At 70.4% G+C, this 56095-nt stretch carries 57 protein-coding genes and 2 riboswitches (2 of these 59 only partly in view); of the genes, 21 read left to right on the top strand and 36 right to left on the bottom strand.

Going from position 1 to position 56095, the window contains the following annotated elements; translation table 11 throughout:
- Positions 1-631 carry the 5' portion of a helix-turn-helix domain-containing protein gene (locus tag SM418_RS30970; RefSeq protein WP_371944837.1) on the bottom strand. It extends 230 nt beyond the left edge of the window, so 631 of the gene's 861 nt are visible here — the first part of the coding sequence; its start codon is at positions 629-631; its stop codon lies off the left edge, out of view.
- A 207-nt stretch (positions 632-838) separates the two neighbouring features.
- On the opposite strand from SM418_RS30970, the gene SM418_RS30965 reads away from it, so the two are divergent.
- A complete protein-coding gene (locus SM418_RS30965) occupies positions 839-1120 on the top strand; it encodes a hypothetical protein (RefSeq protein ID WP_371944836.1) in 282 nt (93 codons plus the stop codon).
- Positions 1030-1623, top strand: a complete 594-nt coding sequence (locus SM418_RS30960) for an ATP-binding protein (RefSeq protein ID WP_371944835.1) — start codon at positions 1030-1032, stop codon at positions 1621-1623. The genes SM418_RS30965 and SM418_RS30960 overlap by 91 nt, the downstream gene beginning before the upstream one ends.
- Here the strand turns inward: SM418_RS30960 and SM418_RS30955 are convergent.
- The 7 genes from SM418_RS30955 to SM418_RS30925 form a co-directional block, all read right to left on the bottom strand.
- A complete protein-coding gene (locus tag SM418_RS30955; protein WP_371944833.1) occupies positions 1605-2981 on the bottom strand; it encodes a hypothetical protein in 1377 nt (458 codons plus the stop codon). The two genes, SM418_RS30960 and SM418_RS30955, sit on opposite strands and share 19 nt — an antisense overlap.
- 123 nt (positions 2982-3104) lie before the next feature.
- On the bottom strand, positions 3105-3842 hold the full coding sequence (locus tag SM418_RS30950) for a hypothetical protein (RefSeq protein WP_371944832.1): 738 nt from the start codon (positions 3840-3842) through the stop codon (positions 3105-3107).
- Positions 3843-3992: 150 nt separating this feature from the next.
- Positions 3993-4793, bottom strand: a complete 801-nt coding sequence (locus SM418_RS30945; protein WP_371944831.1) for a hypothetical protein — start codon at positions 4791-4793, stop codon at positions 3993-3995.
- Positions 4794-5285: 492 nt separating this feature from the next.
- Positions 5286-7400: a hypothetical protein gene (locus SM418_RS30940; protein WP_371944830.1), complete on the bottom strand. Its 2115-nt coding sequence runs from the start codon at positions 7398-7400 to the stop codon at positions 5286-5288.
- A gap of 75 nt (positions 7401-7475) precedes the next feature.
- Positions 7476-8192: a hypothetical protein gene (locus tag SM418_RS30935; protein ID WP_371944828.1), complete on the bottom strand. Its 717-nt coding sequence runs from the start codon at positions 8190-8192 to the stop codon at positions 7476-7478.
- A 423-nt stretch (positions 8193-8615) separates the two neighbouring features.
- Positions 8616-9326: a hypothetical protein gene (locus SM418_RS30930; RefSeq protein WP_371944826.1), complete on the bottom strand. Its 711-nt coding sequence runs from the start codon at positions 9324-9326 to the stop codon at positions 8616-8618.
- A 428-nt stretch (positions 9327-9754) separates the two neighbouring features.
- The gene (locus SM418_RS30925) at positions 9755-10462 is read right to left on the bottom strand and encodes a hypothetical protein (protein ID WP_371944825.1); all 708 of its coding nucleotides are present in this window, start codon (positions 10460-10462) and stop codon (positions 9755-9757) included.
- Between the two features lie 539 nt (positions 10463-11001).
- On the opposite strand from SM418_RS30925, the gene SM418_RS30920 reads away from it, so the two are divergent.
- Positions 11002-11508 carry a hypothetical protein gene (locus tag SM418_RS30920; RefSeq protein WP_371944823.1) on the top strand — a complete coding sequence of 169 codons (507 nt, stop codon included), beginning with the start codon at positions 11002-11004 and terminating at the stop codon, positions 11506-11508.
- A 127-nt stretch (positions 11509-11635) separates the two neighbouring features.
- Here SM418_RS30920 and SM418_RS30915 read toward each other — a convergent pair whose 3' ends face one another.
- Genes SM418_RS30915 through SM418_RS30855 form a run of 13 tightly spaced genes read right to left on the bottom strand, consistent with a single transcriptional unit; the run spans position 11636 to position 24031 of the window.
- Positions 11636-12187 (bottom strand): hypothetical protein, encoded by a 552-nt coding sequence (locus SM418_RS30915; protein WP_371944821.1) that lies wholly within the window; start codon positions 12185-12187, stop codon positions 11636-11638.
- 19 nt (positions 12188-12206) lie between these two features.
- Positions 12207-12890: a hypothetical protein gene (locus SM418_RS30910; protein WP_371944820.1), complete on the bottom strand. Its 684-nt coding sequence runs from the start codon at positions 12888-12890 to the stop codon at positions 12207-12209.
- Between the two features lie 20 nt (positions 12891-12910).
- Positions 12911-13501, bottom strand: coding sequence for a hypothetical protein (locus SM418_RS30905; RefSeq protein ID WP_371944818.1), 591 nt, complete (start codon positions 13499-13501; stop codon positions 12911-12913).
- Complete coding sequence (locus SM418_RS30900; RefSeq protein ID WP_371944816.1) at positions 13498-14055, bottom strand: hypothetical protein; 558 nt, start codon at positions 14053-14055, stop codon at positions 13498-13500. The genes SM418_RS30905 and SM418_RS30900 overlap by 4 nt, the downstream gene beginning before the upstream one ends.
- A complete protein-coding gene (locus SM418_RS30895) occupies positions 14052-15302 on the bottom strand; it encodes an MCE family protein (RefSeq protein ID WP_371944815.1) in 1251 nt (416 codons plus the stop codon). The genes SM418_RS30900 and SM418_RS30895 overlap by 4 nt, the downstream gene beginning before the upstream one ends.
- Before the next feature lies 1 nt (position 15303).
- Positions 15304-16593, bottom strand: a complete 1290-nt coding sequence (locus tag SM418_RS30890; RefSeq protein ID WP_371944813.1) for an MCE family protein — start codon at positions 16591-16593, stop codon at positions 15304-15306.
- Positions 16593-17831, bottom strand: coding sequence for an MCE family protein (locus SM418_RS30885; RefSeq protein ID WP_371944812.1), 1239 nt, complete (start codon positions 17829-17831; stop codon positions 16593-16595). Before SM418_RS30885 ends, SM418_RS30890 begins: the two co-directional genes overlap by 1 nt.
- 1 nt (position 17832) lies before the next feature.
- A complete protein-coding gene (locus SM418_RS30880; RefSeq protein WP_371944810.1) occupies positions 17833-18999 on the bottom strand; it encodes an MCE family protein in 1167 nt (388 codons plus the stop codon).
- On the bottom strand, positions 18996-20054 hold the full coding sequence (locus SM418_RS30875) for an MCE family protein (protein ID WP_371944809.1): 1059 nt from the start codon (positions 20052-20054) through the stop codon (positions 18996-18998). Before SM418_RS30875 ends, SM418_RS30880 begins: the two co-directional genes overlap by 4 nt.
- Positions 20051-21328 carry an MCE family protein gene (locus tag SM418_RS30870; RefSeq protein ID WP_371944807.1) on the bottom strand — a complete coding sequence of 426 codons (1278 nt, stop codon included), beginning with the start codon at positions 21326-21328 and terminating at the stop codon, positions 20051-20053. Before SM418_RS30870 ends, SM418_RS30875 begins: the two co-directional genes overlap by 4 nt.
- A 33-nt stretch (positions 21329-21361) precedes the next feature.
- Positions 21362-22198 (bottom strand): MlaE family ABC transporter permease, encoded by an 837-nt coding sequence (locus SM418_RS30865; RefSeq protein WP_371944805.1) that lies wholly within the window; start codon positions 22196-22198, stop codon positions 21362-21364.
- Position 22199: 1 nt separating this feature from the next.
- Complete coding sequence (locus tag SM418_RS30860; RefSeq protein ID WP_371944804.1) at positions 22200-22988, bottom strand: MlaE family ABC transporter permease; 789 nt, start codon at positions 22986-22988, stop codon at positions 22200-22202.
- A gap of 53 nt (positions 22989-23041) precedes the next feature.
- Positions 23042-24031 carry an ABC transporter ATP-binding protein gene (locus tag SM418_RS30855; protein ID WP_371944802.1) on the bottom strand — a complete coding sequence of 330 codons (990 nt, stop codon included), beginning with the start codon at positions 24029-24031 and terminating at the stop codon, positions 23042-23044.
- 474 nt (positions 24032-24505) lie between these two features.
- Between SM418_RS30855 and SM418_RS30850 the strand changes: the two genes are divergently transcribed.
- Positions 24506-25708: a PucR-like N-terminal domain-containing protein gene (locus SM418_RS30850; protein ID WP_371944800.1), complete on the top strand. Its 1203-nt coding sequence runs from the start codon at positions 24506-24508 to the stop codon at positions 25706-25708.
- Positions 25709-25824: 116 nt separating this feature from the next.
- Entirely contained in the window at positions 25825-26472 is a 648-nt protein-coding gene (locus SM418_RS30845; RefSeq protein ID WP_371944799.1) for a TetR/AcrR family transcriptional regulator, read from the top strand.
- Positions 26473-26627: 155 nt separating this feature from the next.
- Here SM418_RS30845 and SM418_RS30840 read toward each other — a convergent pair whose 3' ends face one another.
- Together SM418_RS30840 and SM418_RS30835 are read right to left on the bottom strand one after the other, a co-directional pair.
- Positions 26628-27008 (bottom strand): nitroreductase family deazaflavin-dependent oxidoreductase, encoded by a 381-nt coding sequence (locus tag SM418_RS30840; RefSeq protein WP_371944797.1) that lies wholly within the window; start codon positions 27006-27008, stop codon positions 26628-26630.
- Between the two features lie 84 nt (positions 27009-27092).
- Positions 27093-28556, bottom strand: coding sequence for a flavin-containing monooxygenase (locus tag SM418_RS30835; RefSeq protein WP_371944795.1), 1464 nt, complete (start codon positions 28554-28556; stop codon positions 27093-27095).
- An 84-nt stretch (positions 28557-28640) separates the two neighbouring features.
- Between SM418_RS30835 and SM418_RS30830 the strand changes: the two genes are divergently transcribed.
- Positions 28641-29303: a TetR/AcrR family transcriptional regulator gene (locus tag SM418_RS30830; RefSeq protein WP_371944794.1), complete on the top strand. Its 663-nt coding sequence runs from the start codon at positions 28641-28643 to the stop codon at positions 29301-29303.
- On the opposite strand, the gene SM418_RS30825 is transcribed toward SM418_RS30830, so the two are convergent.
- The gene (locus SM418_RS30825; protein ID WP_371944792.1) at positions 29239-29916 is read right to left on the bottom strand and encodes a TetR/AcrR family transcriptional regulator; all 678 of its coding nucleotides are present in this window, start codon (positions 29914-29916) and stop codon (positions 29239-29241) included. The genes SM418_RS30830 and SM418_RS30825 overlap by 65 nt on opposite strands.
- 137 nt (positions 29917-30053) lie before the next feature.
- Here SM418_RS30825 and SM418_RS30820 point away from each other — a divergent pair, with 137 nt between their 5' ends.
- Genes SM418_RS30820 through SM418_RS30810 form a run of 3 tightly spaced genes read left to right on the top strand, consistent with a single transcriptional unit; the run spans position 30054 to position 33118 of the window.
- Positions 30054-31160, top strand: coding sequence for a ferritin-like domain-containing protein (locus tag SM418_RS30820; protein ID WP_371944790.1), 1107 nt, complete (start codon positions 30054-30056; stop codon positions 31158-31160).
- Positions 31161-31201: 41 nt separating this feature from the next.
- Positions 31202-32065 (top strand): SDR family NAD(P)-dependent oxidoreductase, encoded by an 864-nt coding sequence (locus SM418_RS30815; protein ID WP_371944789.1) that lies wholly within the window; start codon positions 31202-31204, stop codon positions 32063-32065.
- 51 nt (positions 32066-32116) lie between these two features.
- Positions 32117-33118 (top strand): AurF N-oxygenase family protein, encoded by a 1002-nt coding sequence (locus SM418_RS30810; RefSeq protein ID WP_371944787.1) that lies wholly within the window; start codon positions 32117-32119, stop codon positions 33116-33118.
- Positions 33119-33452: 334 nt separating this feature from the next.
- Here SM418_RS30810 and SM418_RS30805 read toward each other — a convergent pair whose 3' ends face one another.
- Positions 33453-34202: a hypothetical protein gene (locus tag SM418_RS30805; RefSeq protein WP_371944785.1), complete on the bottom strand. Its 750-nt coding sequence runs from the start codon at positions 34200-34202 to the stop codon at positions 33453-33455.
- Positions 34203-34325: 123 nt separating this feature from the next.
- On the opposite strand from SM418_RS30805, the gene SM418_RS30800 reads away from it, so the two are divergent.
- Positions 34326-35852 carry an ATP-dependent DNA ligase gene (locus SM418_RS30800; RefSeq protein ID WP_371944784.1) on the top strand — a complete coding sequence of 509 codons (1527 nt, stop codon included), beginning with the start codon at positions 34326-34328 and terminating at the stop codon, positions 35850-35852.
- 89 nt (positions 35853-35941) lie between these two features.
- Here the strand turns inward: SM418_RS30800 and SM418_RS30795 are convergent, their stop codons facing one another.
- The gene (locus SM418_RS30795; RefSeq protein ID WP_371944782.1) at positions 35942-37117 is read right to left on the bottom strand and encodes a hypothetical protein; all 1176 of its coding nucleotides are present in this window, start codon (positions 37115-37117) and stop codon (positions 35942-35944) included.
- An 88-nt stretch (positions 37118-37205) separates the two neighbouring features.
- On the opposite strand from SM418_RS30795, the gene cds1 reads away from it, so the two are divergent.
- Positions 37206-38303, top strand: coding sequence for an L-cysteine desulfhydrase Cds1 (cds1, locus tag SM418_RS30790; RefSeq protein WP_371944780.1), 1098 nt, complete (start codon positions 37206-37208; stop codon positions 38301-38303).
- Here the strand turns inward: cds1 and SM418_RS30785 are convergent.
- Complete coding sequence (locus tag SM418_RS30785) at positions 38293-39591, bottom strand: M50 family metallopeptidase (RefSeq protein WP_371944778.1); 1299 nt, start codon at positions 39589-39591, stop codon at positions 38293-38295. The genes cds1 and SM418_RS30785 overlap by 11 nt on opposite strands.
- Before the next feature lie 209 nt (positions 39592-39800).
- Here SM418_RS30785 and SM418_RS30780 point away from each other — a divergent pair, with 209 nt between their 5' ends.
- The 6 genes from SM418_RS30780 (at position 39801) to SM418_RS30755 (ending at position 44932) form a co-directional block, all read left to right on the top strand.
- Positions 39801-40175 carry a hypothetical protein gene (locus SM418_RS30780; RefSeq protein ID WP_371944776.1) on the top strand — a complete coding sequence of 125 codons (375 nt, stop codon included), beginning with the start codon at positions 39801-39803 and terminating at the stop codon, positions 40173-40175.
- A 61-nt stretch (positions 40176-40236) separates the two neighbouring features.
- Positions 40237-40332: riboswitch (glycine riboswitch) on the top strand.
- A 4-nt stretch (positions 40333-40336) separates the two neighbouring features.
- Positions 40337-40423: riboswitch (glycine riboswitch) on the top strand.
- A gap of 73 nt (positions 40424-40496) precedes the next feature.
- On the top strand, positions 40497-41621 hold the full coding sequence (gene gcvT, locus SM418_RS30775; RefSeq protein WP_371944774.1) for a glycine cleavage system aminomethyltransferase GcvT: 1125 nt from the start codon (positions 40497-40499) through the stop codon (positions 41619-41621).
- 61 nt (positions 41622-41682) lie between these two features.
- Positions 41683-42072 (top strand): glycine cleavage system protein GcvH, encoded by a 390-nt coding sequence (gcvH, locus tag SM418_RS30770; protein WP_371944772.1) that lies wholly within the window; start codon positions 41683-41685, stop codon positions 42070-42072.
- Positions 42069-43325, top strand: a complete 1257-nt coding sequence (gene glyA, locus SM418_RS30765) for a serine hydroxymethyltransferase (RefSeq protein ID WP_371944770.1) — start codon at positions 42069-42071, stop codon at positions 43323-43325. Before gcvH ends, glyA begins: the two co-directional genes overlap by 4 nt.
- Before the next feature lie 54 nt (positions 43326-43379).
- Positions 43380-44750 carry an L-serine ammonia-lyase gene (locus SM418_RS30760; RefSeq protein ID WP_371944769.1) on the top strand — a complete coding sequence of 457 codons (1371 nt, stop codon included), beginning with the start codon at positions 43380-43382 and terminating at the stop codon, positions 44748-44750.
- Entirely contained in the window at positions 44744-44932 is a 189-nt protein-coding gene (locus tag SM418_RS30755) for a low molecular weight phosphatase family protein (RefSeq protein WP_371944768.1), read from the top strand. The genes SM418_RS30760 and SM418_RS30755 overlap by 7 nt, the downstream gene beginning before the upstream one ends.
- Here the strand turns inward: SM418_RS30755 and SM418_RS30750 are convergent.
- Positions 44907-45866 (bottom strand): helix-turn-helix transcriptional regulator, encoded by a 960-nt coding sequence (locus SM418_RS30750; protein ID WP_371944767.1) that lies wholly within the window; start codon positions 45864-45866, stop codon positions 44907-44909. The genes SM418_RS30755 and SM418_RS30750 overlap by 26 nt on opposite strands.
- 63 nt (positions 45867-45929) lie before the next feature.
- Here SM418_RS30750 and SM418_RS30745 point away from each other — a divergent pair, with 63 nt between their 5' ends.
- Positions 45930-46493, top strand: a complete 564-nt coding sequence (locus tag SM418_RS30745; protein ID WP_371944765.1) for a DinB family protein — start codon at positions 45930-45932, stop codon at positions 46491-46493.
- 1 nt (position 46494) lies between these two features.
- On the top strand, positions 46495-46932 hold the full coding sequence (locus SM418_RS30740; RefSeq protein WP_371944764.1) for a VOC family protein: 438 nt from the start codon (positions 46495-46497) through the stop codon (positions 46930-46932).
- 7 nt (positions 46933-46939) lie between these two features.
- On the opposite strand, the gene SM418_RS30735 is transcribed toward SM418_RS30740, so the two are convergent.
- The 8 genes from SM418_RS30735 to purU form a co-directional block, all read right to left on the bottom strand.
- Positions 46940-47386: a winged helix-turn-helix transcriptional regulator gene (locus SM418_RS30735; protein ID WP_371944762.1), complete on the bottom strand. Its 447-nt coding sequence runs from the start codon at positions 47384-47386 to the stop codon at positions 46940-46942.
- A 20-nt stretch (positions 47387-47406) separates the two neighbouring features.
- Positions 47407-48570 carry a thiolase family protein gene (locus SM418_RS30730; RefSeq protein WP_371944761.1) on the bottom strand — a complete coding sequence of 388 codons (1164 nt, stop codon included), beginning with the start codon at positions 48568-48570 and terminating at the stop codon, positions 47407-47409.
- A 420-nt stretch (positions 48571-48990) separates the two neighbouring features.
- Positions 48991-49152 (bottom strand): CsbD family protein, encoded by a 162-nt coding sequence (locus SM418_RS30725; protein WP_371944759.1) that lies wholly within the window; start codon positions 49150-49152, stop codon positions 48991-48993.
- A 46-nt stretch (positions 49153-49198) separates the two neighbouring features.
- Positions 49199-49870 (bottom strand): response regulator, encoded by a 672-nt coding sequence (locus SM418_RS30720; RefSeq protein WP_371944757.1) that lies wholly within the window; start codon positions 49868-49870, stop codon positions 49199-49201.
- The gene (locus SM418_RS30715; protein WP_371944755.1) at positions 49867-51474 is read right to left on the bottom strand and encodes a sensor histidine kinase; all 1608 of its coding nucleotides are present in this window, start codon (positions 51472-51474) and stop codon (positions 49867-49869) included. Before SM418_RS30715 ends, SM418_RS30720 begins: the two co-directional genes overlap by 4 nt.
- Before the next feature lie 352 nt (positions 51475-51826).
- The gene (locus SM418_RS30710) at positions 51827-52399 is read right to left on the bottom strand and encodes a hypothetical protein (RefSeq protein WP_371944753.1); all 573 of its coding nucleotides are present in this window, start codon (positions 52397-52399) and stop codon (positions 51827-51829) included.
- Positions 52399-53013, bottom strand: coding sequence for a DUF6286 domain-containing protein (locus tag SM418_RS30705; protein ID WP_371944751.1), 615 nt, complete (start codon positions 53011-53013; stop codon positions 52399-52401). Before SM418_RS30705 ends, SM418_RS30710 begins: the two co-directional genes overlap by 1 nt.
- 96 nt (positions 53014-53109) lie before the next feature.
- Positions 53110-53958 carry a formyltetrahydrofolate deformylase gene (gene purU / locus SM418_RS30700; RefSeq protein WP_371944749.1) on the bottom strand — a complete coding sequence of 283 codons (849 nt, stop codon included), beginning with the start codon at positions 53956-53958 and terminating at the stop codon, positions 53110-53112.
- A gap of 159 nt (positions 53959-54117) precedes the next feature.
- Between purU and SM418_RS30695 the strand changes: the two genes are divergently transcribed.
- Together SM418_RS30695 and SM418_RS30690 are read left to right on the top strand one after the other, a co-directional pair.
- Positions 54118-55059, top strand: coding sequence for a CE1 family esterase (locus tag SM418_RS30695; RefSeq protein WP_371944747.1), 942 nt, complete (start codon positions 54118-54120; stop codon positions 55057-55059).
- 41 nt (positions 55060-55100) lie between these two features.
- Positions 55101-56095: the 5' portion of an amino acid deaminase/aldolase gene (locus SM418_RS30690; RefSeq protein WP_371944745.1), read on the top strand. It continues 190 nt past the right edge of the window; the window shows 995 of its 1185 coding nt (coding positions 1-995); it begins with the start codon at positions 55101-55103; its stop codon lies beyond the right edge, outside the window.

Genomic DNA, 56095 nt, shown 5'->3' with positions numbered 1-56095 from the left:
AGGGCAGGACTTGAAGCGTGATATTGGGGCGACGGGAAAGCTGAAGCAGCCTGTCAAGCTGATCACGCATGGCAGGTGCGCCGCCTACCTCCCGACGTATCGCGGCCTCGTTGAGCACGAACCACATGTCTGGTGAGTTCTCAGTTTCGAGAAGGCGCTTCTGCCGCTCCAGACGTAGTTGGATCTGCCGAGTGACCTCCTCGTCGGCTGGTACCGCGGCCTCGGCCAGGTACGTTGCTCGGGCGTACGCCTCGGTCTGGAGAATCCCCGGAACAACCTCAGACTGGTAGTCCTGCATAGATGCCGTCTCCTCCTCCAGCCCGACGTAGACCTGGAACCATGCCGGGATTGTGCCGCTGTACTGGTGCCACCAGCCGCGCTTGCGGGCGTCCTTGGCCACTTGGAGGAGGGCTTCGCGCTCGTCGCCGGTGACGCCGTAGACCTCCAGCATGAGGGAGACCTCGCCGACGCGGGCGCCGCTCTGCCCGGTTTCGATGCGCGTGATCGTCACGGGCGCGCATCCGATACGTTCGGCGACCTGTTCGCGGGTCAGCCCGCACTCCTTGCGCAGGCGCCGAAGTTCGGCGGCGAGGCGGCGCTTGCGGACCGTGGGGCTGCGGCGAGCGGTCACTTCGTCCTCCTTGTATCCGTTTTATGGTGCCTTGAGATCGAGATCAAAGAAACAAACTGCGTTAGTTCAGTTCGTTTCTATTGCAGAACGTACGTCATCCACGCACACTCTGACCGTAGCGAGAATCACGCACGGTAGACGAGCGATCACACAAGAAAGCCGGGTGAATCGTGGTCGTTCGCGTGCCTGGAGAAGGGGCGTCCGACGATGTCAGCGGATCAGCGGCCGCACGCGGTGCGGTTCAGCCTCCTGGCTGATCTGTGTTACCAGCTGGGAGAACGGCAGCAGTGCGCGTCCATGCTCGTCCACCCGAGGGCGGGTGAGGCCGTGCTGTGGGTGCCGGAGCGGGCGTGGCCACGCAAGTGGCTCGGGGTCGCGGCGGTCGACCATCGAGGACGGTGGCTCTACGCATTCGGCGGGCAGTGGTGCATGGCCGGGGACGTCGCAGAGACGGCCGCGCGGGTGGCGTGGGCGGTGCGGGCTCGGTGAAGCACCTGGGAACGTGCGTCATCCCCTCCGCGCCGAGGAACGTGGTGAACGGACGGCGGTGGCTGCTGGGACGGCTCGAACCGCTGCTCGGGGCGGAGCACAGCGCCTGCGATGACAGCGTCCTGCTGCTCTCGGAGACGCTCACCAACGCGATCGTCCACGGCAAGGGCAACCTCGTGGAGGTGGACGCTTACGTGGACACGGCCAACATCCGGATCGAGGTCACCGACGAGGGCGGCAGCACCGTCCCGCATCATCGGGACGACCCGCGCGGTGAGCACGGGCGCGGTCTTCCGATCCTGTCGATGCTCGCCAAGTCGTGGGGGTTCGAGCAGTTGGACGACGGTCGGCTGCGCGTCTGGTTCGAGGTCCCGCACACCGTGCCTCCCGACACCCGCGCCACGCCGCCCGAGACCGCTCCGGCCCCGCCGCGTCCCCGGGACGGAGCCCATGAGGGGGCCACTCTCGCGGCGAACACCTCCGCTCACTCAGTCGATCGTTGACCGCTGGCCTGCACGGGACCCGCCCGCCAGCGGTCCAGGGCAATGAGGGCGATGCCCGCCAGGAGGAGCAGGACGGCGTAAAGCCAGAGGTGGCCGGGTTCGCGGAACAGTTCCGCGCTCGGTCCGCGCCTTCCGGTGCCCTGCCAGTTCGCGAGCAGGCCGCAGGCGCCGATGACGGTCGCGAACATCAGCGGGCCCAGGACAGCTGGCGAAAGGTCGTCCTGGGTCAGCCAGACACCGAGGGACGCGATCGCGACGGTGACCGTGGCGCCGAGGAGGGCGAACATGAGGACCGTCATGCCGTCCGGACGGATCAGCATGGTCACGGCGAGCGCCAGGGCGCAGGCGGCGCATCCGGCGAAGGCGGCCCAATGACGCCAGGACGGGAACGCGGCGACGGCCCCCACCACCACGCCGAGCGCCACCAGGAACCACATGCGCACGAGGCTCGAACGCTCCGCCTGGATCAGCGCGCTCGCCGGGCCGGAGATGCCGACGACGATCGCCGACGCGACCACGGTGCCGGCCACCGTGCGAAGTCCCGCCAGGGCCGCCGCGGCCAGGCCCACGCAGAGCAGCAGCCAGCACGCGGCGACGCCGAAGCCGCCGTTGACCGTCTCCATGGCGGCAGCCGGGACGAACGCGAGGACCGCGACCATGGCCGCGACCGCCGTCCGGACGCCCATCGCGGGCTCGGCATCGGATGGTGCTGCCAGTTCAGGACGTCCGTCATAGCGGTAGTACAGACCCAGCGCCAGGAGCGCCCCACCGATCGCGGTGGCCAGGAACGCGAGATGGAGCAGGACCTGGACGGCCTCAGCGAAGTCGATCGGGTAACCGCCGGGCCGCACGATCGCGATGTGCGCGATCCACACGTCGGTGGACGCGCCGAAGACCTGCGCGCCCACCCCTGCCCCGATCAGCACCGCACCCGCACCGGGCGCACCGATGTGGACGAGCCGGAGCCCGGCGGCCAGCGTCCCCAGCAGTACCAACTGCGCCCCGGCCGTGACCGAGCCGAAGTAGAACCAGGCTGCACCGCTGAACAACTCGTTCCGGGCCACGACGTACACGAACTCGGTGGGGATCGTCAGCGCCACACCCGCGACCAGCAGCCACGGCCAACTCCACCGCAGCGACCACAACATCGCCGCGAACCCGGCGGCCGTCACCACCGCGATCACGGCGGCCTGCCCGGCCGACACCACGCCCGGGTTGATGCGCAGGACGTCCGCGAACCCGGCCGCGCGCCCGACGCCACCCCTGGGCCGCGCCGAGTTGGCGACCGCGCCGAGCGTCCCGACCGCACACAGCAGAACAGCGCCGATCACCCACGGACCGCCCGTGTTGAGCAGCATCCGTTTCCTCAAGGGGTTGGCCGCCATCGCACTCCTACGGTCCGTAATCGTCCGCCCAGGAGACGGAACAGGCGGCTTTGCGCGGTGATCCGGTAACGCCACCGCGCTGAACCGGCGGCCTGGTCACTGGTCGTCGTTCCGGTGGTCGTCCCGTTCAGCGAGTCGTTGGAGGTTCTTGCGGACCTGCCAGGCGGCGGCCGCGACGCGTGCCATGCTCGGAGCAGGCCGGGTGGGACGCCGCGCGATGGGCGTGTCGGGCGCGTAGCGCATGACCGCCTGGGCCAGGCTTTTCGCGTCGAGTCGCCAGCCCTGGATCTCTCGCTCCACCAGCGACGGCTCGGCGATCAGGCGGGAGATCCAGGGCGTCAGGACCGCCTCGGTGAACTCCTGCTCGTCCGCGGTCGGCGGTGGCAGGCCCGGTGGCCTGGGCGAACGGCCCATCCGGTTGGTGACGCCCGCGGCGTTGAGCTCGACCCCCACACAGGGGCGGCGCCCCTTTCGGTTGTTGGCGCCGCGCACGATCCGGTCGAAGGTCACGATGCAGTCGATCCAGGACCAGGGGATCAATTCTGGTCGAGCCCCTGCGCTGGTGGGGCCGAAGTAGACGCCGCCTGCGTCCACGGCGAACGACACCTCCCGCCGACGTACCGACCTCGCGATGAGGACGGCGAAGGACGCGCTCACCGCACTGAACACCGCCAGCCCGAGGACGATGCCGGGCCCGGGATCCCGAACGGCCTGGTAGAGGAGGAACACGTCCCCAGCGCCGAGGGCCACCAGGGTCGGCAGATTGCCGCGCCAGCTCTGCCGTGCGATATAGGCACCGTCGGTGAACCCGTGGGGAGTGTCGTCGGGTCTCATGAGCAGCATTCCCGCGCCGACCTCACGGACGGCGGCAACAACGAGGACCAGCGGCCTGACGCGCGGTCCTCCTTCCCCGCCGCACGCTCATCGCGGCGGTCCGTACCCGCGGGGTCGCCGCGGGCACGGACCGGTTGAACGGGCTCAGCGTCAGAGCTCGCTGTAATTCTTCGACACGATGTACTCGTTCTGAATCATCGTGTTCTTGCCGGCCGCCGAGGGGAATCCACCGACCTGGTTGACCAGCCAGTCGGCGACGCCGCCGCCGAACAGGCACCCCTTGGCGCCGGGCACCGCGAAGGAGTTACCGACGTGCTTGGCCTGCAGCACCGGCGGCGACGAGTCCGGCCGCGCGATCGAGACGCCCTCGCCGGTGATGGGCGTGTTGGGGGCCGGCGGGCTGGTGGTCCCGGTGGTGAGGGCCACCCTGATCGGGTTGCTGTTGGAGCCGACGTAGCAGTTGCTTCCGAGGAGCGGGTTGACGAGCTTGATCTTCAGCCCGATGTTGATCTCGAAGTTGTCGCTGACCGGCATTTCGAAGGCGCCGGCGTACTCGACCTTGGCGTACACGGCCGACAGGAGCGGATCACCGAACAGGCCGGGTTGGACGAGCATCTTCGGGGCGTTGATCCCGCCGAAGACGTTCTGGGTCTCGAAGGTGTCAAGATTGAACGTGGTCGCCCACGTGATCCTGATCGGTTCCTCGATCTTCTGGTCGAAGTTGCCGACCTTGAAGGTGCCGCTGGTGACCACAGCCACCCAGCACTGCGAGTAGTCCGGCGACGCACCGGCCGGGAGGGTCGGGCAGTCGGAGAAGCTGAAGCTGGCCGGGATCGGGTCCGGGTTGGCCGCCGAAGCGGACGAGGCCAGACCGAAGGTGAGCAGCGCAGCACCGAGCACGGCGGGAAGCGCCAGCCGGGAACTGCTTCTCCGGAAACGAATCGACTTCACCAGTCCGTCCTTTCTTCTTGCCGGGAGAAACGGACACAGAGCGCCGGACGGCCACAGCGTGATCCCAGCCGACGCGGAACCGTAAGGCGGATCTCGACGAGATAGATCCATGATTCCCAACCGGAGAGTAATACCGAAACAATGTTGATTTCAATACACCGCAAGGCCCGATTATGAAGATTTTTTCGCCTTGTTAGCGAATATCAATAATGAACACCCGGGAGTAATCGTTATTGTCACCGACTGCATATCGCCAGCGCTTGGTGCTCAGCCCGGACTCCTTCGCGACATGTTCGTCACATGGCGGATGGCGGGGTGGAGCTACCGTACTCGCTGCAGGCCGTCGTCGGCCTGCAGCGAGCCGGCCTGGCCCTGCCGTCACCCGGGGTGGTGCGGGCAACGATGCGGCCAGTCCTGGGGGGCCTGGGGACTTCCGGCACGAAATGATCAGATCGCGCCGGAACGAAAGGCCCATGGCGATGGCAGGTTCGGTCAGGGCGACGTAATCCGCTGGGCCGGACGGAAGACGAAATCGCCCTTGAATGAATTGAAGCCGTTAAGCGGGTCCGTGAACCCCGGAATACTGCACGTTGAGTTCACCGAAGGTTTCAAATTATACACATTCCCGGAGAGGGTTCCGTTGCCATAGGAGCCTCCGATATACCCGGGGACTTCACGCGGCCCCGGGAAAATAATTCCCGACAAGTTGTCGGATATCCGCAGCGTGCACGGCTCCCCTCCGCCGACATCCACGGCCGCGTTGAGCAGGACGCCGTTGATCTGCATCGCGGACTGGCCAGTCGTCGGATCAATGGTCATGTTCAACCACAACGAGCCGTCTTGGGTGACCTTGTTCTTTACTTGATAGACGGTGCCATCCGACCCCTCTACCTCGCAGCCGTCGAGGGACATATCGCCCTTACCCAGCCTGAAGCGCGACTGCCAATGCCCCCGTTCGAGATCGAGCCGCATGGTCGCCGACTCGCATCTGAACTCCGCATTGTCCCCGACGTAGCCCAGGGTGAACGGTTTTGCTACTGCGGTGACAACCCCACCCGGGTCTACAGTAAAGGTCTGAGGAAGGGCACCCGCGCCATCCACGCAACGGTTACCAGTGGTGACTTGGCACCAAATTCCCGATTCAAGATTCGCATAGTTTCCCGACCCGGAGACGCTCGCGGTAAGGATGGGGCTGAGATCTTCGGTCACTCCACAACCAGAGAAGGAAGGAATCGTGACGTTTTCAGCGATGAGCGACTGCCCACTGTCGTACTGAGTCGTCCCGGTTTCCAGAGTTCCCATGAATCCAGTCGCAGAAAGCGAGGTGGGGCTTGTCATACATTTATCGCCGAGATCGAGCGGAACTCCATTGACCTCGGCCTTGCCCGCCTTGACGCGCACGTATGCACTGGCTTTGAGCTGTTGTCTATCGACAGCCGGATCCGGTATATCGATCTCAGTAGAAAGTTTCTGAAGAATCCGCAGGTTGCCTGTGATCGGACCATTCGCGCCAGTCTTCGGAGAACCAACCTGAACAGCTTCTGCCACTGCGCGTGTCGGCATGAAACCGAAACCCAGCATCGTGGCGGGAGTTGGATAGGTACGGTTGATGAAATACCCGCGAAAATCCGTCCAGTTCGGCCCGAAAAGTAGATCCCCCAAATAGCTTTCAGTCAGCACCCGCACATTATTTTCGAAAGCGACAGGAGCGGCGTTTCCGACCTTCTTGATGTTGAAGTACCCCGTGGCCTTGATGCAGTACATCAGCCCAGCGTCAGTGCCGGGATTCAGCCCGTCCGGATTTTTCGGGGAATCAAAGATCTCCCTCAGTTTGGGATCTTCGTAGTTGATGGCGTACCGCGGATCTTCCCCACGACCAGGGATCAGCTTGCACAATCCCTCCTGGGAGGCGGTGGCCTGACGGGGTGCCGCGCTCGACGCGCCAGGGACGGTCCCCTCGTCCCCACGCTGGACCCGTACGCTCCCGAGCACCGGCGCCTTCTCCGCCGCGCAATGCAGCGCCAGTCCCGCCGCGTCCTTCCCCGTCGTCGTGTCACCCGGCACCAGCGACAAGTCCACTGCCCCGGCGGACCACGACAGCCCGCCCGGCGCCTCGGGAACCACCGGCGGTGCCACCCCGCTGCCGGTCAGGTGCACGGCCCCGTCACCACGTGGCGGTGCGGCCGTCAGAGCGAAGGCCGGCCACCCGGCGCGCCGATCGCCACTCGGCCCGTGGACCGCGACCTGGATTTCCGCGACCCCCCCGAGCGCAGGGGAAGGCGCGGACGATGGGGTGACGCTCGTCGCCGGTGGCGTCGATGCTCCACCGGGGGAAATCGCCGAAACTTCCTTCACCAACTCGGGAGGGAGATCCACGTCGATCTTGATGGTGCCCAGTTGGATCGGCTGGCCGACGGTCCCAGTCGACGGCACAGTCGTTTCGATCCGCAGCGCCACATCATGTGTTCCGGACTTACCGGAGCAAACAAGCCCCATGTCGAAGCCGATGTCCGCGATCGCCGGCGGGACCGCCACCAATGCGCTACCACTCACGGCAAGGCCCACGACCGCCGCGATCCGCGCGGCGCCTCGGAACACCTGGTGCATTTCACATCCTTGATCGACGGGGAACCGCACCCGGGCGGCGAGCGCCCGGGTGCGGCTTCGGTCAGAGGCGTGCTCTCACGTGCGAATGACGGTCGGGCCCTCCTTGTTGGTGGAGTTGACGCCCCTCAGTTTGATCGTGCCGGCGAGCGTGGCCGTGTCACCGTTCTTGACGATGTTGGTGGGGCAGGTCGCGGAGACGCCGGTCGCGATCAGGTTGTTGGTGGCCGTGATCGGCAGCGAGAGGGTGCTGGGAAGTCCAGTGTTGATCGGGTTGGGGTTGGTGTGCGTACCGTTGATGAACCCGTTGGTGGCGGTCGAGCCCTGGAACGTCGCAGAGCACGGGATGCTGGGGATGTTCACCACGACCCTGACGCCGCTCAGCTGACCGGGTGTGACCCCCGAAGCGGTGTTGTTCGCGGTGGAGAGGCTCCACGGCAGATTCTGCGGCGTCACCGTGGCAGGCAGGTTGAGAACCTTGCAGTTGCTGAACGTCAGACCGGTAACCGAGCCGATGGGGTCTGCGGGGGCGGCGACGGGGTTGCCGACCTTCACCGTTCCGGTGGCCGTCAAGGCCTTCACACCACTCAGGTCGACGCAGGTCAGGACCCCGCCGCTTTTGGCTGTAGCCGCGACCGTACCGCTGTTCTCTCCGGTGATGGGCTGGACGGAGGGCGAGGGCACGCCGGGCATGGTGACGACGATGGTGGAAGCCCAGGCGGGGGCCACGGTGAGGGCGGTGGCGGTGGCCGCGACTGCGGTAGCGGTCAGGGCTGTTCTGGTGATCTTTCGCATGTCAGTCCGTTTTCCCTTCGGGGGGTGGTTTCTTCTACTCGCAGGGACATTGACCGCGTTCTACAGGTCGAACTCCTCCGGGTTGACGGGAGCAGAACCCAAAAGCCGAACTCCTTCGGCTTCACCGCAAGACCACCCAGTCCTGCCGTACTAATATCGGAATATACCCGCCAGTAGCGCACTTCTCAAGAAGCCGTTCGACTTCATCTTCAAGAGGCCGCCGATCCCGCTCAAGGTTTGTCATAAGATTAGTATTCGATCAAGCCAGATTTATCATCGAATTCGAATCCCTTGAACGATTCAAGAGCGCACGGCCGATCGTGCCCTCCCCCTCGCCCGCACCAAGCATCCCCAGGCGCTGCCGCTCGGCAGGGTCGTCGAGATGCCGAGCGCCCGGGTGCGGCTTCGGTCAGAGGCGTGCTCTCACGTGCGAATGACGGTCGGGCCCTCGTGGAGCGTGGAGTTGACGCCCTTCAGTTTGATCGTGCCGGCGAGCTTGGCCGTGTCACCGTTCTTGACGATGTTGGTGGGGCAGGTCGCGGAGACGCTGGTCGCGATCAGGTTGTTGGTGGCCGTGATCGGCAGCGAGAGGGTGCTGGCGCCCCCAGTCGGGTTGGTGTGCGTACCGTTGATGAACCCGTTCGTGGCGGTCGAGCCCTGGAACGTCGCAGAGCACGGGATGCTGGGGATGTTTACCACGACCCTGACGCCGCTCAGCTGACCGGGTGTGACCCCCGAAACGGTGCTGCCCGTGGTGGAGAGGCTCCACGGCAGATTCTGCGGCGTCACCGTGGCAGGCAGGTTGAGAACCTTGCAGTTGCTGAACGTCAGACCGGTAACCGAGCCGATGGGGTCCGAGGTGGGAGGAAAGGTGGTGGGGCTGCCGACCTTCACCGTTCCGGTGGCCGTCAAGGCCTTCACACCACCCAGGTCGACGCAGGTCAGGACCCCGCCGCTTGAGGCGGTAGCCGCGACCGAACCGCTGTTCTCTCCAGTGAGAGGCTGGATGGAGGGCGAGGGCACGCCGGGCATGGTGACGATGCTGCCGGCGGCCCAGGCGGGGGCCACGGTGAGGGCGGTGGCGGTGGCCGCGACTGCGGTAGCGGTCAGGGCTGTTCTGGTGATCTTTCGCATGTCAGTCCGTTTTCCCTTCGGGGGGTGGTTTCTTCTACTCGCAGGGACATTGACCGCGTTCTACAGGTCGAACTCCTCCGGGTTGACGGGAGCAGAACCCAAAAGCCGAACTCCTTCGGCTTCACCGCAAGACCACCCAGTCCTGCCGTACTAATATCGGAATATACCCGCCAGTAGCGCACTTCTCAAGAAGCCGTTCGACTTCATCTTCAAGAGGCCGCCGATCCCGCTCAAGGTTTGTCATAAGATTAGTATTCGATCAAGCCAGATTTATCATCGAATTCGAATCCCTTGAACGATTCAAGAGCGCACGGCCGATCGTGCCCTCCCCCTCGCCCATACCAAGCATCCCCAAGGTCGGCGCTGCCGCTGGGCGGGGCCGTCGAGATGGCGAGCGCCCGGGTGCGGCTTCGGTCAGAGGCGTGCTCTCACGGCGTGCGAGTGACGGTCGGGCCCTCATTAGCGGTGGAGTTGACGCCCCTCAGTTTGATCGTGCCGGCGAGCGTGGCCGTGTCACCGTTCTTGACGATGTTGGTGGGGCAGGTCGCGGAGACGCTGGCCGCGATCAGGTTGTTGGTGGCCGTGATCGGCAGCGAGAGAGTGCCGGCGCCCCCAGTCGGGTTGGTGTGCGTACCGTTGATGAACCCGTTCGTGGCAGTCGAGCCCTGGAACGTCGCAGAGCACGGAATGCTGGGGATGTTCACCACGACCCTGACGCCGCTCAGCTGACCGGGTGTGACCCCCGAAGTGGTGTCGCCCGTGGTGGAGAGGGTCCACGGCAGATTCTGCGGCGTCACCGCGGCCACCTGGCCAAGGACCGTGCAGTTGCTGAACGTCAAACCGGTAACCGAGCCGATGGGGTCTGCGGGGGCGGCGACGGGGTTGCCGACCTTCACCGTTCCGGTGGCCTTCAAGGCCTTTATAGAACCCACGTCGACGCAGGTCAGGACCCCGCTGCTTGAGGTGATAGCCGCGACCGTACCGCTGTTCTCTCCAGTGATGGGCTGGGTGGAGGGCGAGGGCACGCCGGGCATGGTGACGACGATGGTGGAAGCCCAGGCGGGGGTCACGGTGAGGGCGGTGGCGGTGGCCGCGACTGCGGTAGCGGTCAAGGCTGTTCTGGTGATCTTTCGCATGTCAGTCCGATCTCCCTTCACGGGGAGTGTTCTCTTCTACTCATAGGGACACTGACCGCGTTCCGCAGAAGCAACTCCTCCAGGGTTGACAGGTGCAGAACCCCTGAAGCCAAACAACGCCGTTGACTCCATTCCAAGACCACCCAGTCCTGCCATTCTCCCATCGGGAGATAACCGCCAATAGCATACTTCTCAAGAGGCCGTTCGACTTCTCTCCAAGACGCCACTGATCCTTTCAAGGGTTTGTCATGAGATTAGTATTCGATCAAACCAGATTTATCATCGAATTCGAATCCCGTGACGAGTCAGGGGCTCGCGGCCGATCGTGCCACCCCCTCGCTCGTACTCAGCATCCCCAGAGGCTGGCACTGCCGCCGGGCGGGGCCGTCCAGGTAGCGAACGCCCGAGTGCGGTTTCGGTCAGAGGCGTGCTCTCACGTGACGGTCGGGCCCTCATTAGCGGTCGAGTTGACGCCCCTGAGTTTGAGCACGCCGGCGAACGCGAGGCGGTCCCCGTACCGGAAGATGGTGAGGGGGCAGGTGGAGGAGACGTTGGCCACCATCAGGTTGTTGGTGGACTCGGGAGGTAGCGTGAGCGTGCTGGCGGCTCCAGGGCTCGTCGGGTTGGTGTGCGTAACGTTGATAAACCCGTCGTTACTAGGCGGGCCCTGGAAGGTCGCAGAGCACGGGATACTGGGGATATTCACCGTGACCCCGACGTGGACCAGCTTGCCGGGTGTGACCCCCGAAGCGGTGGGATACGGCAGGGAGAGGCCCCACCCAGAGCTATCCTCAACCGTGGCAGGCCAGCCGGCCATCGTGCAGTTTCGGAACAACAGACTGCTCATCCAGCCGGTGTCCGGGGGATCCGGGAGGCCGATGCCGACCCTCATCGTTCCGGCGGCCGTCAAGGCCTTCACAGGACCCGCATCGACACAGCTCAGGATCTTCCCGCTAGAAGTGACAGCTATGAAGGAACCGCTGTTCTCTCCAGTGATGGGCTGGGGGAAGGAGGGCAAGGGTATCCCGGGCATGGTGACGTCGTGACCGGCCGCCCAGGCGGGGGTCGTGGTGAGAGCGGTGGCGGAGGCCGCGATTGCGGTGGCGGTCAGGGCCATTCTGGTGATCTTTCGCATGTCGGTGTTCCTCCGTTCCATGTCCGGCTCGTGTTCGGTCAGGCGCCGAGGGTGTCGATGGCGGTGATCTTCCATTTGCCGGCGGCGTACAGGGCGTCGACGGCGAAGACGGCCGCGGAGTAGCTCGTCTTGTTCGTGTCGGTGCGGGTGTTGCGCTGGTCGGCGAAGACGAGGAGGCGGGCGCGGTCGCCGGTCAGGGACTTCACCGCCGAGTCGGTGACCGCCGTGGTGAGTACCTGCTTCTGCTGGGGCGCCTGCTTGCGCACCAGGGCGAAGAGCTGGTTGTACTGCTGGACGGCCTTTCCGGTGAGCAGTTCCTGCGCCGCCTTCTCCGTTTTGGCCACGTCGGCGTAGTTGTAGGAGAACACCGTGTTGACGGCCGTGGTCACCTGGCCTTTGACCTCGGCGGTACGGCCATTGTCACTGAGGGCGTCATTCTGCGCGGAGGCCGCTCCCGTCAGGTCGCGTTCCTGGGCGTTCGACCAGGCCGCCACTCCGCCGAGCGCTATGGTCAGCGCGCCGAGGAGGACGACCAGGCGGGTGCGCGCCGTGCCGGGGACGAACCGGCCGGCCGAGGTGATCGCTGCCATTTCGGTTTCTCCTCGCCGGTCAGGGCGTTCCGGTCGGGGCCTGGCCGAGCGCCGACAGTTTCCAGCCGTCCGAAGTCCGGGTGAGCTGGCCGGCGAACCGGCGGGTGTTGTCGACCGGCCTGCCGTCGGCGCCGGTGATGGTGATGCGGACGGCGGCGATGACGGCCGCCTTGCCCGCGCGGGAGTCGAGTTCGGTCAGCCCGGATTCGAGGATCTTCGCGGTGCTGGTCGTCTTCGCCTTCTGCACCTCGGTCTTCAGCCGGGCCTGGCCCTGGACGATCTGGTCGTAGAGCTGCGCGGTCGCCGAGTCCTGCCACACCTTCAGCCCCGCGTCGACCTGGCGGTAGTCGAGGGTGTTGAGGTTGACGATCTCCTGGCCCGCCACGGCGAGCACGCGGTCGCGTTCGGCGGCGTAGGCGGTCGAGTCGTCGCCGGACGCCGTGTGGTACGACCAGCCGAACCACGCCGCCGCACCGGCCGCGACCAGCGTCACGAGCGACGCGACCCGGATCAGCGGGTCCTTGGAGAGGCGGCGCCGGGGCCGGTCGTCCACGTCCTTCGCCGGTGACTCCGCGTCGTCGCCGGTCGCCTTCTCGGGCGGTTCCTTCTCGGACGCCTCGTCGGCCGGGGCCTCCGGCTCGTCCGCCCGCGCCTCGGGCTCGTCGGCCGCCGGGTCGGCGGTCTTCGTCCTGGTCTTGGTCACCTGAAATCCACCCTTTCTTTTCAGGCGGCCCGGAGGTCGCTGATGCGCCAGCCGTGGTCGTCGCGGGCCGTGACGATGAGCTGGGCCGCGACCGGCGAACCGGTCGGCTTCCCGGCCCGGGTGGCCTGCTGGTCGAGGAAAACCAGCAGGACCGCCGTCCCGTCACGGGAGAGTTTGATCAGCCCTGTCTTCGTCACCTTCGTGGTGAGGGCGAGCTTCATGACCGGTGCGTTCTGCTTCACCAGGCCGAACAGCTTGCGGTAGTCGCCGACCGCGCGGCCGGTGAGGACGTCGTTCGCGACCCGTTCGGTGGCGGCCGGGTCGGTGTAGGTGAAGGTGAAGATCCGCGCGACCTTCGCGGAGACATCGGCGACGACCTTGCCGGTCGCGGTCTTGTCGACGAGTGCGCGGTTGGCGGCCGGTGACCGCTCGTTTCGCCTGCCGGCCCAGCCGTCGACGGCGAGGGCGGACAGGCACAGCGCCAGCGCGAGGGCCACCGGCCACCCGAGCCCGGCCGCCCGCCTGAGTCCGGAGACGAGCGGGCGCCGGGCGGTCTTCTTCCGCCGCGGGACGGGGCCGCGGCGCGCGGGGCGCTCCTCGGTGATGCTCACGGGCCGCTCCCCCCGGGTGCCAGCGATCTCAGCGAACTGATCTTCCACACGTCGCCGACCCGCTGCATCCCGACCTCGTAGCGTTTGCGCTGCTCGGTGCCCTGGGCGGCGTCGCCGGCGGGCTCGGTGAAGATCCGGACCGAGGCCAGGACGGTCGCCTCGCCCGCCGACCGGTCGAGTGCGGTGACGGCGAGCGCGGTGACCCGTCCGTGCGAGGGGGCCTTCTGCCCGGCGAACTTCGCGCGCGCGCCCGGCATGTCGCGTTTCAGCGCGTCGGCGAACGGGCCGGTGGCGAAGTCCAGCCAGTGCTGCATGTCCAGCTCCGCCACTTTGGGGTCGATGCTGTTGATCAGCGCCAGATCGCGGACGGCGGTCCGGCTCACGTCGTCCCGCGCGGCGGCGAGGTCGTGGTCGGCGCCCCGCCCGGACTGGATCAGCGACCAGAACGACAGCAGCAGGAGGACGGTGGCGGCGGCCGTCAGGGCGTAGCCGACCGGACGGATCCACCGGATCGTCCAGGCCGGCTTGCGCAGCACGGCCGCCACGATGGTCACCGCGTACCTCCGAGCCCGAGCAGGGCGGCGAGGTCGCCGGACGGCGCCTGCTGCTGCGTCAGCCCGGCCAGGCCCAGCGAGGCGAGCAGGCCGGTCGCCTCCGGGCCGCTCAGTGTGCCCGGCTTGGCCGGCGCCGGAACGCCCTTGCGCGGCGCGTTGGCGGTGCCGCGCACGTTGATGCCGCTCCTCGGGCTCTCCGTGCAGCGCGCGTCGGTGTTGAACGGGGCTGGCGACAGGGTGAGGCCGTCGCGGTACTTGGTCTTGCCGTAGCCGCGCGTGCAGGGCTGCGGGTTGAAGAACGTGGTGACCAGGCCCATCCGGAGCTTGCTCCCGTCCACGATGCTGGGGCCGATCGCCGCGACCTGCGGGAGATTGGCCAGCATCTCCTCGATGGCGGCCTGGCGCGGCTCGGCCACGCGGGCGGTCGTGAGGAGGTTCGCCAGCAGCACGCTGAGGCTCGGGTCCAGGTCGTGGAGCAGGCCGGACAGCTCGGCCGCCGCGCCGGGCCCGGCCATGATCAGCTCGCGCAGATCGGCGTCGGAGTCGCGGAGCTGCCGCGCGAGAAGGCTGGAGTTGGTCGCGAACGCCTTGAACGCCCCCGACATCTCGTTCTGCGTCCGCAGCACCGCCTCCCCGTTGTGGATCAGAGCGCGCGATTCGGGGAACGCCGCGTCGGACGCCGAGATGAACCGGGAGCTCGTGTCGAGGAGCTGCTGGAGGTGCGGGCCCTGCCCGGCGAACGCCAGCCCCAGCTCGTCGATGAGGATCTTGGTGTCGTTCAGCGGGAGCGAGGCGGTGAAGTCGTTGACGCTCTTGAGCGTCTCGTCGACCGGCGCCGGGGTGGTGGTGACGCTGCGCGGGATCGTGGTGCCCTGCGCCAGGTAGGGCCCGGCGTCGGCGCGGGGCCGCAGGTCGACGTACTGCTCGCCGACCGCGGAGCGGTTCGCGACGATCGCCTGGAGGTCTCGCGGGATGTCCGGCGCCGAGTCGTCGATCCGGAGTTCGGCGACGACGCCGTCCCGCGTCAGGTCGAGCTTGCCGACCTTGCCGACGGTGACGCCCCGGTAGGACACCGCGGACCCTTCGAAGAGGCCGCCGGTGCTGGGCAGGTCGAGCCGGACGGTGTAGTACCCGCGCAGCCCGACGTAGCGGCCGACGTCGGCGTAGGTGACGCCGATGTAGGCGACCACGACGATCGCGATGACGGCGAACACGGCGATCTTGATGCGGGTGACCAGGGTCAGCATGTCAGTTCCCCTCCCCGAGCGTCGGCAGCGGAAGGGCGGGCTCGCTGCTCGGACTCTCGTTCCCGGGTGCCTGGCTCGGCGTCACCGGTTGCGGCGTCCCCGTGGTGGGGGTCCCGGTGGCCGGAGTCCCCGCGGTGGGAGTCCCGGCGCCGGGCACGGCGGCTCCGGAGCCGCGACCCGTCGCCGTGTCCGGGCAGGGCGCCGGCTGCGGGCCGGGGACCGTGGGCGTCGCGGCGAGGGCGCGCGCCTGCGCCCCCTCCTCGTCGTCGAGGCCCTCGAACGGGCCCTCCTCCTTCACCGGCGGGACGACGCAGTTGAACCCGTCGGCGGCGATGACGGTGACGTAGCCGTTGAGGTAGTCGCCCTTGATCGCCTTGAGCGCCTCGTCGGTGAACGGGTACGTCAGCAGGATCTCCAGCGACTTCGGCAGGTCGCGGCCGGAGTCGGCGAGCTTGCGCAGGATGACCGCCAGCGAGCGCAGGTTCGCGGCCGTGTCGTCCTTGCTGGCGTTGATCGTCTTGACGGCGACGTCCGAGAGCCTCTCCAGCCCGCGCAGCATCTCGACCAGCCGGCCGCGCTGCTCCTCCAGCACCTTTAGGCCGGGCGACAGGTCGTCCAGGACGGTCGCGACCTGTCCGTTGCGGGCCCTGACCGTGGACGACAGCCGGTTCAGCCCGTCGAGCGCGTTCACGATCGACTGCCGGTTCCGGTTGAGCGTGCTGGTGAAGGTGTTGAGGTTGCGCAGCGCGGACCGGACCTTGTCCTCGCGCCCGTTGAGCGCCTGGTTCAGCTCCCGGTTGATGGTCCGGATCTGCGGGAGCCCGCCGCCCGACAGCAGCAGCGACAGCGCGCCGAACACCTCCTCGGTGTCGGCGTTGCGCGTCGTCCGGGACGCCGGGATGACGGCGCCGTCGGTGAGCCGCTGCGGGGACGGCGCCGTCGGCGGCGCGGCGAGCTTGACGTACTTCTCCCCCAGCAGGCTCGATTGCTCCAGGTTGGCGGTCGCGTTCGCGGGCAGGTGCACGTCGCCGTTCACGACGAGCGTCACCTCGGCCTGCCACGCCCCCTTCGGCAGCGACACCTCCTTCACCCGCCCGACCGGGACGTCGTTGACCCGGACGGCGGCCTGCGGGACGAGGTTCAGTACGTCCTCGAACTGCACCCGCACCGTGTAGGGGTGGTCTCCGAGGTCGGCGCCGCCGGGCAGCGGGACGTCCTCCAGCTGCACCGAGCAGCCCGCCGTCAGGACGACGCCGGCGGCGAGGGCCGCAACGAGCTTGGGCGCGCGCATCAGCGGTCCGCCTTCCCGCCGGTGCCGGCGTAGATCTTGCCCGCGGGCGGCAGCGGCAGCGCCGGCAGGCCGGTCTCCTGGTTGGGCGCCACCGCGACCAGCCCGTTCTTCTTCAGCCGGTCGCACTGCTCGCGGAGCATCTCGGTGGCGGACGCCGCCGCGGCGCACACCGGCCGCTCGTCGGCGGCGACCGGGTCGACGCCCGGCTGGTTCAGGCTGCCGAACGCCTTGGTGATCTCCAGGAGGTTGCCGCGCGCCATCAGCGTCCGGGTCTTCGGGTCGTAGGCGCTCAGCGCGTTCTGCGTCACCAGCGGCGCGGTGTCGATGATTTCGGCGAGGGACGCCCGCTGGTCGACCAGGACCTGGGTGACGTCCGCGAGCTTGCCGACGTTGCGTTTCAGCGCCGCGCGGTTGTCCTGGATGAACCCCTTCACCTCGGCGAGCGCCCGCGCGAGGTTGCGCAGGGCCGCGCCGAGCTCGTCGCGGTCGGCGGCGAGGAACCCGCTCACCTCGGCGAGCTGGGTCTCGGCGAGGCGGATCTGCCCGTCGTTGGCGCGGAGCATCTCGCTGAACTTGTTGAGGTTGGCGACGGTCGCGTACAGGTCGCCGCTGTTGTCGGCGAGCGTCTGCGACGCCTTGCCGAGGTCGGAGATCATGGTGTTGAGCGCCTGCCCGTTGCCGCCGAGGTTGGCGGCGCCGACCCGGATGACGTCCGACAGGGCGCCCTGGGCGTTCAGCCCCTGCGGGCCGAGGTCGCCCGAGACCTTCCGGACGGCGGCGTAGAGCTGGTCGAGCTCCAGCGGGGTCGCGGTGTTGGCCACGTCGATCGACGCGCCGTCGGCCATCTTCGGGCCGCCGTTGTAGGCGGGGTCGAGCTGCACGTACCGGTCCGACACCAGGTTCGGCGCGATCACGATGGCGCGGGCGGCGGCGGGGACGTCGACGTCGTCGTTCACCCGCATCTCGACCTTGACCTTGTCGCCGAGCGGTTCGATGGAGTCGATCGACCCGACCTTCACGCCGAGGACGCGGACGTCGGAGCCGGGGTACACGCCGATCGCGGTGGCGAAGTACGCGGTGATCCGGTGCGTCGGCCCGCCGCCCAGGAACGGCACCAGCGCGATCGCGACCAGCAGGACGAAGACCGCGATGAGCGCCTGCACCACCCGCGTCCGGTGGTCGCGGATCGGCGAGCCGAGCTTCGGCAGCTTCACCGGGCGCGTCGAGGGGGACGCCATGTCACCGTCCTCCCGTCAGGTGCGGCGGCTTGCAGCGGTCCGGGTCCTCCGGTTGCCACCGGCCGTTCTCCAGGTACTCGTTGGGGACGGTCCCGCACAGGTAGCCGTCCACCCAGCGGCCGTTGCCCGTCGCGTTGCCGAGGACGCGGATGTAGGGGGTGGCCGTCGTCAGCACGCGCTCCAGGTTCTTCTGGTTGCGCTGCAGGACGCCGACGACCCGCTCCAGGGACGCGAGCGTCGGGCCCAGCGTGCGGCGGTTGTCCTCGACGAGGCCGACCAGCTCCGTGCCGAGCCGCTGCGTGCCGACGAGCAGCGCGTGGATGGCGTCGCGCCGTCGGCTCAGCTCGCCGAGCAGCAGGTTGCCGTCCTTGAAGAGCGTCTCGAACTGGGAGTTCTGCGCGGCGATCGTGCCCGACAGCCGCTTGGTCCCGGCGAGCAGCCGGGACAGCGCGGCGTCCCGCGACGCGATCGTGGTGGACAGCGACGACAGGCCGTGCAGCGCGACGCGGACGCTCGCCGGGGTGTCCTCGAACGTCGTGGAGATCGTCTCCAGGCTCTGCGCGAGCTTGGCGGTGTCGAGCTGCTCGAACGTCCGGCCGAGGTCCTGGAACGCGGACGTGACGTCGTAGGGGGCCACGGTCCGGTCGAGCGGGATCGGCTGCTTCGGGTTCTGCTCGCGGTAGCCGAGCGGGTCGAGCTGGAGGTACTTCGACCCCAGCAGCGTCTTGATCATGATGGTGGCGCGGGTGGCGTTCCCGACCCAGGTGTCCTTGACCCGGAACGTCACCTTGACCTTGTTCCCCTTGAGCGAGACGCCGGTGACCTTGCCGACCTTCACCCCGGCGACGCGGACCTCCTGGCCCGGGTTCAACCCGGCGGCCTCGGAGAAGTACGCGCTGTAGGTCGTCCCGCCGCCGATGAGCGGCAGCCGGTCGGCGCGGTAGGCGAGCGAGCCGAGGACGAGCAGGATCACGATGCCGACGGCCGCCACCCCGATCGGGTTGCGGTCGCGCAGCGGCTTCAGCCGCGGGCGGCCCTTCTTCGGGCGCGGCAGGGCGCGCGGCAGCGGCGGAGGCGGCGGCCCGGCCGCGGGGGGACCGCCGGGGGGCGGCCCGCCCGCCGGGGGGACGGGGGGCGGGCCGCCGGGCGGCGGGGTCGGGGGCGTCATCCGCGGCACCTCGCGTCCTTGATGGGGAGGCCGGTCGGCGGCGGCTGGTTCGACAGGTCGGAGCCCGCGTAGCTCACGCCGATCAACTTCACCTCGCACTGGTAGAAGTTCACCCACGAGCCGTAGGAGGCCAGGCGCCCGAAGGTCGCCATCTTCCCGGGCGAGCGCTGGAGGAAGCGCGTCAGCAGCGGCTCGTCGCGGTTGAGGTTGTCGCTGAGCCGGCCGAGCTGGACGATGTCGTCCTTCAGCGGGTCCCGCGTGACCTGGAGCAGCCCGGCGGTGGCGGTGGTCAGGTCGGCGATCGAGCCGAGCGCCTCACCGATCGGGACGCGGTCGGTGGCGAGGCCGGAGGTGAACCGGCGCAGCGTGGTGACCAGGTCGACGAGCTGCCGGTCCCGCCCGTTGATGGTCTGGACGACGCTGTCGAGGTTCGTGATGAGCTGGCCGATCACCTTGTCCTTGGCGGCGAGCGTGCTCGTCAGCTCCCCGACGGTGCGCAGCAGGCTCTCCACGGTGCCGCTCTCGCCCTGGAGCACCTTGACGACCGACTCCGAGAGCTTGTTGGCGTCCCCGGGCGACAGCGCCTGCATGAGCGGCTGGAACCCCTGGAACAGCTGGGTGAGGTTGAGCGTCCCGGCGGTGTGCTCGACCGGGATCGTCCCGCCGGGCTTCAGCACCTGGCCGGGCGAGCCGGTGCCCTGGCCGAGCGCGATGTACCGCCCGCCGACCAGGTTCAGGTACTTGACGGCTGCGGTCGCGGAGGTGGGGATCCGCCGGTCGCGGTCGACGGAGATCTTCACCCGGGCGAGCCGCCGGTCGCTGACCTTGATCTCCTCGACCTGGCCGACCTGGACGCCCGCGATCCGCACCCCGTGCCCCGGGTGCAGCCCGGCCACGTCGGTGAACTTGACGTAGTAGGTGACGCGGTCGCCGCTGGTGGCGCCGGTGATGCTGGACGCCAGCAGGGCCGTCGCCAGCACCGTCACCGCGATGAAGATCAGCGAGCTGACGAGCGGGAAACCCATCCCCTTGATCCCCTGGCCGGTGAGCCTCACTTGACCGTCACCTCCGTGCCCCGGTAGATCGGCCCGACCAGCACGCTCGACCAGTCCGGCAGTTCCTCGGGGACCTCGTCCAGCGGCGGCCCGGCGAGCTCGTTGACCAGGTCGTTCTCCGACGCCGAGTTCGCGGGGCCGAGGCCGCTGCCGGCCGCGCCGCCCGTGCCCGGCGCACCGCCGGCGGGCAGCACCCGCACCCCGTTCCCGGACGCCAGGTAGGGGACGCTCGGGCAGCGCGGCCCGTTGCCGCCGTCGTAGCGGGGTGCGTCCTTGCCCGGGACGTAGCGGCCCTTGCTCGTGACCGGCACGACCACGCCGTGGACGCCGTGCTGGTTCGTGCCCTTGCCGAGGACCTTGTTCATCGTCGGGATGAAGCCCGCAAGAGTGCGGAACGTGCAGGGCGCGGCCGGGGCGTAGCGGCGCATGATGTCCAGGCTCCCCCGGCTCTCGGTCGCCAGCGCGATGATGTTGCCGGAGTTGGCGCGCAGGAAGTCCTCGAGGTCGGCCGACGATCCCGACACCGCGTCGTACAGGGTCGCGAGCGCGGTGCGCTGCTCGGCGATCGTCCGGCTGGTGACGGTGAAGTCGGTGAGCGCCTGGAGCAGGTCGGGCGCCGCGTCGGAGGCGTGCTGGGTGAACGTCGCCAGCTCCTGGAGGTTGCGGGCGAGCGCCGGAACCTCCGGGTTGAGCCTGGTCAGGAACGCGTCGAGCTGCTCGAAGTTGCGGCCGATCTGGTCGCCGCGCCCCTCCAGCGCCCGCGACATGGCGTTCAGCGTCGCCGACAGCTTCGCGGGCTGGAGCGTGTTGAGCAGGTCCATCGTGTGGTTGAGGACCTCCGAGAGCTCCACCGCGTTCTGGCTGCGGTCCTCGGAGATCACGTCGCCGTCGGCGATCGGCCGGCCCGCCGACCCGGGCGGCGGGACGAGCGACACGAACCGGGCGCCGAACACCGTCGTCGGCAGCAGCCGCGCCTGGACGTCCGCCGGGATCCGGTCGGTCATCCCCGGTTTCAGCGCCAGTTCGAGCTTCGCGCCGGCCCCGTCCGCCTTGATGGAGCGGACCTCGCCGACGACGACGCCGCGGACCTTCACGTCCGCCATCGCGTGCATCTCGTGCCCGGCCGTCGAGGTGCGCAGCGTCACCCTCGTCGCGTCGGTGAACTGCTTGTCGTAGATCGCGATCGACAGCCAGATCAGCAGCGCCGGGACGAGCAGGAACGCCACCCCGGTGAGGCGCTGCCCGACCACGTGCCGGGTCTTGCGTTTCGCCATGTCACCTCACCCCCATGTCAGCTCAACCCCATGTCAGCCCGTCACCTTCACCGTCGTCGTCGCGCCCCAGATGGCGAGACTGGCGAAGAAGTCCGTCACGCTGATCAGCACGATCGCGGTGCGGACCGCGCGGCCGACGGCGACGCCCACGCCGGCGGGGCCGCCGACCGCGCGGTAGCCGTAGTAGCAGTGCGCGAGCACCACCATCACGCTGAAGATCAGCACCTTGGCGAACGAGAGCAGCACGTCCTCGGGCGCGAGGAAGATGTTGAAGTAGTGGTCGTAGGTGCCGGCCGACTGCCCGTTGAACCACAGCGTCACCTGTCTGGACGCCAGGTAGGAGCTGAGCAGCCCGATGCCGTACAGCGGGACGATCGCGACGGTGCCCGCGATGATCCGGGTGGTGACCAGGTAGGGCACCGACTGGATGCCCATGCCCTCCAGCGCGTCGATCTCCTCGTTGATCCGCATCGCGCCGAGCTGCGCGGTGAAGCCCGCGCCGACCGTCGCCGACAGCGCCAGCCCGGACACCAGCGGCGCGATCTCGCGGGTGTTGAAGTACGCCGACACGAACCCGGTGAACGCCGCCGACCCGATCTGGTCGAGCGCGGCGTAGCCGGACAGGCCGACGACGACGCCGGTGAACACCGTCATGCCGATCATCACGCCGACGGTGCCGCCGATGACGGCGAGCGCGCCGCTGCCGAACGCGACCTCGCCGAGCAGCCGCAACGACTCGCGCAGGTAGCGGCGGAGCGCGCGCGGCGTCCACAGCAGCGCCCGGACGTAGAAGCCGAGCTGGTCGCCGGGCTGGTCCAGCCAGGAGACGAGCTTCACCGGCCGGAGGCGGCGAGCCCCGGGGACCGCCATGTCACGCTCCCTTCGGGGGGACGACCTGCAGGTAGATGGCGGTCAGCACGAGGTTGACGAAGAACAGCATCAGGAACGTGATGACGACCGACTGGTTGACCGCGTCCCCGACGCCCTTCGGGCCGGGGCTCGGGTTCAGGCCGCGGTAGGCGGCCACGACCCCGGCGATGAACCCGAAGATCAGCGCCTTGAACTCGCCGATGTACAGGTCGGGCAGCTGCGCGAGCGCGGAGAACGAGGCGAGGTAGGCGCCGGGCGTCCCGTCCTGCAGCAGCACGTTGAAGAAGTAGCCGCCCGCGACGCCGACGACGGAGACGAGGCCGTTCAGCAGCACCGCGACCGCCATGCAGGCGAGGACCCGGGGGACGACGAGGCGCTGGATGGGCGAGACGCCCATCACCTCCATCGCGTCCATCTCCTCGCGGATCGTCCGGGAGCCGAGGTCGGCGCAGATCGCCGACCCCGCCGCGCCGGAGATCAGCAGCGCCACGATCAGCGGGCTCGCCTGCTGCACGACGGCGAGGACGCTCGCGCCGCCGGTCAGCGACTGCGCGCCGAGCTGCTTGGCGAGCGACCCGACCTGCAGCGAGATGACCGCGCCGAACGGGATGGACACGAGCGCGGTCGGCAGGATCGACACCGACGCGATGAACCAGAACTGCTGGATCAGCTCGCGGAGCTGGAACGGGCGCCGGAACGACAGCGCCAGCACCGTCCCGGCGAGCGCGAACAGCCGTCCGGTCTGGCGCAGCGCGCCGGCGCCGGGGACGGCGGTGTCAGGTGCCGCCACGCGCGTCTCCTTCCACTGGCACGCGCGCGTCGCCGCGCCGTGCGGTCGGGTCGTCAGTTCGCGCCATGGAAGCCGCCTTCCTGCGCGTGCCTGCGGTTGGCGAAGATCGCCTGCTGCGCCTGGTAGGAGAGCCGCGGCAGCATCTCGTCGACGCGCCGCGCGTGCCGCTGCTCGCCCTGCCGGGGCGGCATCCCCGGCGTCGGGCGCAGCTGCGGCGGGATCTCCAGGGTGCGGTGGGTGCGCATCGGGCCGGCGGCCTCGGCGGCGAGCAGCGCGGCGTCCTTCTCCTCCGACATGCCGATCGGGCCCTGCGTGTCGCCGTGCAGGAACTGCAGGACGGCCGGCTCCTCGCTGGTCAGCAGCGCCTCGCGGGGGCCGAACGCGATGAGGTCGCGGCGGTAGAGCATCCCGATGTTGTCCGGGACGGTCGCGGCGATGTCGATGTTGTGCGTGACGATCAGCATCGTCGCGTCGATCCGCGCGTTCACGTCGATCAGCAGCTGGGAGATGTGCGCGGTGCGGACGGGGTCCAGGCCGGAGTCGGGCTCGTCGCAGAGGATGATCTCCGGGTCGAGGACGAGCGCGCGGGCGAGGCCGGCGCGCTTGCGCATGCCGCCGGAGATCTGGCCGGGGAGCTTGCGCTCCTCGCCGCCGAGGCCGACCATCTCCATCCGCTCCATCACGATCCGCCGGATCTCGGACTCCTTCTTGCGGGTGTGCTCGCGGAGCGGGAACGCGATGTTGTCGAACAGCGGCAGGGAGCCGAAGAGGGCGCCGTCCTGGAACATCAGGCCGAACCGCTTGCGGGCCTCGAACACGTCGCGGTCGCGGTCGTTGACCATGTCGACGCCGTCGATGAGGACCCTGCCCTCCTCGGGTTTGAGCAGCCCCACGAGCGACTTGAGGAAGACGGTCTTGCCGGTGCCGGACGGGCCGAGCAGCACGCTCACCTCGCCGGGGGGAAGGCGGAGGGTGACATCGCGCCAGATCGTCTGCCGGCCGAAGACTTTGGTCAGACCCTCGACGACGACTTCAATTCCCACGACACCACCACTCGCGCTAGGAAGGAGGTTTCGAGGACATTACGGCCCGGTAGACGGGATATTCAATAGAGGTTCGGGGGGTCTACGGCACAATTCGATAAATGGTTGGCCGAATTTGTCACCGACTTAGTCTTCGATCTCGGTCAACCCGTCGCCGGTGACTACCGTCGGGTAACATGGCGATGGACGGCGCCGCGCCGGCCCGGCCGGGGCGCCAGATTTGTCACCGGCCCAGCAACCGAACGGCATTCTTGTCACATCGCGCGCAAACCGGCGCCGCCGCGGGGCCGATCGAGCCGGAGCCCCTTGCCAGCCGGGACTGGCGACTTTATGTTCGCGGTGTTCTCGATCCCGTCCAGGGCGTTCGCTTCCCACCCCAGCACCACCCCCATCCGGCGCCACCGCCTCCGCCGGGACGGCGGCCCGGCACCCGGTCGGCTCGATGCGGAGGTTTCCTTTACCATGGCGCAGGCATTGGAATTGTCCGAACACGACCGGAGTCAGACTGACTTCCAGGATTTCCTCGGCCTGCTGCGCGCGGAACTGTCAGACGTCACGAACGAGATCGTCACGGAGATCAGGCAGGGCATTCCGGAGTACGACCGGCCCGACCCCGCCTACGAGCAGACCCTCCGGCTCTGCGCCGACATCCTGCTGCCGACCTTCCTGGACCGCGTCGCCGACCCGGACGCCTCCACCGCCCAGCGCGACGAGACCTGCCGCGCCCTCGGGCGCTTCGAGGCCATCGAGGGCCGCACCCTCGACCACCTCCAGGCCGCGGCCCGGATCGCCTTCCACGTCGCGTGGCGCCGGACGGCCATCGTCGCCGAGCGCGAGCAGGTCCCCACCTCCGTCGTGGCCACCGCCGTCGACGCCATGCTCATCTACCTCGAAGAGTCCGTCGCCCAGGCCCGCCTCGGCTACCAGCAGGCCACCGGCCACGCCGACGTGCGCCGCCGCGAGGAGCGGCGCCGGCTGCTGCACCTGATCCTGCAGCGGCCCGCCGTCGTCCCCGAGGCCATCGAGGACCTCGCCAAGGCCACCGGCTGGTGGCCGCTGCCCGCGGAGGCCACCCTCGTCGCCGTCCACCCCGAGGCGCCCAGCACCCGCTCAGCGCTCGACACCGACGTCCTCACCGACTTCGACTCGGTGGAGCCCTGCCTGCTCGTCCCGGGGCCGCTCACCGCGGACCGGCTGAACATGCTGCGCGCCGCCCTGTCCGACGCCAGTTGCGTGCTCGGACTCACCCTGCCGCTGGAACGGGCCACCCACTCGCTGCGCTGGGCCCGCCGCGTCCTCAACCTCGCCGAGGAGGGCGTCATCCCGGACGGCTCCCTCATCCCCTGCCAGAACCACCTGATGACCATGTGGCTGCTGTCGGACCCGCCGCTGATCGAGGAGCTCACCCGGCGGCACCTGGAACCGCTGCGGGACGTGTCGGACGGGCAGCGCAAGCGCCTCGTCGAGACGCTCGCCGAGTCGGTCACCACCCGGGCGACCGCCGTCGACATCGGCGAACGGCTCAAGATCCACCCGCAGACCGTCCGGTACCGGCTCCGCCAGCTGGAGGGCTACCTCGGCGACAGCCTCGAAGACGCCGACGCCCGGTTCTCCCTCGACGCCACCCTCCGCGCCGCCAGCCTGTACGGGCGCCGCAGGCGCCGCCGGAAGGCGTGACCGCGGCGAGATCGGCTCCCGCGTGGCACGAGTGACGTTTTGTGTCACACGGGACGGCATGGACCGTTATCCTGACGTCCTGGTTACCGGTTCCTGACGGAAAGTCGAACGAGTCCATGCCGACGTCGACCTGGTTCCGCCTCAATGTCGCCAAGCGCGAGCGGGTGCTCGAGGTGGCGATGCGCGAATTCGGGGAGCACGGTTACTCGACCGGCAGCCTGAACACCATCGCGCGCGAGGCCGGCATCGCCAAGGGCTCGCTGTTCCAGTACTTCAGCGACAAGCTGGAGTTCTTCGCGTTCGTGTGCGACGAGGCGTCCCGCCGCATCCGCGAGGAGATGGAGCGCCGCATCGAGCGCGTCGACTTCGGCCAGAGCTTCGACGAGTGGCTGTTCGACGTCCTGTGCGACTGGACCGAGTACATGGCCGACCATCCGCTGGAGCGCGGGGTCACCGCGGCGACGAACTTCGAACTCGACAACGGCGTCCGGTCCGTGGTCCGCGACACCGCGAACCAGCACTACCTCCAGGTCATCCATCCGACGCTGGAGCTGTGGAAGGCGGAGGGCGCCATCCGCGAGGACGCCGACCTCGCCGTCCTCGCCACCTGGCTGATGACCCTCCTGCCGTTCCTCGCGCTGGCCCCCTACTACGACGCCCTCGACCCGATCCACGACCTGCGGGGCCGCACCCCGGCCGAGCAGCGCCCCGTGATCCGGCAGCTCGTCGCGGGCTTCCGCCCGATGTTCGCGCCCGAGAAGTAGCGCGCGCCCCGTGCCCTCTGGAGGACGACCCCCAGACCCCCGCGGGAACTCACGGACATCCTCGCGTCGCTGCGGTGTCCGTCAATGCCCTCTGGGGGACGACCCCCAGACCCCCGCGGGGACTGACGGACATCCTCGCTTCGCTGCGGTGTCCGTCAGACCTCGATCTCGGCGACCAGGACGTCCATGTAGCGGGCGGCGTAGCGGCCGGGCAGGGGGAGGTCGCCGGTCTCGGCGGCGGTCAGCACGCGCGGTCCGGTGATGCGGTGGGCGCGGCCCAGCCGTTCCACGCCGCCGCGCCCCTCGGCGAGCAGGTTGCGGACCCAGTCGGTGTCGCGCCCGTACGGAAGCCCGATGATGATCCGCCGGCCGCTGCGGAACGCCGTGACCGGCGTCCGGTACTCGCGGCCCGACCGGCGCCCCCGGTGGACGACCACCGCGAGCGGCGGCAGGTAGGGCGCGTAGACGCCCTGGATCCGGTTGGTGACCTTCTTGTTGAAGCTGAGGAGCCAGCTCGGCATCAGCGGCTTCGGCATGCCCCATGAGTAACACGTCCGGGACGCCCGCGCACGGCGTCCCGGACGATCCGGATGATCCAGACGTCCCGGACGGGACGGGCCTCAGCGGCTGAGCAGGTACTCGTCCGGGTCGGCCTTGCGGGAACCGGCCCAGAACTCGAAGGTGAAGCCCGGCCACAGGGTGCGGTTGACGCCCTTGTCGTCCAGGTACCAGCTGCTGCAGCCGCCCTCGTTCCACACGGCGCGGCGCAGCCGCTTCTGCATGCGGTCGTTGAACCGGCGCGTGGCCTCCGGCTTCGGCTCGATCGCGTCGGCGCCCGCGTCCTGGAGGAGGCGCAGGCAGCTCAGCACGTGCTGGATCTGGACCTCGATCATGAAGACGACGGAGTTGTGGCCGAGCCCGGTGTTCGGGCCGAGCAGCATGAAGAAGTTCGGCATGCCGGGGATGGTGGTGCCGCGGTGGGCCTCGATGCCGTCCGCCCAGATCTCCTGGAGCTTGGCGCCGTCCCGCCCGGTGACGCGAAGGTCGGTGAGGGCGTCGGTCACCTTGAAGCCGGTGCCGTAGACGATGCAGTCGACCTCGTACTCGCGCCCGTCCGCGGTGACGATCGAGTTCTCCCGGACCTCGGCGACCTCGGACGTCTCCACGTGCACGTTGGGACGGGCGAGCGCCGGATAGTAGTCGTTGGACAGCAGGATCCGCTTGCAGCCGATCGTGTAGTCCGGCGTCACCTTGGCGCGCAGCTCCGGGTCGGCGATCTGCCGTTCGAGGTGCCGGCGCGCGATCTTCTCCTGCGGGGTCGACAGCCGCGGGTCGACGGTGAAGCCGACGGCGCGGGCCTCGAGCGCCCAGTAGATGCCGCCGCGGAAGGCGCGGGCGGCGCCCGGCACCTTCTCGAACGCCTTGCGCACCGGCCCCGGGATCGCCACGTCGGGCTTCGGCTGGATCCACGGCGGCGTCCGCTGGAAGACGACGAGGTCGGCGGCCTGCCTGGCGACCCTCGGGACGAACTGGATCGCGGACGCGCCCGTCCCGATGACGGCGACGCGCTTGCCGGCGAGGTCGTAGGAGTGGTCCCACTCGGCGGAGTGGAACGCGGTGCCCTGGAACCGCTCGATGCCCGGCAGGTCGGGGAACGACGGGACGTGCAGGGCGCCGATGCCGGACACGACGGCCTTCGGGGTGAGGACCGTCCCGTCCGCGAGCGCCACGTTCCAGCGCTTCGCGTCGTCGTCGTACTCCATCGACTCGACGGCCGCGCCGAAGCGGATGTGGTCGCGCACGCGGTACTTGTCGGCGGTGCGCTCCATGTAGGCGCGGATCTCGGGCTGCGGCGCGAACATCCGCGTCCAGCCGGGGTTCAGCTCGAACGAGAAGGAGTACATGTGCGAGGGGACGTCGCAGGCGCACCCCGGATAGGTGTTGTCATGCCACGTCCCGCCGAGGGCCTCGCTCTTCTCCAGGACGACGAAGTCGTGGAAGCCGGACTGCTTGAGCCGGATGGCCATGCCGAGGCCGGCGAAGCCGGAGCCGATGATGACGATCGCCGGGGCACGCTCGCTCATATCCCGTTCCTCTCGCGTAACCTACTGGGAGTAAGTTACCCGGAGTAGGTTACTGACGGTAGGTCCAACAGATAGGATTCTCCTGTGAGTGGCGCCACACCGCGGCCCCCGTCCCGCCGCACGCGGATGTCCCGGGCCGCCCGCGAGCGGCAGATGCTGGACGTGGCGGAGCAGGTGTTCGGCGAGCACGGCTACCAGGCCGCCTCCATGGACGAGATCGCCGAGCGCTGCGGGGTCTCCAAGCCGATGCTCTACGAGTACTTCGGCTCCAAGGACGGCCTGCTCGTGGCGTGCGTGACCCGCTCCAAGGCGGAGCTGCTCGACGTCACCCAGAAGGCCATGGCGGCCGCCACCACCCCCGAGGACATCTTGTGGCGCGGCATGGTCGCCTACTTCTCCTTCATCGACTCGCACAGCAAGTCGTTCGCGATGCTGCTGCGCGAGCCGACGGCCGCGACCCCGCAGACCGCCGAGGCCGTCGAGGCGACCCGGCGGCAGCAGAGCACGCTGATCGCCGGGGTGCTGGCGACGTTCGCGCCGTCCGCGCCCGCCGACGTGATCGAGGCGTACACGCAGATCATCATGGGGGCGAGCGAGCGGATGGCGCTGTGGCAGACGAGCCGTCCCGACGTGTCGGCGGAGGACGCGGCCCGCTACATGACCGACTTCTGCCGGCAGGGCCTCAGCCCGTACCTGACCCCGGCCCCTCCGCGCCCCTGCGCGGAAGCGCCTCGAGAGCCGCGATGAGCAGGTCGAGGCCGAACTCGAAGTCGGTCTCGGGGTCGTGCGCGGCCAGTTCGGGGCCGTAGGCGATAACGTGCCGGAACGCCACCGGGTCGAGATGGTTCCACGACTTGGCGCCCGTCTCGGCCAGATGCCCGAGCATCTTCTCCATGCCGAACTCGCGCATCTGCGCGCCGATCGCGTAGGCGAGCAGCGCCCGCATGATGCGCACGGCGGTGCCGCCGTCGAAGCCCGCCGCGTCCGCGAGCGCGAGCGCGCGCTCCATCGGGCGCAGCCCCGCCGCCGAGTCGATCTTGTGGGTGAACACGATCGTCATGCAGCGCGGGTTGTCGTGCGCGACCTTGCGGAACGCGCGGACGAGGGCGCGCGCACCGTCCTGCCAGGGCGCGGCCGGGTCGTCCTGCAGATCGAGGCCGGCGACGATGTGCTCCGCCACGCCCTCCAGCAGCGCGGTCTTGTTCGGGACGTGGTTGTAGAGCGACATCACGGCGACGTCCAGCTCGGCGGCGACCCGGCGCATGGACAGCGCGTCCGCGCCCTCCCGCTCGATCAGCGCGACCGCCGCGTCGACGATGCGGTCACGGGTCAGCGCGGGACGCGGAGTGTCGGAGGTCACATGCCGCACCATAGCGCCCGGCTCCTTCCCGCCGTCGACACCCTTCCCGCCGTTGACACCGGTAAGTGCCCCATGACAATGTACGTACATTGTACGTGAGACGTACACCGTACGTCCGCGCTCGGGGAGGAGTGCCCTTGCCCACTCACGACCTTTACACCGAGCCCGTCCCGGCCGGGACCTGGAACGTGCCGCCGGCCGGCGACACCAGGTTCACCTGGGAGTACGACGACGGCCGGGACCGCCTCCTCGCCCTCTACCAGAAGGGCAAGGACAAGCAGTGGGACTCCGCCAAGCGCATCGACTGGGACCTTGAGGTCGACCCGCACGACGTCCTCGGCGTCCCCGACCAGTCCCTCGCCATCTACGGGACGAAGTACTGGGACAAGATGTCGGAAAAGGAGCGCGGCGAGCTGCGCCGGCACTCCACGTCCTGGCAGTTCTCCCAGTTCGTGCACGGCGAGCAGGGCGCGATGGTCACCGCCGCCCGCATCGTCGAGACGGTCCCCGACCTCGACTCCAAGTTCTACTCCGCCACCCAGACGATGGACGAGGCGCGCCACGTCGAGCTGTTCACCCGGTTCCTGCACGAGAAGGTCGGGATGGTCTACCCGATCAACACCAAGCTGCAGGACCTGCTGAACGAGACCCTCACCGACTCCCGCTGGGACATGCCCTACCTCGGCATGCAGGTGCTCATCGAGGGGCTCGCGCTCGCCGCGTTCGGCGTCATGCGCGACATCACCACCAAGCCGCTGCCCAAGCAGATCCTCGCCTACGTCATGCAGGACGAGGCGCGCCACGTCGCGTTCGGCCGCCTCGCGCTGCGCGACTACTACAGGCAGCTCTCGCCGGCCGAGCTCAGCGAGCGCGAGGACTTCGTCATCGAGGGCTGCTACCTCATGCGCGACCGCATCCGCGGCCGGGAGATCTGGACGAACTTCGGCATCGACCCGGCCGAGGTCGACGAGCTGATCGAGAACTCGCCGTACATGCGGATGTTCCAGAGTCTGCTGTTCAGCCGCATCGTCCCGTGCGTCAAGGACATCGGGCTGTGGAGCGAGCGCATCCAGCAGGTCTACGACGACATGGGCGTCCTCGACATGTCCAAGGCCGACCTGGACGCCCTCATGAACCAGGACGAGGAGATCGCCGAGAAGCTCGACGCCGAGCGCTTCGCCGCCGAGGAGGCCGCCCGCAGGGCCGAGGTCGACGCCGTCATCGCCGACGCCGCGGCGGGCTGAGTACGTTTGGATCATTCGATCCGCACACCTCGGAGGTCTGGATGCCACTCGCCCATTTCGATGGAGCGCTCGCCGTCGTCACCGGAGCCGGCAGCGGGATCGGCCGGGCCATCGCCCTCGCCCTGGCCGAGAGCGGCGCGAGCGTCATCGCCGCCGACATCGACCTGCCCGCCGCGGAGCGGACCGTCACCCGCGCCAAGACGGTCGGGGCGGGCGGCGCCGCCTACCAGGTGGACGTGGCCGACGCCGGCGCGATGGAGGCGTTCGCCGCCGAGGTGAAGGACGCGCACCGCGTCCCCGACATCGTCGTCAACAACGCCGGCATCGCGCTCGCCGGCCCGTTCCTCGACACCGAGCTGGACGACTGGCACCGCATCGTCGACGTCAACCTGTGGGGCGTCATCCACGGCTGCCGGCTGTTCGGCAGGCAGATGCGCGACCGCGTCGCCGCCCTGCCCAACAAGCCCGACAAGCCGAACCTCGGCGGCCACATCGTCAACATCTCCTCCGCCTCCGCGTTCGCGCCGTGGCGCGCGATGCCCGCCTACTGCACGACGAAGGCGGCCGTCCTGATGCTCAGCGAGTCCCTGCGCGCGGAACTCGCGGGCCACCGCATCGGCGTCACCGCCGTCTGCCCCGGCTTTGTCAGCACCGACCTCGTCAAGAACGGAAGCTTCGTCGAGGGGGACACCGCCGCCCCCGGGAAGCTGCGGCAGCGCGGCCAGCAGGCCATCCAGCTCCGCAACTACCCGCCGGAGAAGGTCGCCGAGCGGGTCGTCCACGCCATCGTCAAGAACAAGCCCGTGGTCCCGGTCAACTTCGAGGGCCACCTCCTGCACGCCCTCTCCAGGGTCTCCCCCGCGACCCTGCGACTCCTCGCCAGAATCCCGACCCCCCAGGGCTGACCCTTCGCCGGGCGCGGCCCCCGAAACTCCATGCACTGAGGTGAAGGATCCATGCCCCCCGAAGTTCTGGCCTCCGAAGTTCCGGCCTCCGAAGTTCCGGCGAGCGACGGCCGTCCGCGCAACTGGACGGCCGTCGTCCGCTGCGAGGACGGCGATCACACGCTGGCGCTGACCCACCGGGAGGTGGTCGCCGAACGGCTGCTGCGGACGTCCCGCAAGCACTCGTTCGACCCCGACGTGGACGTCGACTGGGCCGCCCCGCAGGACCCGGACATGTTCTACGCTCCGCCGCGGCTCGTGTCGATCTACGAGACGCCGCTGTGGGACGGGCTGACGCACCGGCAGCGGGTGGAGCTCACCAAGCGGGAGATGTGCAGCATCGCCTCGTTCGGCATCTGGTCGGAGCTGCTGCTGATGCAGGCGCTGGTCATGCACGCCTACCGGCACCGCTACGACACCGACCACGTGGCGTACGCGCTGACGGAGATCGCGGACGAGTGCCGGCACTCCAAGATGTTCGCCCGGATGGTGCGCGAGTGCGGGCTGCGCACGCACCGGCCGCGCGCGCTGGAGTTCCACTTCGCGAAGCTGTTCGGCGCCGTGTACGACCCGCTGCCGAAGTTCGCCGGGACGCTGGTCGTGGAGGAGCTCACCGACGCCTTCCAGCGGCTGACGTTCCCGGACGAGGACGTCCAGCCGATGATCCGGCAGGTCACCCGGATCCACGTGATCGAGGAGGCGCGGCACATCAAGTACGCCCGCGAGGAGCTGAAGCGCCTGGTCGCGGAGATCCCGGCGGTCCGGCGGCGGGCGGTGGCCTACGGCATGGCGCAGGCGACGCGGGTCATGGCCGGGCAGGTGATCCACCCGTCCTGCTACACGGCGGTGGGGCTGGATCCCAAGCTGGCGCGGCGGGTGGCGGCGCGCAGCCCGCACCGGCGCGCGACGCTGGCGTGGGCGTTCCGGAAGTGCACCGCGTTCTTCGACGAGGTCGGCCTCCTGGACGGACGGGCCCGTGACGTGTGGATTCGCGCGGGTCTCCTGGAACGGTAACAGGTTCCACCCGACCGCCATTTATCTTGATGTCGAAACGCTTTTTAGAAAACAGTTCTTGAATGCCGGTCGGCGGTCCGGGCGAGGAGACCAAAAGGGCCGCGGAGCGGGGTCCACTCCGCGGCCCATCGGCTGACGGGGCGCCTGCCTGGGGTTATCTCACCCAGGACACTCCAACCGATTGCACGGTCACGTCGTCGACCTCCTCCTCACAAGCGTTCCCAGCACACCGATCACATGCCTGGCGCGGGAGCATGATCGGTATACCGCCTCCCCTTTACCGCATCACCCTAAAGGGGTTGACAGAAAATACGCCACGATCGGCCGAATCAGGTCAGAAATCATTAAGCGCGGTGAACACTTCGCGGGCGGCCGCGGTCGCCTTGGCCAGGCACGCGCGCTCCCGCTCCGCCTGCTCGCCCTTCGCCGGCGCCTGCTCGCTGTAGCTGACCGTGAAGACCGCGTTGCGGACCCGGGCCGTGACCTGCCCGACCACCGTCGGCTGGCCCTCGTCGGCCTTGAACCAGCGGTACGCCTCGTCCCCCACGCCGCCCTGGCGCTCCAGCGCGATCGTCCGGGCGAGCGGGGCCTCGTGCGCCTGCGCCCACTGCGCGTCGTAGTAGCTCTCGGCGTCCCGCACCGGGGTCGCGGTGTTGGCGGCCGTGTACAGCCGCGTCTCGACCCGCAGCCAGCGGAACGCCGACCCGGTCGAGGTGTAGGTGCACGTGGTGAGCGTCGAGTTCGCGCTCTCCAGCTTCCGCGCCTTCGGGATGGCCTTCGCGACGGTGCCCTCCGAGACCGTCCCGCACGGCGACGGCAGGGCGCGGACCATCTGCTGCGCCGGCTCTGAGGACGGGACCGACGACGGGGTCTGCGGCTCGCTCCCGCGCGGCGTCACCGCGGCCCGGTCGGTGCCGGCCTCGTCCTCGCCGGGGACGATCAGGAAGACCGCGACCGCCGCCCCGGCGAACGCGGCGACCGCCACCAGCACCGCCAGCAGCCGCTTCGGCCGCCGCGCCGGAGACGGCGGCTCCGGCCCGGCGTACGGCCGGTGGAACGGTTCGACCGGACGCTGCAGCCCCACGTCCCGCTCCTCACTTCCCCGTCGTGTCATGGCCCGCCCTCCCGTCAACGTAGTCAGGCGCGCCACCCGTGACCAGGCCCCCCGACGGTGCGGATCGTCAGACCCCGGAGCCACACTGGAGGGGTGCTGATCGCAGACATCGCGCGGACGTCGGGGACGGTGGCGGGCACCTCGGGCCGGAAGGCCAAGGTAACCGCGCTCGCCGAGTGCCTGCGCCGGGCCGACCCCGGCGAGGCCGCCATCGTGGTCGCCTACCTGTCGGGTGAGCTGCCGCAACGCCAGATCGGAGTCGGTTACGCCGCCTTGCGGGACGTCCCGCCGCCCGCCGCAGAACCGTCCCTCACCGTCCCGGAGGTCGACGCGGCGTTCACCGGGATCGGCGCCGTCTCCGGCCCCGGCTCGGTCGCCCGGCGCCGCGAACTCCTCGCGGCGCTGCTCGGCCGCGCCACCCGTCCCGAGCAGGACTTCCTCGTCCGGCTGCTGGCGGGCGAGCTGCGCCAGGGCGCGCTGGACGGGGTGATGGCCGAGGCGATCGCGGCGGCGGCCGAGGTGAAGCCCGCCGAGGTGCGGCGCGCGGTCATGCTGCGCGGATCGCTCGGCCCGGTCGCCACCGCCGCCCTCGCCGACGGCGTCGCCGGCCTGCGCGCCTTCACCCTGGAGGTCGGCCGGCCGATCAAGCCGATGCTGGCCGCGGCGGCGCCGTCCATCGACGAGGCGTTCGGCAAGCTCAAGGCGGAGGCGGCGGTCGAGTGGAAGCTCGACGGCATCCGCGCCCAGGTGCACGTGTCCGGCGGCGGCGTGCGCGTCTTCACCCGCACCCTGGACGAGATCACCTCCCGCCTGCCCGAGGTCGTCGAGGCGGTGCGGGAGCTGCCCGTCCGCGAGGCCGTCTTCGACGGCGAGCTGATCGCCCTGCGCCCGGACGGCCGTCCCCACCCCTTCCAGGTGACCGCCGCCCGAACCGCCACCCGCACCGCCAGGAACACCGCCCCCGTCCCCCTCAGCGTCTTCCTCTTCGACGTCCTCCACCTCGACGGCGCCGACCTGCTCGACGCGCCGGGGGCCGAGCGGAACGCCGCCCTGGTCCGGGTCGTGCCGGAGGAGCTGCGCATGCCCCGGGTGGTCACCGCGGACGCCGCGCGGGCCAAGGAGGTCTTCGACGAGGCCGTCGCGCGGAGCCACGAGGGCGTCGTGGTCAAGTCGCTCGACACCCCGTACACGGCGGGGCGGCGCGGCGCGGGATGGATCAAGGTCAAGCCCCGGCACACCCTCGACCTCGTCGTCCTCGCCGTGGAGTGGGGGCACGGGCGCCGCCGGGGGTTGCTGTCCAACCTGCATCTGGGCGCCCGCGATCCCGGGACCGGCGGGTTCGTCATGCTCGGCAAGACGTTCAAGGGGCTCACCGACGAGCTGCTCGCCTGGCAGACCGAGCGGCTCCGCGAGCTGGCCGTCCGGGAGGACGACTGGACGGTGCACGTCCGTCCCGAACTGGTCGTCGAGATCGCGTTCGACGGCGTCCAGCACAGCCCCCGCTACCCCGGCGGCATCGCGCTGCGGTTCGCGCGGGTGCTGCGGTACCGGCCCGACAAGTCCGCCGCCGAGGCCGACACGATCGACACCGTCCGCGCCGTGGCCCCGGTCATGGACTGACCGGTACGGACCGACCGGTCACGGACCGACCGGCACGGACCGACCGGCACGGACCGACCGGCACGGACCGACCGGTCACGGACCGACCGTCAGGGCGGGTCGTCGGGCTTGGGGGTCGCCGTCTCGCCGAGCGGGGCCGGGTCCGCGGGCGGGAGCCGCCCGCCGGGGCGGAAGCCCGGCAGGAACTCCTCGCGGGGGCGGGCCCGTCTCGCGGCGGCGCGGGCCCGCATCCGGGACGCCGCCCGGCTGGGGACCCGGGGCGGGATGCGGGCGGCGACGCCGCGACGGCTCCCGCGTTCGTCCGCGCGGGCGGCCCCGTCCTCCGCCCGTGCGGCTCCGGCGCGGGCGGCCGCCCGGCGCGCTGCACGGCGCGCCGCGCGGCGTTCGGCCCTGCGCTCCGCGCGGGCCGCGGCCTTGCGCGCCGCATGGGCGGTCGCCCGGCGCTCAGCGCGCACCAGACCGCGTCGGCGGGCGCGCTCGGCGGCGCCGGCGCGGCGTTGCAGCAGCTCGGGCGGGATGAGGTCGTGCCGTCCCGCGATGAACTCCTGAACCCAGATCTTGCCGCGGATCAGCGGCCTGCGGAACTGCCGCTCGCGCCGGACGGCCCGCTGGTAGCGGCGCGAGTCCGGGCCGTAGCGCCAGCGCGACCACGGCGAGCCGGGCCGCGCCACCCGGATCGCGCCGACGATCAGCAGCGCGGGCACGAACAGGCCGATGAGCCCCGTCCAGATCTTGCCCTTGAGCAGCGTCACCACCGCGAAGACGAGGTTGACGACCAGGGACACCACGTAGACGCGGGTCAGGATGCCGGTGCCGGGGTCGGGCGCGATGCCCTCGTAGCCGAGCGGGCGGATGCCGAGCAGCAGCAGCCCCGTCACCGCGATCGCGACGAACACGGCGTCGACGGACGCGCGGCCCTTCTCCGTCCAGTACACGTCGCTGAGGTGCAGGATCAGCGCGAACTCGTCCAGGACGAGGGCGGAGCCCATGCCGAACACGACGGCCGCCGCCACGGTGAGGCCGGTGTAGGCGTCCGGGACGGCGAGGCTCCCGATCCCACCCGCCAGCATCAGCACCACGCCGAACACGACATGGTGGATGTGCACGTCACCTGCGGTCACGTTGCGGAACCACCAGCGCGCGTCCGCCCGGATCAGCCGGACGTTCACCCGCGTCAGCACGAAAGTGACCAGGAACGCCACGAAGAAGCCGAACAGCGGAAGCCGCCCGGTCGCCACGATCCGCTCGTCGAACATTTCGATCATCTGCCCCCCGCTGCCTCCATGATGCACTGTGACATGCGCGGATATCGTGGGACCCGGCCGGTCAGCGACGATCGAGGAGAGCACCGCCGTGAGCCGCACCGTGGACCGCTGCGACCCCGGGTACCGGGCCTGGATCGCCGAGGCGATCCGGTTGGTCGACGCCGACGCCAACCGCAGCGCCGACACGCACCTGCACGTCTTCCCACTGCCGCCGGAATGGGGCATCGACCTGTACCTGAAGGACGAGTCCGTCCACCCGACGGGTTCGCTGAAACACCGGCTCGCCCGGTCGCTGTTCCTGTACGGGCTGGCGAACGGCTGGATCCGGCAGGACACGACGATCATCGAGGCGTCCAGCGGGTCGACGGCGGTGTCGGAGGCGTACTTCGCGCGGCTGCTCGGCCTCGCGTTCGTCGCGGTGATGCCCGCCTCGACCAGCCCGGAGAAGATCCAGCTGATCGAGTTCTACGGCGGCCGCTGCCATCTGGTGGACGACCCGTCCGCGATCTACGACGAGTCGCGGCGGCTCGCCGCCGAGTGCGGCGGGCACTTCATGGACCAGTTCACCTACGCCGAACGCGCCACGGACTGGCGCGGCAACAACAACATCGCCGAGTCGATCTTCGAGCAGATGCGGCTGGAGCGGTTCCCGGAGCCGTCCTGGATCGTGGTCGGCGCGGGCACCGGCGGGACGTCCGCGACGATCGGCCGGTACGCGCGCTACCAGCGGTTCCAGACGCGGCTCGCGGTCGTCGACCCGGAGGGCTCGGCGTTCCACGGCTCGTTCGCCGACGGCGACCCCGAGCGGACGGCGGCGGGCTCCCGGATCGAGGGCATCGGCCGTCCCCGCGTGGAGCCGTCGTTCCTGCCGACCGTCATCGACCGGATGATCCACGTGCCGGACGCGGCGTCCATCGCGGCGATGCGCTGGACGAGCGCGGTCAGCGGCCGCGACGTCGGCGGCTCGACCGGCACCAACATGTGGGGCGCGGCGGAACTGATCGCGGACATGCGGGCGCGCGGCGAGCGCGGCAGCGTCGTCACGCTGATCTGCGACAGCGGCGAACGCTACGCGGGCACCTACCGGTCGGACGCGTGGCTCGCCGAGCAGGGCCTCGACATCGCGCCCTGCCTGGCCGCGCTGGACGGCTTCCTGAAGACCGGCGAGATGCCCGCTAACCCGTGACCTTGACGGGGTTCACGAGGTCGGCGTAGATCAGCAGACCGCCCATGACGATCAGCACGACCGCCATCACGTACGTCACCGGCAGCGCCTTGGCGACGTCCACGTAGCCGGGATCCGGACGGCGGAAGATCTTCGCGAACGCCTTCTTGACCGCCTCCAGCAGCGCGCCGGCGATGTGGCCGCCGTCCAGCGGCAGCAGCGGGACGAGGTTGAACAGCCCGACCGCGAGGTTCAGCGAGCCGAGCAGCATCACGAAGAACGACACCTTCTCGGCGCTGGTGTAGTCGGCGGAGGCGGCGACCTCGCCGCCGATCCGGCTGACGCCGACGACGCCGACCGGGCCGTTCGGGTCGCGCTCATCGTCGCCGAACGCCGCGTTCCAGACCCCGACCATCTTCTGCGGCATCCGCAGCAGCGACTCGGTGGTGCGCGCGGTCAGGTCGCCCATCGTGCTCGCGACCGCGCCCGGCCCCTGCCGCTCCATCGCCTGGGTCGGCGTGATGCCGAGGAACCCGACGTTGACGATCTTGTCCTGTTCCTTCAGGTCGTACATCTGGTTGCGGGAGATCGGGACGTCCAGCCGCACGTCCCGCCCGTCCCGCCGGACGGTCATCGGGACGGTCTTCCCGCCGCCGTCGCGGATCAGCCCCCGCAGCTCGTCATAGTCGTCGATCTTCTTGCCGTCGAACGCCACGATCCGGTCGCCCGGCTTCAGCCCGGCCTGCGCGGCCGGCGTCGGCGTCGCGTTCGCCGGGCACTCCTTCACCTGCGACTGGCTCGCGGGCACCATGCACTTGAGGACCTCGCCGATCACCGGCTGGGCCTGCTTGGTGCCGATGCCCATCAGCAGGATCGCGAAGAACATCACCGAGAGCAGCAGGTTCATCGCGGGCCCGCCGAACATGATGAGCAGCTTCTGCCACCACTTCTTGGCGTAGAACACGCGGTCCTCGTCGCCGGGCCTGATCTCCTCCAGCGCGGCCCCGCGGGCCGACTCGATGAGCCCCTGCCACGGCCCGGTGCTGGCCTGCCGGATCTGCCCCGGCGCGTCCCCCTTGCGCGGCGGCAGCATCCCGATCATGCGGATGTACCCGCCGAGCGGGATCCACTTGACGCCGTACTCGGTCTCGCCCTTGCGCCTGGACCACATCGTCGGCCCGAAACCGACCATGAACTGGGTCGTCCGCACCCTGAAGAGCTTGGCGAACGAGAAGTGCCCGAGCTCGTGCAGCGCGATGGACACCAGCAGGCCGAAGAAGAGGATCAGCATTCCCGCCAGGTAGACCATCCGGCATGCCTTTCAGCTCGTAGGCCCGCGCTCACCGCGGGTGACCTCCAGCGACCACCCAAGAGTACGTGATCGACCCCCTTTCGGTTGAAGTCAACCGGGAAGCCGCACCGCGCTCCCGGGATGTCGCGCTTTTGAGGTGCGGTGCTAAGTCCGGGGTGCGGCATTGGCACGTCCTTCGCTATCCACGGGGCGCACCGCATGCGATCATGAGCCGTTCTCTCACGGAGGTATCCACGGTGAAGCGCGGTGTTGTAGCGGTGCTGGCGTCGGTGCTGGTGCTCGGCGGATGCGGCGGGTCCGACGGCGGCGCCGGGGACGAGGGCGCCGGGACGCCACCGCCCTCGCCGGGGGTTTCGGCCCCGGCTCCGGCGCCGTCCGGCAGGGCGCCCTCCCCCACGCCGGTACCGCCCCAGGTGTCGAAGGCGACCGACAGGTTCAGCGACTGCATGCACAAGCAGGGCGTGGAGCTGCCGAGCCCGAACCCGACGGTCTCGCCCGCCCGGAAGGATCTCGAAAAGATCAAGGCGGCGCTGCGGATCTGCGTGAAGTCGATGTCGGCGTCGCCGCCCCCGGCGAACTGACGGCGGACCGGCGGCGGCTGGTCGGGCGGCAAGCGCGCTGCTAGATTGGCTTTCCAGCCGTTGATCCCGTGCGGGAGAGTCCCACGCAGCCGGCGTGGGACGCCGAAGGAGCAACTCCTCCCCGGAACCTCTCAGGCCCACGGACCGCACGGACCAGGCGACCTCTGGAAAGCGGGGACAGCGTTCCCCCGCCGAAGGTGAAAGCCCGCAGGCAGGCGGGTGAAGCTCTCAGGCGCCGATGACAGAGGGGGAGGCACCGAGACGCCCGGTGCGCGAGTGGGACGATGGACCACGCGCGCCCGTGACGAAGGAGCCGAGCCCATGCCCGCCGAACCGAAGACCACACCGCTGCACGACGTCCACCGGGACCTCGGCGCGAGCATCGTCGACTTCGCCGGTTACCTGATGCCGCTGCGCTACAGGAGCGAGACCGCCGAGCACCAGGCCGTCCGCACCGGCGCCGGGCTGTTCGACCTGTCGCACATGGGAGAGATCTTCCTCTCCGGGCCGGGCGCGGGCGCCGCGCTCGACTACGCGCTGGTCGGGAACCTGTCGTCGATGCCGGTCGGCAAGGCCCGCTACACGATGATCTGCGGCCACGACGGCGGCGTCCTCGACGACCTGATCGTCTACCGGCTCGCCGACCGGGAGGCGGCGGGGAGCGCCGACGGCGGCGGGACGCCGACGTGGATGGTCGTCGCCAACGCCGCGAACGCCGCCGTCGTCCGGGACGCGCTGGTCGAGCGGGCCGCGGGCTTCGAGGCCGTCGTCGACGACCGGTCCGATTCGTACGCGCTGATCGCCCTGCAGGGCCCGCGTTCGCAGAAGATCCTCGAAGGGTTCACCGACGCGCCGCTGGCCGACCTCAAGTACTACGCGATCCTCGCCGGACGGGTCGCGGGCGTCGACGCGCTGATCGCCCGCACCGGGTACACGGGCGAGGACGGCTTCGAGCTGTTCGTGGACGCGTCCGACGCCGTACCGCTGTGGCAGGCGCTCGCCGGGGTCGACGGGGTCGTCCCGGCGGGGCTCGCGGCACGCGACTCGCTGCGCCTCGAAGCGGGCATGCCGCTGTACGGCAACGAGCTGACCGCCGAGACGACGCCGTTCGACGCAGGTCTCGGCCGGGTCGTGAAGCTGGACAAGGCGGTCGACTTCGTGGGCAAGACCGCCCTGGCGGCGCAGGCGCAGACCCCGCCGGGCCGTAGGCTCGTGGGACTGGTCGCCCGCGGGCGTCGCGCGCCGCGGAAGGGGTACCAGGTCGTCACGTCCGGCGGCACGCCGTGCGGGGTCGTGACGAGCGGCGCCCCGTCGCCCACACTGGGCAGGCCGATCGCCCTCGCCTACCTCGACAGCGGTGTCGAGGAGACGGGCCTGGCCGTGGACGTCCGCGGCCGGCCCGAGCCGGTGGACGTGGTCGACCTGCCGTTCTACAAGCGTTCCTGAAAGAAAGTCGTCCGGGGGCGTGGGGGCGCCCGGCCCCCACCATGAGAAGAGAGAAGTGATCGTGAGCGTTCCGGAGCAGCTCCGCTACAGCGAAGAGCACGAGTGGGTGTCCGGCCTCGGTGGCGAGGACGGCATCGTCACCGTCGGCATCACCGCGCACGCCGCCGACGCCCTCGGAGAGATCGTCTACCTCGAGCTGCAGCCGTCCGAGGGCGACACCGTCGAGGCGGGCGAGCCCTGCGGCGAGGTCGAGTCCACCAAGTCGGTCAGCGACCTCTACTCCCCGGTCAGCGGCGAGGTCACCGCGATCAACGCCGCCGTGGTGGACGAGCCGAAGGTCATCAACGACGACCCGTACGGCGAGGGCTGGATCTTCAAGGTGCGGATCTCCGAGGAGCCGGGCGACCTGCTCGACTCCACCGCCTACGACAAGCTGATCGAGGAATCATGAGCCTCTACGACTCCCTCGCGACGGCCGATCCGGAGGTCGCGGACGCCGTCGCCGCCGAGCTCCGCCGCCAGCAGTCCACGCTCGAGATGATCGCGTCGGAGAACTTCGCGCCGGTCTCCGTCCTGGAGGCGCAGGGCTCCGTCCTGACCAACAAGTACGCCGAGGGGTATCCGGGCAAGCGCTACTACGGCGGCTGCGAGTACGTCGACGTCACCGAGCAGCTCGCCATCGACCGGGCCAAGTCGCTGTTCGGCGCCGAGCACGCGAACGTCCAGCCGCACAGCGGCGCGCAGGCCAACACGGCGGTCTACTTCGCGCTGCTCCAGCACGGCGACACGATCCTCGGGCTCGATCTCGCGCACGGCGGCCACCTGACCCACGGGATGCGGCTGAACTACTCGGGCAAGACGCTGAACGTGGTGCCGTACCACGTCCGCGCCGAGGACGGCCTGGTCGACATGGACGAGGTCGCGTCCCTGGCGGCCGAGCACCGGCCCAAGATGATCGTGGCGGGCTGGTCGGCGTACCCGCGCCAGCTCGACTTCCCGGCGTTCCGCGAGATCGCCGACTCGGTCGGGGCGCTGCTCATGGTCGACATGGCGCACTTCGCGGGGCTGGTGGCGGCGGGCCTGCACCCCTCGCCCGTCCCGCACGCCGACATCGTCACGACGACCACGCACAAGACGCTCGGCGGCCCGCGCGGCGGCCTGATCCTCGCCCGCGAGGAGTTCGGCAAGAAGATCAACTCCGCGGTGTTCCCCGGCATGCAGGGCGGCCCGCTGGAGCACGTGATCGCCGCCAAGGCCGTCGCCCTCAAGATCGCCGCGTCGGAGGAGTTCCGCGCCCGCCAGGCCGCCACCGTCGAGGGCGCCAAGCTGCTCGCCGAGCGCCTCCTCGCCGACGACACGGCCAAGGCCGGCGTGAAGGTCCTCACCGGCGGGACGGACGTGCACCTCGTCCTGGTCGACCTCGTCGACTCCGAGCTCACCGGACGCGACGCCGAGGACCGCCTGCACGACATCGGCATCACGGTGAACCGCAACGCGGTGCCGAACGACCCGCGCCCGCCGATGGTCACGTCCGGTCTGCGGATCGGCACCCCTGCCCTCGCCACCCGCGGTTTCACCGCCGCCGACTTCGCCGAGGTCGCCGATATCATCGCGCTGGCGCTCCAGCCGTCCTCCGCGGACCTGGGGTTGGCGGCCCGGGTGCAGGCGCTCGCCGACGAGCACCCGCTCTATCCCGACCTGTGATCCCGCCGCGCCCCCTCCCCGTACGGGAGGGGGCGCAGCTACAACGGAGTAGCCATGGCCATCAGCGTTTTCGACCTGTTCAAGGTCGGCATCGGCCCGTCGTCCTCCCACACCGGCGGCCCGATGGCCGCGGCCCACCGTTTCGCCCGCGGCCTGGAACGCGACGGCCTCCTGGAGAAGACGGCCTCGGTCCAGGTCACCCTCTACGGCTCGCTCGGCCTCACCGGCAAGGGCCACGGCAGCGACAAGGCCGTCATCCTCGGCCTGGAGGGCGACAAGCCCGAACTGGTCGACGTGGACCTGGTCGACGAGCGCCTGGCGGCGATCCGCGAACGCGGGGCCCTGCGGCTCTTCGGCGACCACGACATTCCCTTCGTGGTCAACGAGCACCTTCATTTCGAGCGCAAGAAGTCGCTCCCGGGCCACCCCAACGGCATGCGCTTCACGGCCCATGACGGCTCCGGCGCGGAACTGCGCTCGAAGGTCTACTACTCGGTCGGCGGCGGCTTCATCCTGGACGAGAACGCCACCGGCGCCGACCGCATCAAGCCGGACGACACCGTCCTCCCCCACCCGTTCGACACGGCCGCCGACCTGCTCGACCGCTGCCGCGAAACGGGCCTTTCCGTCTCCGCCCTGATGCTGGAGAACGAGAAGGCGTTCGGCCGCACCGCCGAGGAGATCCGCGAAAGCCTCCTGGACCTGTGGCAGGTGATGCGCGCCTGCGTGAGCCGGGGCTGCACCCGCGAGGGCCTGCTGCCCGGCGGTCTGAAGGTGCGCCGCCGCGCCCCCCAGCTGCACCGCCAGCTCTGCGCGGAGAAGACCTCCGACCCCCTCCACGCGATGGACTGGGTCACCCTTTTCGCGCTGGCCGTCAACGAGGAGAACGCCGCCGGCGGCCGCATCGTCACCGCCCCCACCAACGGCGCCGCCGGCATCGTCCCGGCCGTCCTGCACTACTACGATCGTTTCCTTCCGAGCGACGACGACGGCATCGTCCGCTTCCTGCTGACCGCCGGCGCGATCGGCGCCCTGTTCAAGCAGAACGCCTCCATCTCCGGCGCCGAGGTCGGCTGCCAGGGCGAGGTCGGCTCCGCCTGCTCGATGGCCGCCGCCGGCCTCACCGAGATCCTCGGCGGCACGCCCGAACAGGTCGAGAACGCCGCCGAGATCGGCATAGAGCACAACCTGGGCCTGACCTGCGACCCGGTCGGCGGCCTCGTCCAGGTCCCGTGCATCGAACGCAACGCCGTCGGCGCCATCAAGGCCATCAGCGCCGCCCGCATCTCCCTGCGCGGCGACGGCCGCCACTTCGTCACCCTCGACAAGGCCATCAGGACGATGCGCGACACCGGCCGCGACATGCTCGACAAGTACAAGGAGACCTCCCGCGGCGGCCTCGCCGTCAACGTCATCGAATGCTGATCCGCTCTTTCACTCTGTCGAGACGTGACCACGTGATCACCCTGTGCGACAAGGCCCGTGAAGTCTGCCCCGAGTTCGGCGACCGGGCGCGGCGGGTCCACTGGAGCGTTCCCGACCCCGCGACGGCCGGGCCGGACGGCGACGAAGAGCACGCCGTCACGCGGGCCCGGCCATCGCGGTGAGGCGGCGGGCGAGCCGGGCGACGGCTTCGCGCAGCTCCGGAGGCTCCACTATCTCCGTCTCGAAGCCGAGGCGGGCCACGTGGACGGCGAGCCAGTCGAGGTCGTCGCCGCCGACGACGAGCAGGCACCATCCGTCGCGGTCGTCCTCGACGCGTCCCACCTGGGGCGGCACCAGTTCCCGCACCCGGTCGGCCGGGGCGTGCACCCGCACGCGGGCGAGGTGCCGGTACGGCGCCTCCGTCACGGACCGCTGCACGTAGGCGACCGGGTCCGGATGCTCACGCGCCCGGAAGTGCCACGTCGTCGCCGTCACCTCGCGCATCCGGTCCAGCCGGAAGGTGCGCCAGTCGTCGCGGCCGGTGTCCCAGGCCATCAGGTACCAGCGTCGGCCGGTCGCGACCATCCGCACCGGCTCGACCGTTCGCTCGTGCTCGGCGCCGCCGCGTCCGGCGTACCGGAACCGGACCCGCACGGCGTCCCGGCAGGCCCTCGCGAGCGTCACCAGCAGCTCTGCATCGATCTCCACGCCGGGGCCGACGAGGGTCTCGGTGGCGCCGTGCACCGCCCGCACCTCGGCGCGCAGCCGGGGCGGCATCACCTGGTCGAGCTTCGCGAGCGCCCGCAGCGCCGCCTCGCCCGCCCCTGCGACGGTGCCGCCCGACGCCATCCGCAGGGACACCGCCGTCGCGATCGCCTCCTCGTCGTCCAGGAGGAGCGGCGGCAGCCGGGTGCCCGCGCCGAGCCGGTAGCCGCCGCCGACGCCCGCCGCCGCGTGGACGGGGTAGCCGAGCGCGCGCAGCCGCTCCACGTCGCGGCGCACCGAACGGTCGGTGACGTCCAGCTCGGCGGCGAGTTCGGCGGCGGTCCAGGACGACCGGCGCTGTAGCAGTGCCAGCAACCGCAGCACCCGCTCGGTCGTCCCCTCCACGGTCATGGCGTTCATCGTCGCACGGAACGCGGAACGTACCTGTCCTCTATTGGGGGAAGGGTGGACGGCATGGACTGGAACGCACGGCTGCGGGAGCAGCTCACCTGGCACTGGGACCACCAGTTGCGCGACCGCATCGCCGGGCTCGCCGACGACGAGTACTTCTGGGAGCCGGTGCCCGACTGCTGGAACGTGCGCCCGCGCGGCACCGGCACCGCCCCGGTGCGGGCCGGGTCCGGGGCGATGACCATCGACTTCGCGTTCCCGCCGCCCGACCCGCCGCCGTTCACGACGATCGCCTGGCGGCTCGGGCACGTCATCGTCGGCGTGCTCGCGATGCGCAACGCCGCGCACTTCGGCCGCGCCCCCACGGACTACGACTCGTTCGAGTACGCCGCCACCGCCGGCGAGGCGCTGGCCCAGCTGGACGCCGAGTACGCCGCCTGGCTGGCCGGGGTCGAGTCCCTCGGCGAGACCGGCCTCGCCCGCCCGTGCGGCGAAGCCGAAGGGCCGTACGCCGAGCATCCGGCGGCGACGCTCGTCCTGCACATCAACCGCGAGATGGTCCACCACCTGTCCGAGGTGTGCCTGCTCCGCGACCTCTACCTGCACTCTCACCGGGAGGCGAGCTGACATGGCCCGCGACGTACAGATCACCTTCGACTGCGCCGACCCCGCCGCCCTGGCGGCGTTCTGGGCCGAGGCCCTCGGCTACCGGCTGCAGGACCCGCCGGGCGGCTTCGCCTCCTGGGACGAGGCGCTGGACGCGATGGGCGTCCCACCCGAGAACCGCAACGACGCCTCGGCGGTGATCGACCCGGACGGAGCCGGGCCGCGGCTGTTCTTCCAGCGGGTGCCGGAGGGCAAGCAGGTCAAGAACCGCGTCCACCTCGACGTCCGGGCGGCCCCCGGCCTGGAGGGCGACGAGCGGATGGCGGCCCTGGAAGCCGAGGCCGACCGCCTCATCGCCCACGGCGCCGCGCGTCTCGAGCGCCACGAGCCCGCTCCCCCGCTCGGCGCCGGCCACATCATCATGGCCGACCCGGAAGGCAACGAGTTCTGCCTCGACTGACGGTGGCTCAGGACGTGCGGGCGCCCCGGCCCGTGGGTGAGTGGGCGCCGACGCGGGCCTCCTTTCCGCAGTGCCCGCAGACGACCACGGGGCTGACCGTCTCACCGCAGGAGTGCTGCCAGCGGACCGGCGGGTCGTCCGGGTGCAGGTGCCGGTCGCCCCATCGCATCAGCACGAGCAGGACGTCGCACAGCTCCACGCCGGCCGGGGTCAGGTGGTACTCGTAGCGCACCGGGTGGTCGCTGTAGCGCTCGCGCCGGATGATGCCGTTCGCCTCCAGCTTGCGGAGCCGGGACGTGAGGATGTCGCGGGACGCGCCCGTGTTGTGGACGATCTGGTCGAACCGCCGCACACCGTAGGACAGCTCCCGGATCACGAGCAGGCTCCAGCGTTCCCCGACCAGGTCGAGGGTGTCGGCGACCGAGCACTCGCGCGGATCGGCGTCCTTCGGCATACGCGCAGCCTAGCCGCCGGTCAGAGCCGTTCGACGATGGTCGCGTTGGCCAGGCCGCCGGCCTCGCACATGGTCTGGAGCCCGAACCGTCCGCCGCGGTCTTCGAGGGCGTGCAGCAGGGTCGTCATGATGCGGGCGCCGCTGGCGCCGAGGGGGTGGCCGATCGCGATCGCGCCGCCGCGCACGTTGACCCGCGCCAGGTCGGCTCCGGTCTCGCGCTGCCAGGCGAGGACGACCGGGGAGAACGCCTCGTTCACCTCGAACAGGTCGATGTCGTCCAGCGCGAGGCCGGCGCGCCGCAGCACCTTCCCGGTCGCCGGGATGATCGCGGTGAGCATCAGCAGCGGATCGTCGCCGGTCACGGCGAACGCGTGGAACCGCGCCCGGGGACGGAGCCCGAGCCGCCCGGCGACGTCGGCGCCCATGACCAGGACGGCCGCCGCGCCGTCGTTGATCGGGGACGCGTTGCCCGCGGTGATCTTCCACTCGATCTCGGGGAAGCGCTCGGCCATGCGCTCGTCGTAGTAGGCCGGCCTGAGCCCGGCGAGGACCTCCGGCGACGTCCCGGGGCGGACGGTCTCGTCCCGCTGCCCCGTCCAGGCGACCTCCCGGTCGAAATCGCCGTTCTTCCACGCCTGCGCGGCGCGGCGGTGCGACTCGTAGGCGTAGGCGTCCAGTTCCTCGCGCGACAGGCCCCAGCGGGCGGCGATCAGCTCGGCGCTGATGCCCTGCCCGACGAGCCCGTCCGGATAGCGCTCGCCCAGCATCGTCCCGTACGGGTTGCTCCCCGGCAGGACGCTCGCCCCCATCGGCACCCGCGACATCGACTCGACCCCGCAGGCGATCGCGATGTCGTAGGCGCCGCTCTGCACGCCTTGCGCGGCGATGTGCAGGGCCTGCTGGGACGAGCCGCACTGCCGGTCGACCGTCATCGCGGGGACGCTCTCGGGGAACCCGGCGGCGAGGGCGGCCGTCCGGGTGAGGTTGAGGGCCTGGTCGCCGACCTGCGTCACGATCCCGCCGATGACGTCGTCGACGTCCGCCGCGTCGATTCCGGCCCGCTCCACGAGCGTCTTCAGCGTCCTCGCCAGCAGATCCGCGGGATGGTCCTCGTGTAGCGCCCCGTTCGCCTTCCCCTTGCCCAGCGGAGTCCGCACCGCCTCCACGATCACCGCGTCCCGCACGACAACCACCTCCGTTGTGTTTTCCAACTCACACCGCAGTATGGGATCACCAAGTTGGAAAACACAACCCACATTCCCGTGTGCTCCCGCTCACACCCGCCGGACGCTGGGGCACTGGTGGTCGGGAGGGTCTGGCACGGCAGACCCGGGGGCCATCGTGCGCCCCCGGGCCGTCGGGCCGCTCAGCGGGAGGGGCCCATGCCGTGGTTCGTCTGTTCCCTCCATGCGTCGGAGGACCCCTCGGCGGAGCCGCCCGGCCCTTCACAGTCGGACAAGCGTGCCTCCTTCGATCCCCTCGACGTCACGTTCAGTACGAACGTTAGCCCCATGTTCGAACATGGCCGACAAACTAGGTTCAAAGCTGTCGCCAAACGTGAAAACGCCCGGACTCGCGTCCGGGCGCTCGGGTGCGGTCGGCGGCTAGCCGCCCTTGAACATCGCGCGCATCTTGCGGGCGGCGTCGCCCGGTTTCTTCTTCTGCGGCGCGCCGGTGGCGTTCTCGGCGCGGGGCGGCGGCTGCTGGCCCTCGCGCTCCGGCTCGGTGTTCGCCTTGCCCTCGGGCTTGCCAGGCTTCTCGGTCACGACAACTCCCCGATGTCGCTTCACTGTCGTCCCATAGGTACCCCGTCTAGCCGGGATAGAAGCGCACTTCCGGACGGCCGACCTGCCCGTAATGCGGTTTACGGTGCGCCAGGCCGTTTTTCGCCAGGTACTCCAGGTAGCGGCGCGCGGTGACGCGGGAGACGCCGGTGAGGTCCGCCGCCGCGGCGGCGGACAGGCCGTCGGACGCGCGGGCCAGCACGTCCGTGACGGCCTGGAGCGTCTCGCCGCTCATGCCCTTCGGCAGCGCGCGGTGGTCGGGGGTGCGGAGGGTGGCGAGCATGCCGTCCACGGCGGCCTGGCCGCTGACCTCGCCGGTGCCCACCGCCTGCTCCCGGAAGCGGGCGTAGCGGTCGAGCTTGTCGCGCAGGGACGCGAACGTGAACGGCTTCAGGAGGTACTGGACGACCCCGACCGAGACCGCGGAGCGGATCACGGCGAGGTCCCGGGCGGAGGTGACGGCGATGACGTCCACGTCGCGGCCCCCGGCGCGGAGCGCCCGGCAGACGGTGAGGCCGTGCGTGTCCGGCAGGTAGAAGTCGAGGAGGACGACGTCCACCGGGGTGCGCTCGCAGAAGCGGAGGGCCTCCGCCCCCGAGTGGACGACCCCGGCGACGGCGAACCCGGCGACGCGTTCGACGTAGGTGCGGTGGGCCTCGGCGGCGACAGGGTCGTCCTCGACGATGAGCACTTCGATCATTGGCTGTCCAGGGGAAGGCGGACGGTGAAAACGGCGCCGGTGCCGTGCGCCACGCGGACGTCGCCGCCGTGGCGCCGTACGGCCTGGCCGACCAGCGCGAGGCCGAGCCCGTGCCCGACCGGCCCGTCGGACGCCGCCGACTTGGTCGTCCAGCCGCGGCGGAACATGTCGGGCACGGCGGACGGATCGATGCCGGGCCCGCTGTCGGAGACCTCCAGCAGGAGGGCGCCGGCGTCCTCGCGGGCGGTGACGACGACGCGCGGCGGCCGGACCCCGGCGTTCTCGATGGCGGCGTCCACCGCGTTGTCGATCAGGTTGCCGAGGATGGTCACGAGGTCGCGGGCCTCGACCGTCCCCTCGATCACGGTGTCCTCGGTGATGACGAGCTCGACGCCGCGCTCGGCGGCCTCGGCCGACTTGCCGAGCAGCAGCGCCGCGAGGACGGGTTCGGAGACCGAGCCCACGACCCGGTCGGTGAGGCGCTGCGCGGTCGCGAGCTCGGCGGTGGCGAACTCGACGGCCTGGTCGGTACGGCCGAGTTCGACCAGCGACACCACCGTGTGCAGGCGGTTCGCGGCCTCGTGGGCCTGCGAGCGCAGCGACTCGGCGAAACCGCGGACGGTGTCCAGCTCGCCGGTCAGGCTCTGCAGCTCGGTGTGGTCGCGGAACGTGACGACGTTGCCCATCACCCGGTCGCGGGACCGGACGGGCGAGGTGTTCACGACCAGGACGCGCGTGTCGCCGACGTGGATCTCGTCCGATCGCGTCCGCCGGGACACGAGGGTGGTGACCAGCTCGTCCGGCAGGCCGAGATCGGCGACCGCCCGGCCGCGCGGATGCTCGGGCAGGTCGAGCAGTTCGAGGGCGGCGTCGTTGCACAGGGCGACGCGGCCCGTCCGGTCCAGGATGAGCAGGCCCTCGCGGACGGCGTGCAGGATCGCCTCGTAGTACTCGAACATCTCGCGCAGCTCGCCGGGCGCGACGCCGCGGGTCTGCCGGCGCAGCCGGGCGGAGACGAGGTAGCTGCCGGCCATCCCGGCGGCGAGCACGACGCCGGCGACGGCGCCGAGGCCGAGCAGCCGGCGGCGCAACTGCCCGGTGATCACCTGGACCGTGATCCCGACGGCGACCAGCGCGACCACCCGGTGCCGGTCGTCGAAGACCGGGGCGACGGACCGGACGGACGGGCCGAGCGTGCCGGTGTAGGTCTCGGTGAACGCCCGTCCGGCGACGGCGGGCGCGGTGTTGCCGACGAACTGCCCGCCGATCTGGGCCGGGTTGGGGTGCGTGTAGCGGACCCCGCCCGGGCTCATGATCGTGACGAAGTCGACGCCGGTGTCGCGCCGGACGCGTTCGGCGTACGGCTGCAGCAGCCGGCTCGGATCGGGGACCGCGAGCGCCTCCCGGACGTTGTGCGCGTCGGCGATGCTCGCCGCGACCGCCGAGACGGTCTGCGTGGCGCTCTCGTCGGCGGCACGGTCGGCGTCGGCGTAGGCGATGACGGCGCCGGCGGCGACGAGCAGCCCGACGATCGCGGCCTGCAGCACGAGCAACTGCCGGGCCACGCTCCAGTTGCCGGGCACCGCCCAGCGGGGACGCCCCATCGGCCCCTCCCACGTCGTTCCGGACCAGCCGTGAACGAAATGTACACAAGCGTGACCGTCCCCATGGAGGCCGCGCATAGTGACCCGTGCAAGGACCGCGGCTCCGCCGACCACGCACCCCGACCTGCGCGACCTCCCCCACCGCGGTGCGCCCGCCGTGTGCATGCGCCGACCGTCCCGGCGCATGGGCGCCCGCCGGGGAGCGGGCGCCCGTCCCGGACGAACCGGGACGGGCGCCGCTCCTCCCGCCGCGTCCTCCCACGCGCCTCCCACTCGCCTCCTGCGGGGCCGCCGCCGTCACGGCCGCAGAGCCCGGCCGCCCGGCGCCATGTGCCCCGGCGCCGGGCGGCCGTCAGGCGGTTTCGGGCTGCGGGCTCCGGCGGCGCGGGCGCGGGCGGGGAAGGACCGGGCGGAAGCGGATCACCACTGGAAGCTCGGGCATCCCGACCGCGTGCCGGTAGCGCTCGACCAGGCCCGCGCCCAGCTCCCCGTAAAGCTCGCCCACCAGCGCGTCGCCCGCGCAGGAGACGTTCAGCAGGAGGCGCGGCCTGCCGGCCGTGCCGGTGAGGCGGACCCGGACGTCCTCGACGCCGGGCAGCGAGCGCGCGTCCCGGTCGAGATCGGCGGCGGCGCCGTGCGCCCGGACGCGGGTCTCCGCGTCGAGGTCGGGCCACCGCCGGTGGACGAGCACCCGCACCTGCATGACGAGCCAGAGCTGACCGGCGAGGGCCAGCAGCTCGGCGACGCCCGCAGCGGACGGCAGGAACCAGCCCGTGCCGCCCGCGAAGCGCACCAGCGCCGGGTCGAAGACCGGCCTCACCGACAGGGCGCCGAACACGTCTGCCGCGCCCAGCCCGACGGCGGCGGCGGACGCCCCGGCCAGCAGCAGCACCACCCCGGTCACCGCGATCGCGATCCGCATCATCAGTCCTTCCGCCAGCCGAGCCGGACGTCGACCGGCGGCCGGTGCATCGGCTCGATCCGGTCCAGGCGCGCGTCGACGGCGGCCCGGACCAGCTCCGCCAGGTTCGACGGGTTGCGGTAATGGGTCCCGGCCCGGACGACCAGGCCCCGCCGCAGGATCCCGAGGCCCCGGACGCGGGCGCGCTCGATCCCGGGGACCTCCAGCACCGCGTCCGCGACCGTGCGGCGCAGCGCGGCCCGCCCGATGAGGCCGGCCTGGCGCGGGTCGGACCCGTCCAGCGGCACCCCGCGCAGCCGGCCGGGCAGCGCCGCGACCAGCAACGCGGCCCCGATGACGGCGACCGCGCCCGTCACGGCCAGGACGGCCGGGTCGCTCCACGCGTGCCGGCGCAGGACGTCCAGCAGCGTGGTCACGCCCGGGACCGGATGGACGGCGGACCCCAGCGCGGCGGCCAGCAGCTCGATCGCGGTCACCCCCGCCGCGACCGTGACCAGCAGCGCCGCGACGAACCCCGCCACCGCCCGGCGCGGCCGGAACGCGCGGACGGCCAGCCGCCGCGCCTCCCGCCTGCCCCGCTCCTCCTCGATCAGGTCCTGGACCAGCGCTTCGGCCATCGCCACCCCCGTGAGCGTCCGACGTCGTCACCCATGGTGCGTCAATGTCACTCGGAGTGAAACACGCCGTGCCGACATCTCACGGAAAACCGCAGGTCAGCGGAAGACGACCGTCCGGTCGCCGTTGAGCAGCACGCGGTGCTCGGCATGCCAGCGGACGGCGCGGGCGAGCGCGAGGCACTCGACGTCGCGCCCCACCGCCACCAGCTCCTCCGGGCTGTGGGTGTGGTCGACGCGCGCGACCTCCTGCTCGATGATCGGCCCCTCGTCCAGGTCGGCGGTGACGTAGTGCGCGGTCGCGCCGATCAGCTTCACGCCGCGCGCGTGCGCCTGGTGGTAGGGGCGGGCGCCCTTGAAGCTCGGCAGGAACGAGTGGTGGATGTTGATGATCGCGCCGGGCAGCTTGGCGCAGAAGTCGTCGGACAGGATCTGCATGTACCGGGCGAGGACGACGAGGTCGGCGCGGTAGTGCTCGACCAGCGTCAGGATCTCCGCCTCCTGCGCGGACTTGCCGCCGGGCCCGACCGGCAGATGGTGGTAGTCGATCCCGTACGACTGGGTGAGGGGCCGCAGGTCGGGGTGGTTGGACGCGACGGCGACGATGTCGATGTCGAGGAGCCCCGACCGCGTCCGGTACAGCAGGTCGTTCAGGCAGTGCCCGCCCTTCGACACCATGATCAGGACGCGCGGGCGCTCGGCGAGCGCGTGCAGCCGCCACTGCAGGCCGAGCTCGGGCGCCAGCGACGCGAACGCGCCGCGCAGCTCGTCGGGGTCGGTGCCGTCCAGGGCCGCGAACTGCACCCGCATGAAGAACGTGCCGGACTCGCCGTCCCCGAACTGCTGGCTCTCCACGATGTTGCACCCGCGCTCGGCCAGCAGCCCCGAGACCGCGGCGACGATGCCGGGCCGGTCCGGGCAGGACAGGGTCAGGACGAATTCGTTCAAAAGTCTCACTCTTTATCGCGACGCGGCAGGTCAGACGGGGTCCCTACGAGCTTACGCCGACCGCCGCACCGCACCGCCGGTCTTTCCCGTGACCGCGCCGGAGGTCTTCATTTACCGGTGAGTAGTTTGAGGGCGTCCGTTGAGGTTAGCTTTGCCAGCATGCGGCGAATCCTGCTCGTGGTCATGGCGGTCACCCTCGTCCTCGCGGGATGTACCGAAGAGCCGGGCAAGACCGGCGAGAAGGGCGAGGACGGCAAGCGTCCGGCGAAGGTGGGCGGCATCCCCACGTCCGCGGGCACGCACAAGCAGAAGATGGACGTGGGGACGTTCGGGCACCGCGAGTTCCTGCTGCACGTACCGTCCAAGGTGTCGGGCGGCGACTGGAAGGACGGCAAGCCCGCCGACCCGCCCCCGCTGGTCATCGCCCTGCACGGCGGGCTCGCCAACATGGGCAAGATGCGCGACCTCACCGGCTTCGACAAGCTGTCGGACGAGCACGGCTTCCTCGTCGCGTATCCGGACGGCTTCATGACCACGTGGAACGCGGGCGACTGCTGCGGCGCCGCGAAGATGGGGAACATCGACGACGTCGGCTTCCTGACCAAGCTGATCGACAAGATCACCGACGCGGGGCTGGCCGATCCGAAGCGGGTCTACGTCACCGGGTTCTCCAACGGCGCGGGCATGGCGTACCGGATGGCCTGCGAGAAGCCCGACAAGGTCGCGGCGATCGGGGTCGTCGAGGGGGCGCTGGTGACGCACTGCGATCCCGGCCGCCCGGTCTCTGCGATGATCTTCCACGGGACGGCGGACGGGAACGTCCCGTTCGCCGGCGGCGGCGACCGCGACTTCAACGACAAGCGCCCGTTCCCGCCGGTGTCCAAGGCCGTGGACTTCTGGCGCAAGGTCGGCGACCTGCCCGAACCCCGCCAGCAGGTGAAGGCGCTGGGCAAGGACACCAGTTGCGCGAGCACGGGCAAGGGGGCGCGGGGCGTCGCGGTGACCTTCTGCAAGATCCAGGGTGGCAGGCACGAGTGGCCGGATGAGGCCGGGCCCATGCTCTGGGACTTCTTCGCGTCCCATCCCCGCGGCGGTACGTGAGAGCTTTTCACATTAGGTCCCGATATGGCAGTCTGACGAGCATGAACCTCCGGGACCGCTATGACGCCGCGACGGCCGGGATCGAGGCGCCGTTCGCCGTCGTCGACCTGGCGGCCTTCCGCGCCAACGCCGCCGGCCTCGTGCGCCGCGCGGCCGGCAAGCCGATCCGCGTCGCGAGCAAGTCGGTGCGCTGCCGGGCCCTCCTGGAGGACGTCCTCGCGATGGACGGGTTCGCCGGGATCATGGCGTTCACGCTGCCCGAGGCGCTGTGGCTGGCCGAGCAACGCGTCAGCGACGACATCCTCGTCGCCTACCCGACCGCCGACCGCACGGCCGTCGCCGCGCTCGCCGAAGATCCCGCGGCCGCCCGCGCCATCACGCTGATGGTCGACTCCCCCGAGCACCTCGCGCTGATCGAGGACGCCGCCGGGGACCGCAGGATCCGGGTCTGCATCGACATCGACGCCTCCTACCGTCCCCTCGGCGGGCGGGTCCGGATCGGTGCGCTGCGCTCCCCACTGCGCACCGCCGCCGAGGTCTGCGCGTTCGCCGAGCGCATCCTCAAGCGGCCCTCCCTAGACCTTGTCGGGCTGATGGCCTACGAGTCGCAGATCGCCGGGGTCGGGGACGTCCCGCCCGGACGCCCCGCGCGGGGCCGCGTCATCCGCGCCATGCAGCGGCAGTCCCGGCTGGAGCTGGCCCGGCGGCGCGCCGCGATCGTCCGGGCCGTCCGGGAGCTGACGGACCTGGAGTTCGTCAACGGCGGCGGCACCGGCAGCGTCGAGAAGACCGCCGCCGAGCGCGCCGTCACCGAGGTCGCGGCGGGCTCGGGCCTCTACCAGCCGCACCTGTTCGACCAGTACTCCAACTTCAGCGGACGTCCCGCCGCGCTGTTCGCGCTGCCCGTCGTCCGGCGGCCCGGCCCCGGCGCCGTGACGTGCCTCGGCGGCGGCTACCTGGCGTCCGGCCCGGCCGACGCGGTGCGCCTCCCCCAGCCGTACCTGCCGACCGGGCTGTCCTACGACCCCAACGAGGG

Source organism: Actinomadura chokoriensis, assembly GCF_041463665.1.
In the GTDB taxonomy this organism is placed as follows: Bacteria; Actinomycetota; Actinomycetes; order Streptosporangiales; family Streptosporangiaceae; genus Spirillospora; species Spirillospora chokoriensis_A.
The sequence above is the reverse complement of the archived record's forward strand: the minus strand, read 5'-3'. Positions and strand labels throughout refer to the sequence as shown.

Excerpts from the sequence above, each read along its gene's own strand:
- SM418_RS30885 (WP_371944812.1), bottom strand. The coding sequence starts at position 17,831 with ATGGCGTCCCCCTCGACGCGCCCGGTGAAGCTGCCGAAGCTCGGCTCG.
- SM418_RS30785 (WP_371944778.1), bottom strand. The coding sequence starts at position 39,591 with ATGGTCTACCTGGCGGGAATGCTGATCCTCTTCTTCGGCCTGCTGGTG.
- SM418_RS30735 (WP_371944762.1), bottom strand. The coding sequence starts at position 47,386 with ATGCCGAAGGACGCCGATCCGCGCGAGTGCTCGGTCGCCGACACCCTC.
- SM418_RS30840 (WP_371944797.1), bottom strand. The coding sequence starts at position 27,008 with ATGCCGAAGCCGCTGATGCCGAGCTGGCTCCTCAGCTTCAACAAGAAG.
- SM418_RS30950 (WP_371944832.1), bottom strand. The coding sequence starts at position 3,842 with ATGAGACCCGACGACACTCCCCACGGGTTCACCGACGGTGCCTATATC.
- SM418_RS30720 (WP_371944757.1), bottom strand. The coding sequence starts at position 49,870 with ATGATCGAAGTGCTCATCGTCGAGGACGACCCTGTCGCCGCCGAGGCC.
- SM418_RS30740 (WP_371944764.1), top strand. The coding sequence starts at position 46,495 with ATGGCCCGCGACGTACAGATCACCTTCGACTGCGCCGACCCCGCCGCC.
- SM418_RS30810 (WP_371944787.1), top strand. The coding sequence starts at position 32,117 with ATGCCCCCCGAAGTTCTGGCCTCCGAAGTTCCGGCCTCCGAAGTTCCG.
- SM418_RS30935 (WP_371944828.1), bottom strand. The coding sequence starts at position 8,192 with ATGCGAAAGATCACCAGAACAGCCCTGACCGCTACCGCAGTCGCGGCC.
- SM418_RS30835 (WP_371944795.1), bottom strand. The coding sequence starts at position 28,556 with ATGAGCGAGCGTGCCCCGGCGATCGTCATCATCGGCTCCGGCTTCGCC.
- SM418_RS30755 (WP_371944768.1), top strand. The coding sequence starts at position 44,744 with ATGCTGATCCGCTCTTTCACTCTGTCGAGACGTGACCACGTGATCACC.
- SM418_RS30780 (WP_371944776.1), top strand. The coding sequence starts at position 39,801 with ATGAGCCGTTCTCTCACGGAGGTATCCACGGTGAAGCGCGGTGTTGTA.
- SM418_RS30965 (WP_371944836.1), top strand. The coding sequence starts at position 839 with ATGTCAGCGGATCAGCGGCCGCACGCGGTGCGGTTCAGCCTCCTGGCT.
- SM418_RS30870 (WP_371944807.1), bottom strand. The coding sequence starts at position 21,328 with ATGGCGAAACGCAAGACCCGGCACGTGGTCGGGCAGCGCCTCACCGGG.
- SM418_RS30915 (WP_371944821.1), bottom strand. The coding sequence starts at position 12,187 with ATGGCAGCGATCACCTCGGCCGGCCGGTTCGTCCCCGGCACGGCGCGC.
- SM418_RS30895 (WP_371944815.1), bottom strand. The coding sequence starts at position 15,302 with ATGCTGACCCTGGTCACCCGCATCAAGATCGCCGTGTTCGCCGTCATC.
- gcvT (WP_371944774.1), top strand. The coding sequence starts at position 40,497 with ATGCCCGCCGAACCGAAGACCACACCGCTGCACGACGTCCACCGGGAC.
- SM418_RS30710 (WP_371944753.1), bottom strand. The coding sequence starts at position 52,399 with ATGATGCGGATCGCGATCGCGGTGACCGGGGTGGTGCTGCTGCTGGCC.
- SM418_RS30930 (WP_371944826.1), bottom strand. The coding sequence starts at position 9,326 with ATGCGAAAGATCACCAGAACAGCCCTGACCGCTACCGCAGTCGCGGCC.
- SM418_RS30865 (WP_371944805.1), bottom strand. The coding sequence starts at position 22,198 with ATGGCGGTCCCCGGGGCTCGCCGCCTCCGGCCGGTGAAGCTCGTCTCC.
- SM418_RS30795 (WP_371944782.1), bottom strand. The coding sequence starts at position 37,117 with ATGATCGAAATGTTCGACGAGCGGATCGTGGCGACCGGGCGGCTTCCG.
- SM418_RS30955 (WP_371944833.1), bottom strand. The coding sequence starts at position 2,981 with ATGCTGCTCAACACGGGCGGTCCGTGGGTGATCGGCGCTGTTCTGCTG.
- SM418_RS30705 (WP_371944751.1), bottom strand. The coding sequence starts at position 53,013 with ATGGCCGAAGCGCTGGTCCAGGACCTGATCGAGGAGGAGCGGGGCAGG.
- SM418_RS30815 (WP_371944789.1), top strand. The coding sequence starts at position 31,202 with ATGCCACTCGCCCATTTCGATGGAGCGCTCGCCGTCGTCACCGGAGCC.
- SM418_RS30715 (WP_371944755.1), bottom strand. The coding sequence starts at position 51,474 with ATGGGGCGTCCCCGCTGGGCGGTGCCCGGCAACTGGAGCGTGGCCCGG.
- SM418_RS30845 (WP_371944799.1), top strand. The coding sequence starts at position 25,825 with ATGCCGACGTCGACCTGGTTCCGCCTCAATGTCGCCAAGCGCGAGCGG.
- SM418_RS30890 (WP_371944813.1), bottom strand. The coding sequence starts at position 16,593 with ATGCGCGCGCCCAAGCTCGTTGCGGCCCTCGCCGCCGGCGTCGTCCTG.
- glyA (WP_371944770.1), top strand. The coding sequence starts at position 42,069 with ATGAGCCTCTACGACTCCCTCGCGACGGCCGATCCGGAGGTCGCGGAC.
- SM418_RS30760 (WP_371944769.1), top strand. The coding sequence starts at position 43,380 with ATGGCCATCAGCGTTTTCGACCTGTTCAAGGTCGGCATCGGCCCGTCG.
- SM418_RS30940 (WP_371944830.1), bottom strand. The coding sequence starts at position 7,400 with ATGCACCAGGTGTTCCGAGGCGCCGCGCGGATCGCGGCGGTCGTGGGC.
- SM418_RS30745 (WP_371944765.1), top strand. The coding sequence starts at position 45,930 with ATGGACTGGAACGCACGGCTGCGGGAGCAGCTCACCTGGCACTGGGAC.
- SM418_RS30750 (WP_371944767.1), bottom strand. The coding sequence starts at position 45,866 with ATGACCGTGGAGGGGACGACCGAGCGGGTGCTGCGGTTGCTGGCACTG.
- SM418_RS30925 (WP_371944825.1), bottom strand. The coding sequence starts at position 10,462 with ATGCGAAAGATCACCAGAACAGCCTTGACCGCTACCGCAGTCGCGGCC.
- SM418_RS30695 (WP_371944747.1), top strand. The coding sequence starts at position 54,118 with ATGCGGCGAATCCTGCTCGTGGTCATGGCGGTCACCCTCGTCCTCGCG.
- SM418_RS30880 (WP_371944810.1), bottom strand. The coding sequence starts at position 18,999 with ATGACGCCCCCGACCCCGCCGCCCGGCGGCCCGCCCCCCGTCCCCCCG.